The following is a 56,354-nucleotide window of genomic DNA, read 5'->3' on the forward strand; positions in this document are numbered from 1 at the left end:
CCAGGTTCAGGGCCACAGCGAGAATGCGCGAATCATTGTCGCCCAATTGCAGGCCAGACGGCAGCACCGACATATTGGAGTGGTTCAGTTCTACGCGCAGGCTGCCGCCCTCGCCGACGGGAATCGGAAAGTCGAGGCGCTCGTGCTTGAGCCTCAACTCATCGAGGTTACGCAGCGCCTGCCGTGCAAAATACCCGATTTCCGGGTCGTTTCGTTTTGACTCCAGTTCGCTGATCACCACCACGGGCAACACGACGGCGTGCTCGGCAAAGCGGAAAATCGCTTTCGGATCTGACAGAAGCACCGAGGTGTCCAACACGTAGGTGCGCTCGGTTTGCGAAGCGGATGCTGCCACCCGGTCAGTCGCATTAACGTCGGTTCGATTAGCGGTCACAGCCACTCCCACCTGCGTCACACGGACGCGGATCACTTTGGCGAGCTGGCCATCAAGCAATTCTCGAGCCGTACTTATATGGCCGTCTCGATCAGGTGCCGTACCTGATGAAAGCGACGCTACGACTTACCGGGGCAAAAAGAAACCCGACACGCCCACGAAAACCTGTCGTTCACCTGTTATTGAGGCAAATGGGTCGGTCTGTACCGCAGGAATGCTAGTACGTGGCGGTGAGGGCGTAAGCGGTGAGGGCCCCCCTCAGCATGGTGACCGTGTCAGGGGCGAGGGCCGCGTGAACGCTCAGCCGCACGGTGGTGCCGCGCGTGGTAGCGGTAATGCCGTGGTTGTGCAGGCTCGCCACGAGTGTGGTGAGCAGTTCCGCCGGCGGTTCGAGTACGACGATGCCCGCGCGCTCCCGGACATCGCGGGGCGAGACGAGGTCGATGACGAATTCGTCGACGAGTTCGATTATTTGCGAGGCGTTGTCATTCATGGCTGCCTGGATGACGTCGACGCCGACATCAGCGACCTGTTCCAACGCCGCCGCAAACCGTGCCTGCGCGATGGCGTCACCGTTGGTGACCCGAAATGCCCTGGCGCTGTGGCTGGGCGGGGTGACCTCGTCCCACGGTTCGGCGGTGTCGGTTCCGACATAGCCGGAATAAACCGGCACGAGGCGGTCGAGGGCCCGCTCACTCAGGGCCAGAAAACCGGTGCCCCAACCGGCCCGCGTCCATTTCTGGCCACCGGAAGCGACGACATCCGCTGCCTCCAAGGCTGCGTCAACGACACCGAAGCCCTGGATCGCATCAACAATGAGCAGGCGATCGCCGATGACCTGGCGGATACCGTCAAGGTCAGCGCGATAGCCCGTGCGGGAATCGACGAGACACACCGCGACAGCCGCGACGGCCGGGGTGAGCTGGTCACGGATTTGGCCGGGTGTGACGCGACCTCGTTCGGTCTCCAACCACAGCGGGGTGACCACGTGCAGGGTTTCAGCAGCGCGCACCGCCGCAAACGGCACGCTGGGAAAGTCGCCAGCCGACAGCAGCACGGAACCGGTCAAACCGAACATGGCCTGCATCAGGCCCGAGCTGGTGTTGGGCTGAAGCACAATCTGGTCTGGGGTGAAACCGGTGAGAGCGGATACCGCGGTGCGGGCACGCAAATCCTGCTCAGCCAGGTGGTCGAGGCTGCCGAACCGGGCACGGGACAGGACCTCGTTCTGGCCGAGGGTCTCCGCCATGACGACCTCCGAGAGCGGGCCGACCCGACCGAAGTCGAGGTAACCGGGCTCGTTGCGAAAGCCATCGGTGAAGTTCTGGAGCGAAGTCATACGGGTCCAATCGGTTGTCAAACAAATATTCCCCCTACTGATCACACCCCATGACCTCGACTAGCCGCCGAACCGCCGCTGGCGTCGGGAAAAATCGCGGAGGGCGCGCAGAAAATCGATCTGACGCAGGTCGGGTCCGAGAGCTTCGACGAAGTAGAACTCACTGTGCGCGCTTTGCCACAGCATGAAGTCGCTTAGCCGCTGCTCGCCCGAGGTGCGGATAACGAGGTCGGGGTCGGGCTGACCACCGGTGTAGAGGTGCTGGCCGATCAGCTCGGGCGTGAGGGTCTCCGCGAGGTCCTCCAGCGTGCCGCCGTGCGCGTGGTGGGTGGCGACGATGCTGCGCATGGCGTCGGTGATCTCCGTGCGCCCGCCATAGCCGACCGCGAGATTCACGTGTAGCCCTTTGTAGTCGCTGGTGCGGGCATCCGCCGCATCGAGCGCTGCGACGAGCGGAAGAGGCAGGCCGGCCTTGGACCCCATTTGCTGCACCCGCCAATTGCGATAGTGCGAGAGCTCTTCGGCCAGGTCCGCGATGATCTCGATCAGATCGGCGAGTTCATCAGCGGGCCGCTGGGTGAGGTTGTCGGAGGAAAGCAGGTACAGGGTGACGACCGAAATTTTGAGGTCGTCGCACCATTCCAAAAATTCGCGCATCTTTGCGGCCCCGGCTCGGTGCCCGTGCGCAGCCGTCTGAAACCCCAGTTGCCTGGCCCAGCGCCTGTTACCGTCGATGATCATGGCGACGTGATGGGGCAGGTGCTCCGGCGTGAGTCCGCGCCTCAGTCGGCGCTGATACAGCCTGTAGAGGAGGCCGCGCGCTGAGGGGACTTGGGGTTTCTGCACACAGTTACGCTAGTCCACTCCGTCGAGCGTTCGCGGCACGCCGGCCGCGCCCTGTCGTATCCTTGCAGCATGGCCACCGAGCACGATATCCCCAATCTGCCACTGATCGAGGCGGCTGACGACCATCCGGAGGACGTCAAACCGACCTGGCGCGGCTGGATTCACGCCGGAACTTTTCCGGTGACAATCGTGGCCGGCATCGTGCTGCTCGTGCTCGCCGAGGGGTCAGCTGCCAAGATCAGCTCTGCGGTGTTCGTGCTCAGCTCGATGCTGCTGTTTGGCAATTCGGCGCTGTATCACCGCTTCAACTGGCAGCCGCGCACCCGCATCCTGCTCAAGCGCATCGATCACGCCAACATCTTCCTGCTGATCGCCGGGTCATACACGCCGATCACCGTGCTCGCGCTGCCGCCGGAAAAAGCGACGCTCCTGCTCTGGCTGGTCTGGGGCGGCGCCGGGCTTGGCATCATCTTTCGCGTGTTCTGGATCCACGCTCCGCGCTGGCTGTACGTACCGCTTTACCTGGTGCTCGGCTACGGCGCGCTGTTGTTCATCGTGGACTTCTTTCAGGCCAACGCCCCCATGATGACGCTCATTCTGATCGGCGGACTCTGCTACACGGTCGGCGCGGTCGTCTACGGGCTGAAGAAGCCCAACCCGGTGCCGGGCGTGTTCGGTTTCCACGAGATTTTCCACACCCTGACGGTCGTGGCGTTCCTGTGTCATTTTGCGGCGATACTGCTGATCGCCACGCATCCGCTCTACCCGTAGCGGGCGGCGCGCGACTACTCGCGCTTGTCGTCTTTCGGTGCGTCCGGGTCGGCGTCGCGCGCCGCCAGTTCGGCGTCGAGTCGTTCCTTGATCTCCGCACGGTAGGTGGTGCGACGGATGCGCCGAACCACGTCGAGGCACAGCAGCACGGTCGCCACCGCGACGAAGAAAATAGCCAAAAACCCGACGACACCCGGGGTGACCGTGTTCGGGTCGAAGTCGGGGTCCGGCGTCGGGGTGACGGCAAGCACGACGGAGATCAAGGAGGTCATCATGCATCCTCGATTCCGGCGAAGAGATCTGATTCGGGCATGGCGATGTCTACTTTCGATTCGACGAGTTGGAAGTCTTCGTATGGCCAGGCCTCGCGTACCAGATCATTGGGCCAGAAAAAGAAGCTGCTGTCTGGCGAGACCTGGCTTGCGTGCGAGCGCAGGGCTGCATCGCGTACGTCGAGAAAATCTCCGGCCGGAACGTGGGTGGTGGCGAGCTTGGGATAATTCTCCATGCGCTCCCGCGCCGCCTGGAGGGGTTCCAGAAGCGGAGAATCGGGCTCGGCCACGCTGAGTGCGAGGTACATCGCATCGATGCGCTCGAGGTTGAAGATGCGGTCGTAGTAGAGCTTGTCGATCTGCCAGGGCGCTCCCGAACTCGGGTACCGGTCGGGGTCGGCGGCCGCGCGAAATGCTTCGAGGGAGACTTCATGACAGCGGATGTGATCTGGGTGCGGGTAGCCGCCGTTTTCGTCATAGGTGATCAGCACCTGGGGGCGAAACTCACGCACGAGAGTGACGAGGGGTTCGGCCGAATACTCCAGTGGAATGTCGGCGAAGGAGTTCGGCGGCACAGACTCATCCTCGTTCATGCCGGAATCTTCGAAGCCAAGCCAGCGGTGCTGCACGCCGAGCGCCTGCTGGGCGCCCTGCATCTCCAGGCGACGCAGTCCGGATATGTCCCGTTCGGCCATCGCATGGCCGTCCATCGCGGGGTTCAGAATGCTGCCGCGTTCGCCACCGGTGCAACTCACAATGAGCACCTCAGCGCCGAGGCTGCGGTAGTAGGCGTACGTAGCCGCGCCCTTGCTCGACTCATCGTCGGGATGGGCATGCACAGCCATCAATCGCAGCGTCACCATACTCCTCAGGAATGCCAGATAACCTTAGGCCAGATAACCTAGAGACCAGCCTAATCGCTCCATGGAAAGTGTGAAATCACCAGTGCCCGTAAACAGCACGCCCACCGGAGTCCAGGCGAGCCGCGGGCCCGATCGTCTCGACGAATCGGAGGTCTCGGCGGCCCCAGCGCCGATCGAGAGCCCCGTGATCCAATCACGCTACGGTCGCACGCCCGCGCGCAAGCGACGGGACCGCCGAACCCTCTGGGGACTGGGCGGCATTTTTGTGCTGGTGCTGGGGGCGTGGGTGCTGTGGACCGGTCTGGACGGGGCATCCACTCAAATCGAAGCCCGCGATATCGGCCACACCATTATCGACGAGCACAGTGTCAGCGTGACTTTCGAGGTGGCACTGCCGGTGAATCGTACAGCGAGTTGCGCGGTGCAGGCGCTCAACGAAAGCTATTCCGTAGTCGGCTGGAAGATCATCGATCTGCCGCCATCGACGCTGTACAACCGGTCCTTCACCGAGGTTCTGCGCACCACCGACCTCAGTAACACGGGTTTGATTTACCAGTGCTGGCTGACCTAAACTGACGTATTCGCCTCGGCAATCGTCGGGGTTTCGGCTCTATTCGCGCAGCCTCACCGGCCTTTCTGCGCTCGAGCGTCAAAAAGGAGATCACTCGTGACTACAGACACAACGGTCACTTGGCTAACTCAGGAGGCCCACGACCGCCTCGCAGCGGAACTGGCGACACTGAGTAACTTCGGTCGGGGCGATATTGCGAAGAAGATCGAGTCCGCCCGGGAAGAAGGCGACCTCAAGGAGAACGCCGGCTATCACGCGGCGAAAGAAGAGCAGGGCAAGATGGAGGCGCGCATCCGCACTCTCACCGTGCTGCTGCGCACCGCCGAGGTCGGCCATGCTCCCGAGAGCAACGGCGTCGTCGTTCCCGGCACCGTTATCACCGCCATCATTGCTGGCGACGAGAGCCGTTTTCTAATCGGGAGCCGCGAGATCGGCGCCAACAGCGACCTCGATGTGTTCAGCGAGCAGAGCCCGCTCGGCGCAGCCATCATCGGACTCAAGGTTGGCGCGAAGACGAGCTACACAACACCGAACGGCAAGGAAATTTCCGTCCACATCTCCAACGTGGAAACCTTCACCGGAGCCTGACCCGTACCCGGTCGTCGACCTGCACCCGTACCCGGTTACAGGCCCCCGGACCGCAACTCCTGCAATCCGCAGCCGCGGCAGAAAAGTTCCCCGGAATTCCGGGCATCCGTTTGCGAACTATCTCGAATTGCAGGAGTTATGCGCCAACCGGTGGCGCGCGCCGGTACGTGGGCGGTTAGTCGATCTGCGGGTCGTAGCCGGCTGCCCGCAGGGTGTCGACGACGTGCTGGCGGTGCTCGGGCCCCCGGGTCTCGACACTGACATCGAGTTCGACCTCGCTGATCCGCAGTCCAGCCCCGTGCCGCGTGTGCAGCACCTCGATGACGTTAGCGGTGGCCTCGGCGAGCAATTCTGAGATGCGGGCCAGCTGGCCCGGGCGGTCCGGCAGCATGATGCGCAGCGTGAGGTAACGTCCCGACGCCGCGAGACCGTGGCTAATCACGCGCTGCATGAGCAGCGGGTCGATATTGCCCCCCGAGAGGATGGCTACTGTTGGCCCGGTCGGAGTGACCTTGCCGGCCAGGATGGCGGCGACCGCCACTGCTCCGGCGGGTTCAACGACGAGTTTGGCGCGTTCGAGCAGCACGAGCAGCGCCCGCGCGGTGTCGTCTTCGCTCACGGTGACGATCTCGTCGACGGCGTCGCGCACAATCTCGAAGTTGAGCAGTCCCGGCATGGCAACGGCGATACCGTCAGCGATGGTCGGCAGGATGCTGATCATCGTGGCCTCTCCGGCCTCGAGGGAGGGCGGGTAGGCGGCGGCGTTCTCCGCCTGTACTCCGATCACGCGGATGCGGCGCCCGTCCCGCGCAGCACGCTGTTTGAGCGCGCTGGCCACACCGGAGATCAGTCCGCCGCCCCCGATGGGAACGATGACCGTTTCAAGATCCGGAACCTGATCGAGGATTTCCAGGCCCAGCGTGCCCTGACCGGTGACGACATCCGCGTGATCGAACGGCGGAATGAGGATGGCGCCGGTTTCGCGGGCATATTCGGCCGCGGCGAGCAAAGGTTCGGTGACCGTTGTACCGCGCAGGATGACCTCGGCGCCGTAGTCGCGGGTGGCTGAGAGCTTGGGCAGTGCAACGCCGACCGGCATGAAGATGGTGGCCTTGATGCCCAACTCGCGGGCGGCGAAGGCCACTCCCTGGGCGTGATTGCCCGCCGAGGCCGCAACAACGCCGCGAGCCTTCTCCTCATCGGTCAGTTTTGAGAGTCGGTTGTAGGCGCCGCGAATTTTGTACGAACCGGTACGCTGCAGGTTCTCACACTTGAGGTAGACCGGCGCTCCCAACACGTCCGCGAGGTAGCGCGAGCTCTCCATGGGGGTCACATCGGCGACCCGGGCGACAACCGCGCGTGCGGCCTCGAATTCCGCGAGGGTGGGTGCGAGAAGGGTGGTCTCTGGCATGTCTTAGTTCTCCGAACTATCGTGCTGGGCGTCAGGCGCGCTGGACCCTGAGGGCGTGCTGCGGGCGGATCCGCCACGAGGGGTACGGATGCTGCGGGGACGCACCCGGGCCGTACGGGCTGGCGCAGGGCCGGAACGGTAGCCCGGTCGGCTTTGCGGTACGGTCTGCCACAGCACCGAACCCCTCGACGGCATCGTCGCCGGCGGACTCGAGCGCCAGCGGCCGCCAGCGATGTAGCTGGTCATCGCGTTCAACACGGCGGCAACGGGCACGGCGAACAGGGCTCCGGGAATTCCAGCGAGCAGGGCTCCAGCTGCGACCACCAGTACGACGGCCAGCGGATGCACTTTGACGGCTGTTCCCATGATCAGCGGCTGCAGAACGTGCCCTTCGACCTGCTGCACGAGCAGTACGACGCCGAGCATGGCGAGGGCGACGGCCCAGTTATTGAAGATCAGGGCGATAATAATGGCGACGGAACCGGTGGCGACGGCACCGACAATGGGAATGAACGAGCCAAGAAACACCAAAATGCCGATTGGTATGGCCATCGGCACCCCGAGCAGGGCGGCGCCGAGACCTATGCCGACCGCGTCGATGGAGGCGACCAGTATCTGTACTCGGGCGAAGTTGCCGAGCGTGGTCCAACCGGCGATGCCGGCGCCGTCGACAGCAGCGCGGGCGCGCAGGGGGAAGAATCGTACGATCCAGCCCCAGATCGCTTTGCCGTCGATGAGGATGAACAGCAAGCTGAACAACGCGAGCAACAGCCCGGTGAGCAGGTGCCCGAGGGTGGTTCCCACCGAGAGGGCACCACTGATGAACACGGCGCTGTCATTCTGGATCGCGGTCCAGGCCTGCTTCAGGTAGTCGGTGATCTCGGCATCCGACAATTGCAGGGGAGACGCAGCGAGCACCGATTTGAGACTGTCAAAACTCGCGGCGAGGCGATCGCTCAAACCGACAGTACCCTCGGCTATTTGAGTGGATGCCAGCGTGACAAGTCCGGCGACAAGCACCAGCGTACCCAGCATCGCGACGGCGACGGCGAGGCCCTTCGGCCAGCGGTGCCGTACCAGAAAGGCTACGAAGGGAATCAGCAGGGCCGACACGAGTACGGCAACGAGCAGGGGAATGACTATGAGGCGCAGCTGAATGATGAGAAAGATCAAAATGGCAATGGCCGCGGCGATCACAATCAGCCGCCACGACCAGGCTCCAGCCAAGCGGATGCCGGCCGGCAGGTTCTCATCGACGCCATTGAGGGCAGGCGTCGCGGCTACCAGCTCGACCGGCGCAGCGACAAGCTCGGATCCAGACTGATCAGAACGCTCCTGCGCGCCAACGGCTGAACGTCGGCGCCGCAGCCGCAGCTGGGCCCGCGTGCCTGGATTGCCCGTCGATTCGCTCACCCGCTCATTCTAGATCGGCCCGGCCAATCGCACAGGTTGCGGCGCAGGACGGGAAGCAGGAGAGAGAACCGGGTGTTTCACCGCGACCGCTAGAATCAAGGCAATGCCAGAGACCATCTCCCCTGCGTTGGCGCGCCGTATCGCATTGGCCGCGCAGGGGTTCGGTTCGCGCACCGATACGGCGGTCGGCATCCGTCAGCTCACCGGCCTCGTCAACCGGCTTGAGCTGTTGCAGATCGATTCGGTCAATGTCTTCGAACGCAGCCATTACATGCCGGCATTCAGTCGGCTCGGTGCCTACGACAAGGCTCAGCTCGACCGTTTGACCACCGGGCGCGAGGCTCGCTTCACAGAGTATTGGGCGCACGAGGCATCGTTTCTGCCGGTCGAGGTGTGGCCGCTGTTCCACTGGCGGATGCAGCATTTTCGTGACCGCTCGGCGCACAACACAGACGATTGGTCGCACGCCAACCGTCCGATGCTCGATTGGCTTTTGGCCGAGCTTGCCGCCAACGGGCCGTTGCCGGCGAGTGCGATCGAGCACGATGCCAATAGACGCAGTGGCCCGTGGTGGGGCTGGTCCGACGTGAAGACCGGACTGGAGACGTTGTTCCGCTGGGGCGACGTGGTCAGTGCCGGACGCATCCGCTTTGAGCGGGTCTACGCCCTGCCCGAGCAGGTCTTCTCCCCCGACCTGCTCGGCCGAAGCATTTCGAGAGCGGATGCCCACCGCGAGTTGGTCAGCCGATCGGCCCGCGCCCACGGCATCGGCACGATGAAAGACTTCGCCGATTACTTTCGGCTGAAGTCGGCGCCGACCCTGGTCGCGATCCGCGATCTCGAAGAGTCCGGCGAGTTAATCCCGGTCGAGGTGGCCGGCTGGGGACAGAGGGGCACTCCGGGGGCGGCCTGGATACACCAGGGCGCCCGCCTGCCGCGCAGCATGGACGCGCAGACGGTATTGTCACCGTTCGACCCGGTGGTCTGGGAACGGGCCCGTGCCCTGCGCCTGTTCAATTTTCACTATCGCATCGAGATTTACACGCCGGAGCCCAAGCGCGTGTTCGGCTACTACTCACTGCCGGTTCTGCTCGGCGATACGGTGGTCGGCCGGGTAGACCTCAAGAACGACCGGCAGGCTGGCGTGCTGCGGGTGCAATCAGCCTGGGCCGAACCCGCGTCACCAGCGGATGCCGCCGCTCGGCTCGCACTCGTACTGCGGGAGGCCGCCGCCTGGCAGGGGCTCGACGAGATCGTCGTGGTGCCGCGCGGCAACCTCGCGGCGGGGCTCGCCGCGGAGCTGGACTAGGCACCTTTTCGTTTCCGCCGAAGGCCAGTGCAGGTCGATGGCCAGCGTCAATCGGTGCAGTTGGCGACGGCTCGCGGAACACGATTTCGGGCGCATTCTGCTATTCTCGACAGGAACCGAAGGAGCATCCCGTGGCAGTCATTTCTCGTGGCTTCGTCGGTCGCGGTGGCGAAGTAAACCCCGATCTTCCGGCCGGTCAGTACCTGACCGCCGACTTCCCGGTGCTGTCCTCCGGGCCTACTCCCCACATCGACACCGTCGACTGGCAGTTCAGCATCCGCACGGACTCGGACACCCTGCACACCTGGAACTGGGAGGAGTTGCACGCGCTGCCGGTTGAGGATATCAACACCGACATCCATTGCGTGACTCGCTGGTCCAAGCTCGGCACGAGCTGGCGGGGCGTCTCTCTCGACACCCTGTTCGCGACCGTGAAAACGACCGATGAATACGTGATGGCACGTTCCTACGGTGGCTACACAACCAATGTTCCGCTGGCCGATCTGCTGGGTGGTCAGGCCTGGATTGCCCTTGAGTTCGACGGTGCCAAGCTCGATCCGGAGCACGGTGGTCCGGCGAGACTGCTCATCCCCCACCTGTATTTCTGGAAGAGTGCCAAATGGATTCACGGCCTCGAGATGCAGAGCCAGGATGAACCCGGGTTCTGGGAGCAGAACGGCTATAACATGTATGGCGATCCCTGGCTCGAACAGCGCTATTGGTGACGGGCACGAGTGAGGCCAGGGACGGCCGCATCGGTAACTGGAAGGTGGGCGTCGTGACCTCGATCCGGCGAGAGAGCGCGTCCGGCCGCAGCATCACCATCGACGTTCCGGGGTGGGGTGACAACATCGCGGGTCAGCACACCGACGTGCGGCTGACGGCCGCGAATGGCTACACCGCGGTTCGATCGTATTCGGTCGCTTCGGCCGGTGCCGGTGACCGCATCGAGCTCGCGGTCGATCGCCTGCCCACCGGTGAGGTGTCGCCCTACCTGGTCGACACGCTCCGCGAGGGCGACGAACTCGAGCTGCGCGGCCCCCTGGGTGGCTGGTTTGTTTGGACGCCGCAACAGACCGAGAGCGTGCAGCTCATCGGCGGCGGCTCGGGGATCGTTCCCCTGATGGCGATGATCCGCTCGCACGAGGCATCCGGCAGTACGGCCCCGTTCCGACTGCTCTACTCGGTGCGCACGCCGCTAGATGCATTCTTCCGCGCTGAACTCGAGTCCCCCTCTGCCAACCTCGAGGTGACCTGGATCTTCACTCGCGGTGCGCCGAGCGGATGGTCCCGGCCGGCTGGACGCATCACTGCCGCAGACCTGGAGGCTCATGGCTTTCCGGCCGCTCTATCACCGACGGTGTTCGTGTGCGGGCCGACCGGATTCGTCGAGACCGTCGCGAGCGCCCTCGTCGCCCTCGGGCATGAACCGAACCGCGTCAAGACCGAACGGTTCGGAGGCGCGTAGTGACCGAGCACGTCGACGGGAACGCCCTCGCGGGCCCGCTGTCTGACCTGTTCACGTTCGACCCGACCACGGCATCTGCTCGCTGTGCCGGATGCGGTGACGTCTCGGTTCTCGCGCGTGCGATGGTCTACGGCGAACCCGACACTTTCGTCGTTCGCTGCGCCCACTGCGACGACGTGCTCATGACCATCGTGCAGACACGCGATCGGTTCTGCATCGAGCTGCGTGGCATGACCTGGCTGAAAATCCCGCGCTAGCGTTTTGGGCTACGCCGCACGTGGTCACGCTGCGTTACGGGCAGCGGCAGCGGGCTCAGAACTTGCGGCCCATGGCCGTGAGGCGCTCGATGCGCTCTTCGATCGGCGGGTGCGTCGCGAACAGTTTGCCCATGGCGCCCTTCTTCAGCGGGTCGGAGATCCAGAGGTGCGCCATCGAGCTGTTCTGCTTCTGCATCGGGCGACCGTACTGGCCGAGTTTAGCCAGAGCCGAGGCGAGGGCGTCCGGGTGCCGCGTCGTCAACGCGCTCGTGGCATCCGCCAGGTATTCGCGCTGGCGGGAGATGGCGAGCTGCACCACGGTCGCGATGAGTGGAGCCACGATCATGGCGACGAGGCCGAACACCATGACGACGGGGTTGCCATTGCTGTTGTTGCTGCGGCCGAAAAACGCCATGCGCAGGAACATATCGGAGATGAACCCAATCGCCACAACGAGGCCGAACACGACCATTGACACTCGAATGTCGTAGTTGCGCACGTGGCCGATCTCGTGGGCCATGACGCCCTCGAGTTCGGAATCGTCCATGATGTCGAGCAGTCCGGTGGTCGCGGCGACGATCGCGTGTTTCGGGTCGCGGCCAGTGGCGAACGCGTTCGGTGCCGGGTCGTTGATGATGTAAACCTCGGGCATCGGGGTGCCGGTCGTGATCGACAGGTTCTCGACGATGCGCCACAGCCTGGGGTGATCGGACTGGCTGTTGACCCTGATGCCGCCACTCATGGAGATGGCCTGGCGACCCGCTGCGTAGTACTGGATGATGACGTACAGGGCGGTGATGACGACAGTGGCAATGAGAATGCCGTACCCGCCACTGCCGTAGACAGCGTTGGCCAGCCAGCCGAGCCCGGCGATGATCACGAAGAAGAGGATCATGATAAAAACAGTGTTGCGTTTGTTTTTCGCTATCGCGCTGTACATCGAAGCGCTCCCTTAGAACTGCACGCGAGGCGGCTCCGCAATCGCTGCGGAATCGGCCACCTCGAAGAATTCGCGTTCGGTGAAGCCGAGGTTGACGGCGAACAGGTGGTTCGGGAACACCTTGATCTTGGTGTTCATCTCACGCACGCCACCGTTGTAGAACCGGCGAGCGGCCTGGATCTTGTCCTCGGTGTCGACGATCGCGCCCTGCAGTTGCAGGTAGTTCTGGCTGGCCTGCAGTTGCGGGTATGCCTCGGCGACAGCGAAGATACTCTTCAGCGCGGTCTGCATGTGGTTCTCAGCAGCGGATGCGTCGGCCGGGCCCTGGGCAGACAGCGTCTCGGCACGGGCCTTGGTCACGTTCTCAAACACGCTCTTCTCGTGCGCCGCGTAGCCCTTGACTGTTTCGATCAGGTTGGGCAGCAGGTCGGCACGACGCTTGAGCATCACCGTGATGTCGCTCCAAGCTTCGTCAACGCGCACGTTGAGCGTTACGAGGGAGTTGTAGGTCGACCAGAGGTAGATACCCACGATGGCAACGAGTGCGACAACGATCAAAACCGGGATGAGCCATTCCATGGCAGCGTCTCCTTGCAAATTGGCACGATGTGTACGTTGGCACGGAGACATGAACTGGCCAAACGACCCCCCGTGCGTACTTCCTCATACTATCCGCGACCCCGGAGGCTCCCACCCGCTTCCCATGACACTCCAAGCAAGCTCAGGGCGCGCAGGGATCCTGCGACAGCGGGTCGAGCGCTGGTCAGCCGGGCTCTTCGACGTCGAGCAGTACCTCGTTGCGGCGCAGAAACCACGGCTTGAACGGCGGGTCGAATCGTGCGAGTCTCGGTGACCCCAAGACGCTGAACCCGGCAACGGCGAGCGCCCCACGCAACTGGTCAAGATGTTGTTCATATCGAGTCTGACTCCAGCGTCCGCTGAAGCGAAGGGCACCGGCCAGGCTTGCGGGTACCGTGCGCAGGTGCACGGTGGGGTCCGTGGGCTGCGGGGCTGTTTCGATCGTCAGGTCTTTGGGGAGCACGAAAGCAACCCGGAATTGTTCACCGGCTGCGGCATCCTTCACGCCCTCCTGCAGCACTGGCGCGGTCATCGGGATCTTTTCTGCGGCATCCGTTTGCACCACCGGCGCCGTCATGGTGACTTTCTGCAGGGAGCGGTTGGCCCCGGAGATGTACGCGAACAGGTAGCGGAAGGCCCGATTACCAGCGTCCTTGAATGGGCCATCGATGGTGACCTCGGCCACGAGATGCGCTGGGTATCGGCGCAATTCGAAATTGTCGTAGCTTTTGACGACTTGGTAGGGCTGCTGCTCGGTCATGCACCGAAGCTAGTGCAGGTGGCTGGGTTCTCGCTCCCAGCTGTGGCCTCACCGCTCGACGCGCTACCGGGATGACGTGCGTCGGCCTACCGAGGCCTGGAAACGGATCAGGTATCCATCCGGGTCCTGTACGAGAAATTGAGCGACACCAGACTCGGCATCGCCCGTTCGGTACCATGTCGTCTCTGGCTCCATGACGAGCGGCCAGCTGGCCCCACGAAAGGCACTCACCAGCGGATCAATCGATGCCACAGAGATCTGCAAGTTGATTCCACGGCGGAAGGGACGCTCCAGCGCCCCCGGAAGCTAGTTTCGGCCCACTGCCCGCTGCTCGATCATGACATGGGCCGCGCCTCGCGCGATGTAGGCAAACCCCTCGTCGGGGCGGTCGTACTGCACCTCGAAACCGCTGAGGCCGCACCAGAAATCCAAACTCTTCACCAGCGATGTGACCAGAAGCTCCGGCACAAGGGCAGGTTCCGGTGCGCTGTGCACGTTGGTCATAAATTCAACACAACTCTTTGCGGAACCAGTGATTCGCGTACGGGTCGGTGTTGTGCGCTTCACCCTCGATGAAACCGAGGGAGGCATAGAGGCTGCGCGCCTCGACGAGGTCGGTACGCGTGTCTAACCGCAGAGCCGTCAGTCCCAACGCGCGGGATTCACTTTCCAGATTCTGCATGAGGAGCCGACCTACGCCCTGGCCTCGGGCAGCTGGTTCGACAAAGACTCTGGTCACCTCGCCGATATCGCCCAGGCGAATCCGCATTCCGGCACAGCCGAGCACGGCGCTCCCCTGGCGGGCCAGCAACAGAATTCCAGCAGGCGGGACGAGGTCGTCGCTTGGATACCCGGCCTGGGCGGCGATAATTTCCTGTTGGATCGCAGCGCGTCCGTGGTAACGACTCACGATGTCGTCGTAGTACCGAAGTGACACCTTCTCTGCTTCAGCGGATGCCGGCGCCGCGGCAGACACGAGGATCGGCAGCGCTGGCATCATGCGACCCACACTACTGGTCGCCCAGCGAGGCGACCGGTGCACGGGCCAGGGATCGCGGCGCCCTCACCGCGAGTCTGCGGTACCGAATCCGGCCCGCTGGGTACGTTCCGGTACGCTCTCAAGCTCTTGGAACACCGTTATCTGCAAACCAGCCGGCGCGTCGAGCCGCGAGTTGAGGGACTTCCACGGCGTCTCGCGCGGCTCGCCTATGATGGACGCCCCTGCTGCTTCCAATCGGGTCGTGACCCCACGCGCGTCAGATACCTCGAATGCGAGGCGAATGCCGGGGCCCTGTCGCTCGCCGGTTTCGACCTCGTCGATCATGCGCTTCTGCGCCGGATTTGAAATCTCCAGGGTCGCTCGACCGGCGTCCAGAATCGAAACACGGGCATTACCGTCTCCCTCGAACGCGGCCTGTTCGGGCAGCCCGAGGGCGTCACGGTAAAACGCAACGGCCGCATCAAAGTCATCGGCTTCAACGATGACGCGGAGCTGCAGTACCGCAGCTGGATCGTTCGTATGTGTGTTCATGATCGCTACAGTAAGGCCTGACATCAATGTGAGGGGCAAGCTTTCGATGCGAATTGGCGAACTCGCTGCACTGACCGGAGCAAGCGCGAGCTCTCTTCGTCAGACCTCCACGGCATAGTTCAACAGCAGTTCATCGGCGGGCACTCCGAGAATTCCCCAGTTCGCACGAGGCGTCTCGGTAATCGTGATTTCCAGATCGTTCGGCGTGACGCCGATATTCGCGACATTACTGATGAGTTGCCGGATGAAGTCCTTCTTAGTAGCCGCCGAGCGGCCCTCGAAGATGCTGACCGCGACGATGGTGTAATCAATCGACCGATCGGAGGGCGTGATGAATTGCTCCGGATCCAGGGTGCTGAACCGGTGAAATCGCTTCTCCGCTGGCAGGGGACGCCTCCTACGTCGGCGGGGAGTTGCTGATCATCGGCGCCTGGATCGTGGGGGCCGTGGTGCTCGGCTCGGTGACGCTGCAGCGGCACACGCCCTAGCTGCGTGCCTGTACGTAAAACCGGTAAATTTGCGACACGCCGAGCTCTTCGACCCCGGTGCGCGGCATGTCGTGAAATTTACCGGCATTAGGTACCGCCAGCTCGAGCTACCGATTGGCCAGGGCATGCTGGAGCCAGCGGTAGCTCAGCTTGGGGGTGCGGGTGCGGCGGTCGTTAGCGAAGTCAACGTGCACGAGGCCGGTGGGTTGGGTGTAGCCGGAGTCCCACTCGAACGCGTCGAGCAAGGACCAGAAGGCGATGCCGGCGAGGTCGATGGGCGCGGCGGCGTCGAGAGCGGCGAGGAGGTGCTCGGCCAGGTAGTCGACGCGGGCCGTGTCGTTCACGTTGTGACGGGCATCCGCTTGGTCGGCGAAGGCGCCGCCGGCCAGCGAGAGGTAGACCGGCGGGAGGTCGGGGTAACGCTCGGCCAGTTCGGCGAGCAACACGGCCACGTACTCGGGGGCGTTGACGGCGCCGGCTGAGGTGGTGGGGTGTTCTCGAAACGGCTCGAGGTGGAACGGCCACGACGTGGTAGGGATCGGCTGGCCGTCGCGAGCTTTCAGCACCGTCGGGCCGGCGGCGACGCGGGCGGGTTCGGTGTAGCTGACCCCGTAGAAGTCCAGCGGCTGATGGATCGTGCGCAGGTCGTCGGGGTCGGCCTCGAGCAGGGTTCGTAGTTCGACCGCGAACGGTTCCAGCGGGTCGGGGTAGTGGCCGAGCAGCACGGGGTCGGCGAACAGGCGGTTCGTCAGCAAGTCGTAGAGCGCGGCGTAAGAGCGGTCCTGGTCTCGGTCTGTTGCAGACTGCACCGGCGTGTGGGAGTTGACCAGGCCGATGCGCCCGCGCACGTCGGCGGCGCGCAGGGCCTGCACGGCGAGTCCATGCCCGAGCAGCTGGTGGTGCGCGGTCGGCAACGCGTCGAAGAGCAGGGCGCGGCCGGGCGCGTGGGTACCCAGCGCGTAGCCCTTCATGGTGAGCGTGGCCGGCTCGGCGAGGGTGACCCAGGCGTCGATGCGGTCGCCGAACGCCACCGCCACCGCGTGGGCATAGTCGGCAAACCGACCAGCGGTGTCGCGGTTCAGCCAGCCGCCGCGCAGGGCTGCTGGCAGGTCAAAGTGCGAGAGCGTGGCGGTCGAACGGATGCCGTCGGCCAGCAACGCGTCGAGCAAACGGTCGTAGAACGCGAGTCCGTTCCGGTTGAGGGCGCCACGGCCGTCCGGCTGCAGCCGGGTCCAGGCGAAGGAGAACGCGTAGCTATCGACGCCGAGGTCGCGCAACAGGTCGGTGTCAGCGGCGTAGTTCTTCACGTGGTCGGCCGAGACGGAGGCATTCGAACCGTCGCGGATGCGCCCAGAAACCTGGCTGAAGGCGTCCCAGGCACTGTCACCGCGACCACCATCACGGGCGGCACCCTCGATCTGAAAGGCTGAGGTCGCCACGGCGACCTCGAACCCGGTCGGTAGGCGATCGCCGAGCTCGCCGGCACGGTGTTCCCAGTCGCGGGCGGCGACAGCGCGATTTGATGAGGCGGCCGGGGTACTGGGCGTGGGATTCATGGGCGAAGACTCTTTTCGGCGGGTGATGCGGGGCATCCGCTTCGTATTAAAGGGTGTCACGTTTGGGGCCGGGTGAAGACGCCTCGAAGAATTCCTCTGGTTTGTTACCGTATTCGGGGCGCGGAAGGTTGACTTTCCCCCGGTCTGCCCCTCAAATTGGGTCAGGGGGTGAGTTGTGTTCCAATCGGCTCGTAGCGCAGTCCGGAGCACTTCCGCGCCCCGGCGACACTCCCGCAGCGTCGAGACTCTCGCCGCCCTCGTTCTCGGGTGCGCCCTGGTTCTGACGACACCCGTACTCGCAACGGCGCAGGCCGACGAGACCGCTACGCCGGCCACGGTGCAGCAGGCGACGCCCGACGTGACCCCCTCGACGACCGAGCAACCGAACCCGAACGCGACGACCGACTCCGCGCAGAGCCCTCGGATCGAGAGCCCGGGCAACGGGCAATTCATCAGCAGCAACCGCACCACTGTTTCAGGGTCGAAAGCCGCCGACCAGGAGATTCAGTTGTTGTCGCCACGCGGCGGAGACCCGCTCTGCATCGTCGACGACTTATCGACCTCCTGGAGCTGCCGCAACGTCTACCTGCAGAACGGCCCTAACATCATCCTGCGCGTAGTGGTAACCGGTTTTCCCAGTCTGAGTGACGACATTGCCGTCGCCGTGCTCGGTGCCCCGACGGTGCTCGGCGGCCTGACCGGTGCGGATTCCAACGGCTGGGTGCGCGGAACCGGACACCCTCAGGCCACGGTGACGGCATCCCTGCCAAACGGAGACACCTGCAACAGCACCGCAGATGGTTCCGGCGCTTGGGCCTGCCTGTTCTCCGGCCTCGGCAATGGCAGCCAGGACGTCACGGCGAGCCAGAGTTCGACGTTCAGCAGCCCGTCATCGTCGAACGCGAGCGCGCCGAAGAAAATCTTGTTCGATGTCACCGCGCCGGACGCCCCGGTCGTCACGGCTCCCAGCGCCGGCACGCAGGTTCCGGTCGCCGGTACCCAGTACACCGGAACCGGGGAAACCGGCGCCACCGTCACGGTGTTCGCCGGCGCGTACTCGGTCTGTTCGACCCCAGTGACCGGCGGAACGTGGACCTGCTCGGCCGGAGGCGTGGCCGCCGGGTCGTACTCGGTCAGCGCCGTGCAGAAAGATGACGCTGGCAACGTCGGTCCGGGTAGCGCTCCCCTGTCGGTCAGCTACGTCGCCGAGACAACAGCGTCCCCGACGCCGTCTGAGTCCGCCTCGGCAACGCCACCGGTCACGCCAACCCCGAGCCCGGTGGCCTCGCCGCCAGCGGACGGTTCGGTTGCCGTGCCCGGCGTTCCTCCGGAGCCTTCGCAGCCGTCGCCCAGCCCGGCACCGGATACCAACGCGCCCGGCCCAGAAGCTGCCGAGCCGGAACACCAGGGGGAAGCGGCATCTGCTTTCCCCGGCCGCTGGAATGACCCGACCCGGTTCGCCGCGGCCATCGGTCCCACCGGCAGTGACTCTCCGTTTTCCTGGTTGCAGGCCGGACTGCTAGCCCTCGGCGCGCTGCTTTTGATCGCGGTGCCCCTACGCTTGCTCGCGGGCGCCATCTCCCGCTCCCGCGGCGGTCGGGCGCTGCCGTCACTAGCGGGACGCAACCGAGTGCGTGAAGAATTCGAGGTCGCCCCGACGATAAACCTCAACCGATGGCTGCGCGGCGGTGCCGCTCTGCTGGCCGCCGCGACCTTTGTCATGCTGTCCGGTCCCGTCGTCGACCAGCCCGCCTACCTGCGTCTGCTCGTCGCCGTGATCATCGGGCTGGTTCTGGTCAATGCTGTGGCCATCCTGGTTCCGCTGTGGTGGAGTTCGCGAGTTATGCGCCAGCACGGAACAGTCACTTTTTTGCCGCGTTATCTACTGATCATCGCGGCCGCCGCGATCGCCTCCCGGGTGTTCGACGTGCATCCCGCCCTGCTGTTCGGACTCCTCGGCGGCATCACCCTCTCGGCCACAACGGATGCTTCGGGCCAGGCCGGCGCTCAGCCCACGGGCCCGCAGCGTGGCCAACTCGCCGCGGTACGGGTGGGTGCGCTCGCAGCCTTCGCCGTTCTCGCCTGGTTTTTCGGGTCGTTGCTACCCGGCGCCAGTGATTTCGTCACGTCGCTCACTGCGGAGACCATCAACACGATCGTGCTCGCTGCCATCGGCTCTGCAGTGCTGATTCTGGTGCCCATCGGCCACACGAGCGGTCGCCGTATCCTGGCCTGGTCGCCTCCGCTGTGGACGGGTCTGACCGTTGTCACCTACGGCTTACTGTTCGCGGCGCTCGCCCCCGTGTTTGAACAGCTGGAGAACGACGGCACCGGAACGGCACTCTGGATTGCTGCCTCCACCTTCGCGGCGCTGTGCGTGAGCGCGTGGGCCTGGCAGCGCTTCGTCGCCCCGACACAACGCTAGCTCGCGGCAAGCGGTATCGTACACATGTGCGCCTTGGAGTTCTCGATGTCGGTTCAAATACCGTCCACCTGTTAGTTGTCGACGCGCACGCAGGTGCCCCGCCCGTGCCGATGGCCGCCGACAAGAGCGTCCTGCGTCTCATGCGCTACATCACCCCCGAGGGCGCCATCAACGATGAGGGTGTGGCAGCGGTTCTGAAATCCGTGCAGCACGCAGCGGATGTTGCCCAACAACACAACATCGACGAACTGTTGCCGTTCGCCACCTCGGCCCTGCGTGAGGCGACCAACGGTCCAGAGCTGCTCGACCGGGTAGAACGAGAAACCGGTGTGTCCCTCCAGGTATTGTCGGGCGAGGACGAGGCCCGGCTAACCTTTCTCGCTGTGCGACGCTGGTACGGCTGGTCGGCCGGCAATATTCTTCTCTTCGACATTGGCGGCGGGTCGCTGGAGATCGCCGCCGGCGGCGATGAGTTTCCCGAGGTCGCACTGTCTCTTCCACTCGGCGCCGGGCGCAGCACCGTCGGATTTCTGCACCACGATCCCCCGCTCCCGGAAGAGGTGTCTGCGTTGCGCAAGCACGCGGCATCCGTTTTGCACGATGCCGTCGGAGCGTTCGCACAGCTGCCAGCACCGCACCACATTGTCGGGTCGTCAAAAGCGATTCGTTCGCTGGCCCGCTTGGCCGGCACGACCTCGGACGGCGTCGGAGCCGCCGATCGGCTGCGCCTCGGCCGTACCGAACTCGATGACTGGGTGCCGCGGCTGGCCCGGATCCCAGCCGAAGCCCGCCCGGCGCTGCCCGGCATCACCGCCGATCGCACGTTTCAGATCGTGGCCGGCGGCATTGTGCTCGGCGCGGCGATGGCTGCGTTCGGGGCCGCGGAACTCGAGGTGTCGCCGTGGGCACTGCGCGAGGGAGTTATTCTGCGCTACCTTGACCGTCTGCGCTGATCCGTACTAGCATTCCACCGATCCTGGGAGAACTCTGATGCGAAAACTAACCGCCGGCCTGTTCATGTCTCTCGATGGCGTGGTCGAGTCGCCAAACCTCTGGCAGTTCGACAGCTTTGACGAGGAGCTGGGTGGTGAAATGACCGCCATGATGAGCCGCGTCGACACGGTTCTGCTTGGGCGAGTCGGCTATGAGCAGTGGGCCAGCTACTGGCCCAGCCCCGAGAACGACGACCCGTTCGGAGCATTCATCAATCCGGTGCAGAAATTCGTCGCCTCGCGCACGTTGACTGGTGACCTGGCCTGGCAGAATTCAACGCTCATCACCGGCGACCTCAACGAATTCGTGACGGACCTGAAGAACACAGAGGGCGGCGAGATTTCCCTGGTCGGCGGCATCTCGCTGGTGCGGCAGCTTTTGTTCGCCGGGCTGCTCGACTCGCTCCTCCTCATGACACACCCCGTAGTCGCGGGCGAGGGACGTCATTTGTTCGAGCCGACCGACCCGGTGACTCGGCTAACGCTGCAGTCATCGTCAACGACGAGCAAGGGCAACGCGCTGCTCACCTACGGCCTCCGCACGCACTGATAAGGCGCGTTCCAGCGGTGACAGAAGGGCCGGCGCCCTGACCGACTATCCCACGCCAATAATCGACCGCTGCTTGCTCTTGTAGCCGCAGGGCTACTTCAGCGGATCGTTTCCCCAGTTCATTAACGAGTATCGCCATCGTGAGTGCTCGACATCGGATTCTGGTCCCTGGGCACCATGCCGCTTCACGTAGCCGACCACCTTATGCATGTGTTCGATATCGGACGCGGTCAGATCGGCTTTCTTGGTTCCAAGAATCGTCACGATCCTGCGGCCGGACCGATGCCCGATGGATTCTCCGCTGCCATCATCTTTCTGCCCGACCTCCCGAGATTCGTCGGTGTCGAGCCACGACGTGATCTCACTGGCGGTCATCGTGACCGCCTTTTTCCAGTCATCCCAGACCGCATCGACATCGTTCGCTTTATCTGCCATGAGTCAATCATCGCGGTGATGGTGCACGGCAACAAGGGGCCGTTCAGGCTTAACACTGCACCGTAAACTCACCCCCTACCGCCTGCACGATGGAAACCTGCTCAGCCTCGAATTCGCAACCCAACACGAACGGGTGGGTTGCGGACTCCGCGATCGAACCGTGGTTCATGCGCGGCACCAATAAGCGCCCGGACAACGCGCAAAGAGGCGGCATCATTAGACGGTCAAGAGCGACCTGATCTGCACCGTTGTTCCGATCGAATGTATGCCGCTGGGTACATCGACCGACCGCTGGCCTGATCGGCCCACGGTACTACTCACCTGGGTTCGACTCCTCAGGATCCTTCTCACGACCCTGCCGCTAATCACCTTCAGCGGTGCCGCCCTTATCCAGGGTCGTGTCAATGAGCTTGTCGTGCTTAAAATGCACGTTGCGGCTCATAACATCGTCGATCTCCGGGACCCGGCCCCGAACCGATTCGGGCAAGGCACCTCAAAAGGTTGAATCAAGACACCCCGTGTCATAAGCCGAACCCTCTACGGGAACGGGGCGACGCTTGGGTACGTGCCTACACCGGGATGGAGTTCTCAGGTTGGACGTAAAAAATTTGATAGCTTCGGCTGCGACACGTGGTCGTCCTACGTCGTATCAGCCAGGGACTCGACCGGAGCGCTGGTGGGCCTGGCCCGCGCAATCTCCGATGACGTCACCATCTGTTACCTCCAGGACATCCTCGTCAACCCCCGTCATCAGCGAAACGGCCTCGGCAAAGCTTTGGTCGACAACGTCATCGAGCGCTACGTTCACGTTCGACAAAAGGTACTGCTGACCGATGACGAACCCGGCCAACGAGCATTCTACGAATCCATGGGTTTCGTCGAAGGGCACGACTTCAGCCCAACGCCCTTGCGTGCGTTCGTCCAAATCGGGAGCTAAGAGCAGAAAAGTGAGTCACCATCCAGGAACCTTCTCTACGCCCGTGCCACTGGACCAGCCGACGATGCAGTCGTGGCCAGAAGTCCCGAATAGGAACGGAGGAGGGAGCGGAACGCGCGCAGATACTCTGGGGCGATGATTACAAGCGATTCGGTCTCTATCCGCACGGTCCAAACCTCAGACTCGTCCCAGTGGGCTGAGCTCTATCGGGGCTATCGAGACTTGCCATAGCTGTCCACCTGCACTCTGCAGAACGCATGATCTGGTACGAACGTAGATTTCTAGATTGCGGTGCGACCTGAGCGCACGACATCAATGTGCGTACTATGTGGGCAAACGCGGCGCAGACACCTGTTACGAAGTCAAATGCGCGAGCAGCGTCGACATATGCGTGGTGCCCCCACTGGGACTTGAACCCAGACTGTGACGATTTTAAGTCGTCTGCCTCTGCCAATTGGGCTATGGGGGCATGCCCGAAGACGGGCGGTTACAGCCTAGGTGCTGCCGGGCGATGATCGCGCCCGGCAGCACCTAGCGAGAAACTTACTTCGAAGCGGATGCCTTAGCGGCAGCCTTCTGCGCGACGGGTGCTTGCTTTGCGGGCGCGGCATCCGCTGCAGCAGCCTTAACCGTGGGCTTGCGCGGCGCACGGGGCGCGCGCGGAGCCGTCGGCGCCTTGGCGGCGGGTGCTTCGACCGGTGCCGGCGGCTTGGGACGTGAAGCGAACTCTTCGAACACCGCACGCGGGTTCTCGGTGGCGCTCAACGAGACGATATCGCGACCGAGGACCACGTTGTTGGCCCAGCCCCAGACGACGCGCAGCTTGCGCTCCCAGCTCGGCATGGCCAGTCCGTGGTAGCCGCGGTGGGCGAACCACGCCGGCATGCCGGTGATGGCAAGGTTGCCGCTCTGGAACACGCCGACACCGACGCCGAGACCGGCGACGGCCCCCAGGTTCTTGTGCAGATACTGCACGGGCTTTTCGCCGCGCAGCACTGCAACCAGGTTCTTAGCGAGCAGCTTGCCCTGGCGCACAGCATGCTGGGCGTTGGGTACGCAGTTACCGCCCACACCGCCCCCACTCAGGTCAGGAACGCAGCTCACGTCACCGGCGCCCCAGGCGTCAGCGATGATGTCATCTTCGGTTCCGACCCGCAGGTCAGCGCGAACCCGCAGGCGACCGCGCTCCTCGATGGGCAGGTCGGTGTGACGCACGATTGTGGGGTTGGCCATGACGCCGGCGGTCCAGACAATGAGGTCAGTCTCGAAAGTCTCTCCGGTGGAGAGTTCAATCTTGCCGTCGACCGCGCTGGTCAGCTGGGTGTCGAGGTGAATCTGGGCACCGCGGCTGGCCAGATTGTCGATAACCCACAGGCTCGTCTTCAGCGAAACTTCGGGCATGATGCGGCCCATGGCTTCGATGAGGTGAAAGTTGGTCTCTTCGAAGCTGATCTCCGGGTAGAGCGTGAGCAACGAGGTGGCGAAGGAACGCAGCTCGGCAAATACCTCGATGCCGGCGAAACCGCCACCGACCACGATGAAAGTCAAAAGGCGTTCGCGCTCGGGTCCGGCCGGCAGCGCGGCAGCGAGGTCGAAGTTGGTCAGCACACGGTCGCGAATGGCGACGGCCTCTTCGATGGTCTTGAGGCCGATGGCCTGGTCGGCGACGCCCGGAATGGGGAAGGTACGCGACACCGCACCGGCGGTAACCACGATGATGTCGTACGCGAACTCGTACGGCTCGCCGATCGGCGGCGTGATCGTGGCGGTTTTCTCCGCGTGATTGATATACGAGACCTTGGCGGAGACGACGTTGGTTTTCTTGAGGTGACGACGGTGCGACACGACCGCGTGACGGGGCTCGATGGAGCCGGCAGCGACCTCCGGAAGGAAGGGCTGATACGTCATGTACGGCAGCGGGTCAACAATGGTGACCTCGGCTTCGCCGGATCGCAGCCACTTCTCGAGCTTCCACGCCGTGTAAAAACCGGCGTATCCGCCACCAACAATGAGAATTTTGGGCACGATGAGAAGGCCTCCTACAGGATTATTATTGTGCGAAATCTTTGGGTTTGCGCCGAATTCGCTTGATATGCCGAGTGGCCCCAATGCCTAACAGCGTTACTAGGATACCAAACACCACGAGTACAGCGAGCGGCAGACTGATATAGGTCAATGTCAGTTGGTTCGGCAACCAAGCCGTGAGCACATTTTGAGCGGGTAGAGCGGGGTCCTTGTCCGCGGCTGCCGGAGCCTCAACGACCGGAACTTCGGTGGGAACCACCTCGATCTCGGCACGACGGTGCAATGTGATCCACTCGGTCAGGAGCGCGCTCGGGGTGGGCCCGGTCGCCGGAGCGACATAGCGGGTCACCGCAGCGGCGGCATCGATCAGGCCATTGCCGTAGATCGGACTCGGCACAGACTGCCCGTTGGCGTTCGCGGTCGCGATGACCCGGTTCATGACGCCCGCCGCATCGAGATCTGGATAGGCTGCTCGCACGAGGGCGACCAGCCCGGACACGATCGGCGCAGCCGCACTGGTTCCGTCCCACTGAACGTAGCTGGAATCGGGCATGACGCCGACCAGCTTCTCGCTCGGTGCGGCGATGGCGATGGTGATGCCCTGCGAGGACGCATCGAAGCTCGCCGTCTTGTTGCGGTCGACACCCGCCACCGTCAGCACGCCGGGGATCGTCGCGGGAGCACCGACCTCGGTGGTGCCACTCCCCCGGTTTCCGGCCGCAGCCACCACGACAACATCATTGTCAAAGGCGTAAAGAAAGGCCTCATCCCAGCTCTCCGGCCAATACAGCGTGTTCCGGGTGAGCGACATGTTGATGACGTCGGCGCCGTTGTCAACAGCCCAGCGGATGCCCTGCGCGATCTGGTCATCGTTGCTGACTGCGGAACGGGTGCTGCCGAACCCCACCGACACCGCCAGAATGGATGCTTCCGGCGCGACTCCGATAAGGCCCGTGCCGTCACCGGTGCCGCGACCGGCCAGCAGCGAAGCCACCAGTGTGCCGTGCTCGCCGTCATCGTCGTCACCGGCGACCGGAGTCTGGCCGTTTGGGGAGCCGAGGCCGGAGACATCCGTTCCCCCGGTCACAACGCCGTTCAGCTCGGGGACGCTGCCGTTGACCCCGGAGTCGATAACGGCGACGGTGACGCCCGCGCCGCGCGTGGTATTCCAGGCTTCGGTAAACCCGTAGTCGTTGAGCCAGTACTGCAGGTCACGAATCTGGTCAGCATGGGCGGCGGATGCGTCGAGCACGACGGAACCCGCGACGGTGCCTCCGAAGAGCGCTGCGGTGAGGGCGACCGCGAGGCCCGCGCTGACCCGACGCCGAGTAACCCGTTGCGGAGTCGGAGTCACTCCGGAACCGTCCCGGCGGTGGCGGCCGTGGCCGAGTAGTCCAGGCAGACACAGATCGTTGGCGACCAGTCCGCACGCGCCAGCGCGAGGTCACCGATCGGATTAACGCCGGGCCCGGCGGCCAGGGAGTGCGCGGCGAGGGCATGCAGGCATTTGACTCGACTCGGCATGCCGCCTGAGGAGATCCCGGCGATCTCCGGCACGGTTCCGAGCTGCTCGCGGTCGAACAGAAAACTCTCGTGAGCGGCTTGATAGGCGGCGCGCACCTCGTCATCGTCGGCGAGCAGGTCGTTGTATTCGTTCATTACCTGGGTAGCTTCGAGCGACGAGATCGCGGCCGTCGCGGCCGGGTGGCAGAGGTAGTACAGGGTGGGGAACGGCGTACCGTCGGCCAGCCGGGGAGCGGTAGCGACCACGGTCGGCGCGCCACAGACACAGCGAGCGGCGATGCCGACGACGTTGCGGGCCGGGCGGCCGAGCTGGGCCGAAACGAGGTCGATGTCGGCCGGAGTGAACGGATCGAACGGCGGCCGGGTCACGGAGCCACCGGTGCGGGGGCATCCGTGGCTGGTGCTGCTGCTTGCGGAGCGAGGCCGGCAGTCATGGTGGAGGCGAACAAGGAACCAAGCCAATCAATTGTGGTGCTTTGAATATCGGTACTGACCGGACTCGCCTCCGCTTCGCGCGGAGCGACGACCGGCAGGTCGTTGATGACGAGAAAACTGATGTCACCCGGCAACACGTACGACAACCGCTCGCGTGCCTGCGTCGTGACGTAGGTGCGGTCGTTCCAGCGTTCCCGTTGGCTGGTGAGCTGGTCGACCTCGGCCTTCTGGTCGGCGACAGCGGCACTGAGCTGGCTGATCTGCTGCCGCTGCTCGGCGTAGGTGCGCAGGCTCGGCGCGAGGACCACGACGGCGAGGATCAGCACGACCATCATCACGAGCGAGAATCCGGAGAAGCGGATGCTGCGCAGCCACCCGCCCGCGGGCGTTTCGGTCTCTGAGACGACGGGTTGCCGTGGGGCCGGTCGTTTCTGATCCATGGCAACTCCTTTCGCTGGCGCTGAACCTGCTGGTGAAAATGGTACCAAGCGAAAGCTGTGGGCCCCCGACCAGCCAAAAAACGGTGGTCGGGAGCCCGTGGCTGCTGTCGGGCCTTGCTACGCGGTGAAGCGGGGGAACGCGGAGCGGCCTGCGTACACAGCGGCCTCGCCGAGTTCTTCCTCAATGCGCAGCAGCTGGTTGTACTTGGCGACGCGCTCGCTGCGTGCGGGGGCGCCGGTCTTGATCTGGCCCGCATCCGTTGCGACGGCGAGATCGGCGATGAAGGTGTCCTCGGTCTCGCCTGAGCGGTGCGAGATGATCGCGGTGTAGCCGGCGCGCTGGGCGAGCGAGACGGCATCCATTGTCTCGGTCAGGGTACCGATCTGATTGACCTTGACCAGGATGGAGTTCGCGGCCTTGAGCGCAAGGCCCTTGGCCAGGCGCACGGGGTTGGTCACGAACAGGTCGTCTCCAACGATCTGTACCTTGTCGCCGAGTGACGCGGTGAGGTGAACGTAGCCGTCCCAGTCGTCTTCCTCGAGCGGGTCTTCGAGGGAGACGAGCGGGTAGTCGGTGACGAGCTCGGCGTAGTAGGCGCTCATTTCTTCGGCCGAGAACTTCTTGCCCTCGAAGTTGTAGCTGCCGTCCTTGAAGAATTCGCTTGCGGCGACGTCGAGGGCGAGGGCGATGTCCTTGCCGGGAACGTAACCGGCGATCTTGATGGCTTCGACGATGAGGTCGAGCGCGGCCCGGTTGCTTGGCAGGTTGGGGGCGAAGCCGCCCTCGTCGCCGAGGCCGGTGGACAGGCCTTTGGACTGCAGCAGCGCCTTGAGCGAGTGGTAGATTTCAACGCCCCAGCGCAGCGCCTCGCTGAACGACTCAGCACCGAGCGGAACGATCATGAATTCCTGGATGTCGACATCGTTGTCAGCGTGCGAGCCGCCGTTGATGATGTTCATCAGGGGCACCGGCAGGGTGTGGGCATTCGGGCCGCCAAGGTAGCGAAACAACGGCAGGCCGGCTGAGCTGGCTGCAGCCTTGGCCACGGCCAGGCTGACGCCGAGGATGGCGTTGGCGCCGAGGCGCTCCTTGTTATCGGTGCCGTCGGCTTCGATGAGTACGAGGTCGACGATGCGCTGGTCGGTCGCGTCGATGTCTTCGACCGCGGGGCCGAGGTCGTCGATCACTGCTTCGACAGCCTTGAGCACGCCCTTGCCCTGGTAGCGGGCTTTATCGCCGTCGCGCAGCTCATAGGCCTCGAACACCCCGGTGGACGCGCCGGACGGCACTGCGGCGCGGCTGACGGTTCCGTCGCCGAGCAAAACTTCGACCTCGATAGTCGGGTTGCCGCGGGAATCGAGAATTTCGCGTGCGTCTACTGCCTCAATTAGGGCCACAACTGTCTCCTGATTTGTCGGGGGTGAACGTCTGGCTAGACGCCGGGGTACTGGTCGGAATGAAAGTAGGGTGTGCCGGGGGACCGGGCGATTTCAGTCTAACCAAACCTGTCGGCCGATCCGCCGAAGCGGCGTCAGGCGCCGAGCGGTTTAAAGTCGAGGTCGACCGCCGCCTGCGTGTCAACGGTCACGAACGCGAAGCGTCCGTAACCGGCCTCTCCAGCCCGGTCGAGCAGGGCCTTGAGGTTCTTGATGCGGCGTTCCAGGCGCACCCGCAGTCCCCCGGCGACGAGGTCGCGCTTGAGGGCAATGAGAAGAGCCGGATCGGCGTCTTTCTCGTATATGAGTACGACGGCGTGCTGGGCGGATGCGGCATCCGCTTGCAGCAGGTCGACGATGCGTTCAAAGCCGATCGAAAATCCGCAGGCGGGTACGTCGGTGCCGAGGAACCGGCCGATCATTCCGTCGTAACGACCGCCGCCGCCGAGGGAATAAGCCAGGTCAGGATGGGAAATCTCGAAGATGGTTCCCGTGTAGTAGCCCATGCCGCGCACCAGGGTGGGGTCAAACGCGAGGTCGACGCCGGGCAGGGCGACGCGCAGGGCAGTCAGGTCGGCGAACGCCGCCGCGTTGAGCCACTCCGGCGCGCTGTCGCCGAGGGACCAGCCGCCGGTGCCGAGCTCGGTGAGCAGGGCGGCCAGGTCGGGGGCGTCGATGCCGAGGGCGCCGAGCTCGGTGGCAACACCGTCAACACCGATCTTGTCGAGCTTGTCGATTACGATCAATGCCCGCTCGGTCAGGTCTGACGCGACGCCCCAGTGGGCGAGCAGGGCGGAAAGGATTCGGCGGTCGTTGATGCGAATGGAGCAGCCCGTGAGGCCGAGCTGGTCGAGGGTCGAGGCCGTTGCGGTGATCAGTTCGATCTCGGCGAGCGGGCCGGCCTCACCGATGATGTCGATGTCGCACTGCATGAACTGGCGGTAGCGGCCTTTCTGCGGGCGTTCGGCCCGCCAGACCGGAGCAATTTGAATCGAACGGAACACGGCGGGCAACGCGGCCCGGTGGGTGGCGTAGAACCGGGCGAGCGGAACCGTCAGGTCAAAGCGCAGCCCGAGATCGGCCAGGGACAGCAGGTCGTCCTGCTCGGCCGCGGCCGCGACGTCGGCTGCGCTGAGGCCGCGCTTGAGCACCGCGAAGGCGAGCTTCTCATTGTCGCCGCCGAGACCGGAGTGCAGGCGGGCTGAGTCTTCCATGACCGGGGTTTCGATCTCGTCGAAGCCGTGCGCCCGAAAACTCTCGCGGATGATGCCGAGGGAGCGTTCGCGTACGGCCTTGTCGGCGGGGAGGAAATCGCGCATGCCGCGCGGCGGGGTCACTGCAATAGCCATGAGGTAATTCTCTCAGTTGCCGTGGGTGCGATTCACCGCCCGCCCCCGAACGGGAGTGCGCCCTAGACTCGGGGGAAACAAGTGGGGGTGTGTCGATGTCGGCGACGACAGTTTTCGGATCTGGCGGGATCGTACCTAGCGGGATCGCGGTGACCGGGGTCAGCCGATCCTTCGGAAGTGTGCTCGCGCTGCGGGGCGCGACGCTGACCGTTCCGGCCGGGTCGGTCACGGCCCTGATCGGGCCGAACGGCTCGGGCAAGACCACGCTGCTACTCATGCTCGCAACGTTGCTCACCCCCGATACCGGCACCATTCGCATTAACGGTCACGACCCGGTTATCGAGCCGGAACGGGTGCGCGCCGTCATGGGCTGGATGCCGGACACACTCGGTTCCTGGCCGAGCCTGAGCGCCCGAGCAGCCCTGCAGACCACCGGCCGGATGTACCGCATGACCGGCGAGCAGGCCGCCGTGCGCGCCGACGAACTGATCGCGCTGACCGACCTCGGTGACTTCGCCGACCGGCCATCGCGGGTGCTGTCGCGCGGCCAGAAACAACGCCTGAGCCTGGCCAGGGCGCTCGTGCACTCCCCCGGAGTGCTGCTGCTCGACGAGCCGGCCTCCGGCCTCGACCCCGCGGCCCGTGCTTCGCTGCGCCAGCTGCTGCGCCGTCTGGCCGGCGAGGGCGCCGCGATTCTCGTTTCCAGTCACGTTCTCGCCGAACTCGACGAAATGGCCGATGCCGCGGTGTACCTCGCCGACGGGCGCACGGCGAGCCCGGAACAGGTGGCCGCGGCGGGCGCGAGTGCCAGATCCTGGCGCATCCGCTCCCTCGATGAGTCAGCACTGGAACGTGCGCTGGCTACGCCCGGCGTGGTCGGCGCGCTCGTGCAGGTTCTCGGCGTGGACCAGCTCGGCACCCTCGTACAGGTTGAAAATGAAGCCTCCGCCGCCGCTCTACTGCACAACCTGGTCCTGAGCGGAGTGCCGGTGTGCGATTTCGGGCCGGCCGTCGGCAACCTTGAGCACACTTTTCTCGACCTCACGCGGGAGCGACCGGCGCGACATAGTTCTGTCGTCGTCAACCCGGAGGTAGCGCCATGAACGACCATAACCGCCTGTTCCTGACCGGACTCTGGTTGATCGTCACGCTGGAACTGCGCCAGCGGGTGCGCGGCGTCTCCTGGTACGTGCTGCTCGGTGTCTTCATGCTGCTCGTGGGCATCGTCACGTTTCTGCTCTGGCTGGCCACCTCGGCGTGGCTATCCGGCGGCGGCGGGGTGTTCTCGACGATCATTTTCTTTGTGCTGCTGCTGGGAACACTGGTGTCACCGGCGCTGTCGGGCAACGCCATCAACGGCGATCGGGATGCCGGAACCCTCGCCACGACGCAGGTCACGCTCATCAGCACCGGGCAGCTCGTGCTCGGCAAGTTTCTCGCCGCCTGGATCACCGCGCTCGCCTTTCTGGCGGCGGCGCTGCCGTTTCTCATCTTCGCCGTCGTTCTCGGCGAAGTTTCGCTCGGCACGATCAGCGTGTCGGTACTGGTGCTCGCGGCCGAACTGGGCGTGATCGCTGCGGTCGGAGTGGGGTTGTCGGGCATCCTGACCCGGCCGCTGTTTTCGATCGTGCTGACCTATCTGGTCGTTGCGGCGCTGAGCCTCGGCACGCTCATCGCGTTCGCCCTGCTCGGCACCGCCACGCAGCAGCAAGCGACAAGCGTGAACTACCAGGTCGTGGAGTCGACCTACGACGAGCAGACCGGCAAGCAGTCGGATATCGTATGCTCCACCGCGCAGACCTCGACCTACCCCGTGCCGCGCTTCGACTACTTCTGGTGGATTCTTAGCGCGAACCCGTACGTGGTGGTGGCGGATGCCGCGCCCGGCAGCTTCGACGCGGGCGGCCACCCCACCGACCTGTTCGGTCAGATCGCCGTCGGCGTGCGGAGCGCGCAGGCCGCGCCAGAGCTGTATACCGAGTACAACGGCTGCGACGAGGCCGCCAATGGGTACGCTGACCCGCAATCCGGAATCGGTCCAACACAGCAGGAGATCTACGACGGCGCGGTGCCCAGCTGGTTCATCGGCCTGTTCATCCATCTACTGCTGGGCGCCAGCGCCCTCACCTGGGCGTGGCGTCGCACCCGCACCCCCGCGACCCACCTCCCGGCCGGCAGTCGCATCGCCTAGTCCAGCGGGAGGTTAGGACGGCAGGGCGATGATACCGGCGTCGAAGGCATCGTCGGCGGGGCGCTCGGCGCCGCGAATCTCAGACTGCAGATCGCGCACGGCGGTTCGCAGCGCTCGTTCGGCGTCGAGGCCCTGCGCCCGGGCGGATGCCACGATGGCCAGTAACAAGGGTCCGAGATCAGCCTCGGACTCGATCGGAAGCGGGAAACCGGCATCCGCTTCGAGCAGGCCGATCTTCTCGGCCCGGCCCAGCACCTTATCGGCCAGGGCGAGTGCCGGCATGCCTGCCGGAATGCCGTCGAGCACGCTCGTGCGGCCCGGCTTCTCCTCGGCTTTGAAACCGTCCCAGGCGGCAGCGACCTCCTCGGCAGTGTGCAGGGTGACATCGCCGAAGACGTGCGGGTGGCGCCCGATCATTTTCTCGGTCAGGCGAGCTGCAACATCTTGAATATCGAAGTCCTCATCCGGGGTATGGGCAGCCAGGTCGGCGTGAAAGAGCACCTGGTAGAGCACGTCACCCAGCTCTTCGAGCAGGTCGTCCCGGCTGCCGTCTTCGATCGCCTCGATCAGTTCGTGGGTCTCCTCGACCAGGTGGCGCACGAGTGAGGTGTGGGTCTGGTCGGCGTCCCATGGGCATCCGCCCGGCGCGCGCAGCCGCGCGACGGTGGCGATGAGGGTGTCGAGGGGTGTTGCAGACTGCGGTGCTGCGGCCGGCCAAACAGCGGATTCCGGATCCGCGACGTCTGCCGCCCGCGGCGCTGGCGGTGCCGAGTTCGTTTCCGGCAGCGAGGCTGCGGCACGGGCTGATGAAAACAACGGATCTGTCATGGTTGTACGCTCCTCGATCGGTTCCATCGTAAACGGCCTCCTTGGGGCGGTCAGCTGCCTCGTGTATTCTGGACGTAGGTGAGTCGGGAAGTCTGGTCGGCACATCATGAGCGCGCCGGAAAAACCAGAGGATTTATTATGACCGAACCATTCCGCCAGCCCACGCCCAAATCGGCCCCGTCCACCGCCACCATTCTGCGCCGCGGCAGTCATAGCGAAGTCGTGCGCATCTCCAGTATTTTGCGCAAAGAAACCGTCGGCGGTGCCATTTTGCTGGCTGCGACCGTGGCCGCCCTGATCATGGCCAACTCTGGCTTCGCGGACGCGTACTACTCATTGCGCGACTACAGAATCGGTTACGAGCCGTGGCATCTGGAACTGAGCCTCGGCGCGTGGGCGGCCGACGGCCTGCTGGCGATCTTCTTCTTTCTCGCTGGCCTCGAACTGAAGCGTGAATTCGTCGCGGGCGATCTGCGCAGCGTGAGCCGTGCCATCGTTCCCGTAGCCGCCGCGGTCGGTGGCGTGATCGTCCCGGCCCTTATCTATGTGCTGATCAACCTTGACTCGGGCGCCGAAACACTGCGCGGCTGGGCAATTCCCACCGCGACCGACATTGCGTTTGCCGTTGCCGTTCTCGCCGTTATTGGGTCGAAGCTTCCGCCGGCGCTGCGCATCTTTCTGCTGACTCTCGCCGTGGTCGACGATTTGCTTGCCATCACGATCATCGCCTTCTTTTACACGGACGACATCTCCGTTCTGCCGCTCGTGCTGGCCCTGGTCCTGATCGCGCTGTTCTGGCTGTTGACCCACAAATTCTCCTACTTCTTCGGCACCAGAGCGTGGTCGGCGTGGCTGATATTGCTGCCTCTCGGCTTCATTGTCTGGGCGCTCGTGCACGGTTCTGGCGTGCACGCGACCGTAGCTGGCGTACTTCTCGGCTTTGCCGTGCCGGTGCTGCGCAGCAAGCGCGGCGGCGGGCCCGATGCAGGGCCCGGTCTGGCCGAAACGCTGGAACATCGCGTCCGTCCGCTGTCCAGCGGACTCGCGATACCGGTGTTCGCCTTCTTCTCCGCCGGCGTCACCATCGGCGGCGCCGACGGCCTGTATCGGGCGCTCACCGATCCGGTCGCGGTCGGTATCGTTGTCGCTCTCGTCGTTGGCAAGCCGATCGGTGTGTTGCTCGCGACCTTCATTGTGACCAAGACCACGAAGGCGGCGCTCGACCCCGATCTGTCGTGGATCGACGTCACCGGCGTCGCCGTGCTGGCCGGTGTCGGTTTCACCGTGTCGCTGCTGATCAGCGAGCTTGCTTTCGGCCAGGGCAGCCCGCACGACGACCACGCCAAGGTAGCCATTTTGGTCGGTTCGCTCCTCGCCGCACTCCTGGCCACGGTGATCCTGCGTTTACGCAATCGCCACTATGGGCGCATCGCCGAGAAGGAGGCCATCGACAGCGACGACGACGGCATTCCGGATGTCTACCAGCCGGAACAGGAGTCGAAAGCCTAAGCAGAGCACCACCTGCACTGCGCGGGATCTGCGCCATTACGCGGGAATTCCTGTCTGGCCAGAACTCCCGCGCCACGCGACGCGCTAGACCTGCGCCAGTACGCGGGAGTTCGGCCTCCCGCGTACTGGCGCAACACCCGCGCACCGCGAAGAGGGCTCTGCGGTTAGGCCGGCCCGGCAACTGCCGGAATGGCCGGCGGGAAAATGGCGGCCAGCAGCGTCTTGGTCCACTCGATCAGGGCGTTGTCATCGAGCGGTTCACCGTTCGGGCGCGGCATCGGCACACTGAGTGCGCCGGTGGCGGACACGTACCGCGAGCCGGGGTACATCCGCTGCAGGCGCACCTGAATCGAATCGGCCAGGTCGGCCGGCGCGACGCGCAGGTTCGAGCCCATGGCCACGACCTCGCTGAGCTTCGCCTGCTGGGCCTGCCAGCGCAGCCGCGATACGGCCACGAGGTTCTGCACCGGAACGGGCGGTTCGCCGTAGCGGTCGGTGAGCTCGTCGAGCACGAGGTCGATCTGATCATCGGTCGCCGTGGGCGCACTCGCGCTGGAGAGCTTCTGGTAGGCCTCGAGGCGCAACCGTTCACTGTCGACGAAGTCGTGCGGAATGTGCGCGTCGACGGGCAACTCCAGCCGCAGCTCGGTCTGCCCCTCAGCGACATCGCCGCGGAAGGTGCTCACGGCCTCACCGATCATGCGCAGGTACAGGTCGAAGCCCACACCGGCGATATGGCCGGCCTGCTCGCCGCCGAGCAGGTTGCCGGCGCCGCGAATCTCGAGGTCCTTGAGGGCCACCTGCATGCCGGCGCCGAGTTCGTTGTTGGCGGCGATGGTGGCGAGCCGGTCGTGGGCGGTCTCCGACAGCGGCTTGTTCTCGTCGTACAGAAAGTAGGCGTAGGCCCGTTCGCGGCCGCGCCCGACCCGGCCGCGCAGCTGGTGCAGCTGGCTCAGGCCGAACTTGTCGGCCCGGTCGATGATGATGGTGTTGGCGTTGTTGATGTCGAGGCCGGTCTCGATGATCGTGGTGCAGACCAGAATGTCGAACTTGCGCTCCCAGAAATCACCGACGACCTGCTCCAGCTGCGCCTCCGGCAACTGCCCGTGTGCGATCGCGATGCGCGCCTCCGGCACCAGTTCGGCGAGCTGCGTGGCGATGCGGTTGATGGTCGTGACCCGGTTGTGCACGAAAAAGATCTGGCCCTCGCGCAGCAACTCCCGGCGGATGGCGGCGGCCACCTGCCGCTGCGAATACGGACCCACAAAGGTCAGGATGGGGTGCCGGTCTTCGGGCGGGGTGGCCAGGGTCGACATTTCACGGATGCCGGTGACCGCCATCTCGAGCGACCGTGGGATGGGCGTCGCGCTCATCGCGAGAATATCGACGTTGGTCTTGAGCTTCTTCAGCGCGTCTTTGTGCTCGACGCCGAAGCGCTGCTCCTCGTCGATGATGACCAGGCCGAGGTCTTTGAAGATGATCGACGGTGACAGCAAGCGGTGCGTGCCGATGACGACGTCGACGGTGCCGTCGAGCATGCCGGCGATGGTTTCGCGCGCTTCCTTGTCGGTTTGGAATCGTGACAGGGCGCGCAGGTGAATCGGGAATCCGGCGAAGCGTTCCTTGAAGGTCTCCATGTGCTGGCTGACCAGCAGGGTGGTCGGCACGAGCATGGCGACCTGCTTGCCGTCTTGCACGGCCTTGAACGCAGCGCGAATGGCCACCTCGGTCTTGCCGAAGCCGACGTCGCCGCTGAGCAGCCGGTCCATTGGAATAGGCCGTTCCATGTCGGCCTTGACCTCGTCGATAGTGGTGAGTTGGTCGGGGGTCTCCACGAAGGGAAATGCCTCTTCAAGCTCACGCTGCCAGGGGGTATCCGGCCCGAAGGCGTGCCCCTTACTGGCCATGCGGGCCGAATACAGTTTGACGAGCTCGACGGCAATATCGCGGACCGCCCTGCGCGCCTTGGTCTTGGCGCTCGACCAGTCGCTGCCGCCCATCTTGCTCAGGGCCGGGGCCTCGCCGCCGACATAGCGGGTGACGAGGTCGAGTTGGTCGGTCGGCACGTACAGCCGGTCGCCGGCGTGCCCACGCTTCGACGGAGCGTACTCCAGCACGAGGTATTCTCGGGTGGTCTTGACCGGGTTGCGGCCGCCGCTTGACACCTCACGCTGCGTCAGTTCGAGAAAACGACCGATGCCGTGCGTCTGGTGCACCACGTGGTCGCCGGCCACGAGCTGCAGCGGGTCAACGACATTCTTGCGGCGGCTGGCGAGCTTCTTGATCTGCCGCTCGGAGTACCCGACGGTGCGCCCATAGAACTCGCTCTCGCTGATCAGCGCGAGCTTGCTCTGCGGCAGCTCAAAACCGTGGTCGACGGATGCCTTCAGCAGGTAGGCGATACCCGGTTCCGGTTCCAGCGGCCATACTTCTACCACCCGCGCCGGCAGCTCGCGCTCGGCGAGCACCTGGGCGGCCCGTTCGACCAGGCCGGCGCCCTGGGCCACTATGCCGACGACCCAGCCGTCATGCAGCCGGGAGGCGACGTGACCCACGGCTCCGTCGACGCTGCCGGCGAAGGTGGGAACGGCATCCGCTTCGATGCGAATGGTGAGCAGTTCGTCCATCTCAAGGTGTTCGGGCAAAACCGGCGCATCGGTCGGTGCGGCCTGGAACGTGCTCAGAGTCCACCAGTTGTGACCGGAGGCCGGCGCGCCAGGGGCCGAGTACTTCACGCTGTCGCGCAGGCGCCCCAGGGTGAGAAAGTCGCCGGATTCTAAGTCGATCGGGGCGTCAGCACCGGCCGTCGCCGCGCTCCAGGCGGCGCCGAGAAACTCACGATTGGTCTCGGCGAGGCTGATCGCCCGGCTCGCGACCCGTTCCGGCGAGATGACGGCGACGGCGGCATTGGTCGGCAGGTAGTGGGTGACGGGCACCAGCCGGTCGACCAGGGCCGGCGCGAGGCTTTCCATGCCCTCGACCGGGATTCCCTCGGCGACCTTCGCGAGCAGACCGGCCAGGCTCGGAAATTCGTGTTGCATTTCGCGGGCGCGTTGCCGCACGGCTGGGCTGAGCAACAGTTCCCGGCTGGGCGGCAGGCTGACGGATTCGACCGGTTCGGGCAGCGACCGCTGGTCGGCCACGCTGAACAGGCGGATCTGCTCGACCTCATCACCGAAGAACTCGACCCGGTAGGGGTGCGAAGCGACCGGCGGAAACACGTCGAGAATTCCACCGCGTACGGCGAACTCGCCGCGCCGGGTGACCATGTCGACACGGGCGTAAGCGAGGTTGACCAACTGCAGCACGATCGCCGCAAGATCGTGGCCGCGGGCGCCGACGGTGAGCTCGATCGGTTCGTAGTCGGTGAGGTTGTCGGCAACGGGTTGCAGGGCCGCCCGTACCGAGGCGACGACGATGAGCGGACGCCGCTTTCCTGGGTCTTGCTCCTGCCATTCGCGCATGCGGCGCAGGGCATGCAGGCGCTTGCCGACGATCTCGGCGCTCGGGCTCAGGCGTTCGTGCGGCAGGGTCTCCCAGGCCGGAAAGTCGATGATTTCGGCGCTCGTGGCGAAGCAGCCAAGGTTTTCACGGATTGCCTCCGACTCGCGGCCGGTCGCGGTGATGACGAACAGGGCCTGCGCATCATCGCGGCGCAGGTTCAGCAGCGCTGCGAGCAGGGCTGCTCGCAGGCCCTCGGTCAGCGAGAAATCCGCGTCCCGGCTCGCGTAGGCGAGGGCGTTGTCGAACGTGGAGGCGCGCGCGAGCGCTGCGATTAAGCCCTGAAGGATCACTGAATGAGTCTACGCACTGGCACCGACAGTGCCGAACTCAAGACGGCGAGTGGAACTTCTGCTGGGCCGCCACGACGCCGTCGGTGGCAATGAGTTCGATCGCGTCGGAGGCATCCGCTATCAGGTTAGGCAGAATGCTGCGCTCGGCGGCAGCGAAATCGTGCAGTACGAAGTCGGCCGGATTCTGGCGGCCGGGCGGGCGCCCAATGCCCATGCGCAGGCGAATGAACTCGTTGCTGCCGGTGGCGGCGATGATGTCGCGCAGGCCGTTGTGGCCGCCGTGACCGCCGCCAACCTTGATCTTGAGCGTGTCAAAGGGCAGGTCGAGATCATCGTGCACGACGATGAGCCGGTTGATGGGCAGCGAGTAGAAGCGCAGCAATGCGGCGACCGGGCTACCGGAGACGTTCATGAACGTAGTGGGCTTGGCCAGCACCAGTTTGGGTCCGGCGGGCGCGAGGCGTCCTTCAACCACGAGGGCGGCCGTTTTGTGACGTTTAAAGTTTGACGCGAGACGGTCGGCGAGCTGTGCGGCCACCATCTGTCCGACGTTGTGCCGGTTGCCGGCGTAGTCGGGCCCGGGGTTGCCAAGCCCGACTACGAGCCACAGGTTCGTGTCCAGGGGATTCCTCCGTGTGCGAGGGCGAAAGCCCAGACGGAACCAGTTGAAAATTACAGCTACGCGGCGGGCGTAGCGGCCGGGGTTCCGGCCGTGATGACCTCGGTCTCGGCCTCTTCTTCATCTTCACCGCGCGGGGTGTGGATGTAGACGACGAGGGCGTCTTCATCAGAGATCAGCGTGGCGCCGGAGGGCAGCGGAACGTCCTTGGCGTGAATCTGGGCGCCGTCTTCGAGGCCTTCGATCGACACGGTGACGTTCTCGGGGATGTCGGTCGCTTCGACCTCGAGCAGCAGGGTCTTGGTATCGAAGTCGGCGATCGTGCCGGGGAAGGACTCGCCCGACATGTGCACCTGAACTTCCACCTGCACCTTTTCGCCCTTGCGCACGACGACGAGGTCGATGTGCTCGATGATGGCCTTCACCGGGTCCTTCTGCACGTCCTTGACCAGCACGAGCTGCTTGGCGCCGGCGATGTCGAGCTCGAGGAGCATGTTGGCGCGACGCAGCAACAGGGCGATGCGGTGGGCGGGCAGCGACACGTGCACCGGCTCGGTGCCGTGGCCGTAAATGACGGCAGGAATCTTGCCGAGCACGCGCAGCTTGCGGGCCGCGCCCTTGCCAAAGCTTTCGCGCAGTTCAGCGGCGACGGCGGTAACTTCTCTAGCCATGGTATTTTCTCCTTGCCGGGCACGATGCCCGAGTTCTGGTACGGACCGAAGCCCGAAAAGTGGGTACTGATTCAACTCGAACGCATGTCAGCGTGAGGAAAAGCCCAAGGCCTCGTCCGCCGCGTCGATAACGGATGCTGCCGGTCCAAGTCTGGCCCGGCAGGATCCCTCGCCGAAGTTCGCTCTCAAGCTTACACAGTTCGGGACGGTACTGCAGCCCGGGCGTGTCGTTCGCTGCGGCTGCGCCTCGCCAGACGTTAGGGTCGGATCATGTCATCGAGCCTGCACAACCGCGTGGTCGACGCGGTGGGCACCCTCATCGTCGACGGCCGCACGCCGACCGGAACGGTCATGCTCTCAGAGCAGATCGAGCGCGCCCAGGGGGTCAGTCGATCGGTCGTGCGCGAGGCGGTGCGCGTGCTCGCGGCGATGGGCCTGGTCGAGTCGGTCAAGCGAGTCGGAATTCGGGTGCGTCCGCAGTCGGGGTGGAATGCGTTCGACCCGGTCCTCATCCGCTGGCGTTTGGCCGGGGCGGGGCGGGGCGCGCAGCTGCGCTCGCTCACCGAGCTGCGGGCATCCGTTGAGCCGATGGCTGCCGAGTTGGCCGCCCAGCACTGCCCGCAGGCGATGTCGGGCGAGCTCATGACCGTGGCGGCGCAGATGCGCACGGTGGGACGTTCCGGAGACCTCGACCGCTTTCTGGCTCTGGACATCCATTTTCACCGCCTTGTGCTGCACGGATCGGGCAATGAAATGTTCGCCAAGCTCGACGAAGTGATCGCCGCCGTACTCTCGGGGCGCACCGGCCTCGGCCTCATGCCTGCCCACCCGCACGAAACCGCGCTGCAGTGGCACGTCGACGTGGCGGACGCCATTCAGGGCGGGCACCCCGTGCGGGCGCGCGAGTCGATGGAACTGATCATGCGGCGCACCATCGCCGAAGTCGAAGAGTCCTGGGCCGACACTGCCCGCATTTTCTTCTAGAGCGCGGGCGGGCGCCGCGCCAACAGATCAGATCAGATCAGAACAGGCTGGCCACGAGGTAAATGGCCGCGGCAATCGTGAAGCCCACGATTCCGACGAGGGCCTGACCGACCGTCCAGGTCTTGAGCGTGGTTTTGGTGTCCATACCGAAGAAGCGGCTGACCAGCCAGAAGCCGGAATCGTTGACGTGCCCAGCGAAGACCGACCCGGCGGCGAGGGCCAGCACGATGGCAGCGAGCTCGATCGGGTTAAACATGGTGTTGCCCATCACAACCGGTTGCAGCAGCGCCGCTGTCGTGGTGAGGGCAACTGTTGCCGACCCCTGAGCGATGCGCACGAGGGCGGCGATCACAAACCCAGCCACGATGACAGGCAGCCCGATTGCGTCAAGCGATTCGGCCAAGGCATTGCCGATGCCGCTGGCACGGAGCACGCCGCCGAACATTCCGCCGGCGCCGGTGATGAGGATGACAGCCGAGACCGGGCCGAGCGCGCTGTCCACAACGGATTCCACGAGAGTGGCCGACTTGCGCTTTTTCCAGCCCAGCAGGGCCATGGCAAGAACCACGGTGATAAGCAGTGCGACCGGAGTCTCGCCGATGGCGCGGAGCACCTGCACCCAGGCGTCGTCGAGGGAGACGAGCCCGGCGGTTGCGGCCATGTTCAGGCCGGTGTTGAGAAAGATCAGTCCGATCGGCAGCAGGAGCAGCGTCATGATGATGCCGACGCGGGGCGCGGAAGCGAACTCGGTGAAGTCACCGGTACTGCCGCGCAGGATGGCGGGCACGGGAATGTCGTACTTGCGACCGACATACCCACCGAACAGGTGGCCGACGACATACCAGGTGGGAAGGGCGACCAAAAGACCGAAGATCAGAACGAGTCCCACATCGGCACCAAGCAGGCCGGTTGCCGCGACGGGCCCCGGGTGCGGCGGCACGAAAATGTGCATGACCGAGAAAGCCACGGCCGACGGAAACGCATACCCGAGGAACGATCCGCCGAGGCGACGGGCTACGGCGAAGATGATCGGCAGCATGACGACGAGGCCGGCGTCGAAAAAGATCGGGAAACCGAGCATGAGCGACGCAACGGCGAGGGCGATCGGCGCGCGCCGTTCTCCAAACCTGGCAATCAGGGCATCCGTCAGTACCTGCGCTCCACCGCTGGTTTCCAGCATCCTGCCAAGCATGGCGCCCAAGCCGACGAGCAGGGCGACCCCGGCCAGGGTGCCGCCGAAGCCTTCAAGCAGGGTGGGCATGAGACGGGCGGTCGGAATGCCGGTGGCGACCGCGGTGAGCAGGCTCACGATGATCAGCGACAGGAACGCGTGCACCTTGAACTTCATGATGAGCACGAGGAGCACCGCGATCGCGCCAGCGGCAACGCCGAGCAGAGCGGGGGTGCCGAGCACCCAGTTCATTTCAAGATCGGTCATCAGTGAGCTAGCCCTTTGTGGATCAAGTCGACGAGTTCGTCGGGAGTATGGATAAGGTCGAAGCGGAGTCCCGCTTCGTCGGCCGCGAGAGGTTCGAGCGCCGCGAATTGCGAGTCGAGCAGTGTGGGTGGCATGTACTCGTGGTTGCGGTGGGTGAGACGCTCCGCGATGAGTTCTTGACTGCCGTAAAGCTCGGCAAAGACCAGGGTCGGCACGAAGGCGCGCAGAAGATCGCGATAGCTGCGCTTGAGCGCGGAGCAGGCGACGACTAGGGGGTCACCGAGTAGAGCGGCGTCCGCTATCGTCTCGGCGATGCGGGTGAGCCAGGGCAGTCGATCCTCATCGGTGAGCGGATGCCCGGACGCCATCTTGGTGCGTGCGGCCACGCTGTGCAGGTCGTCACCGTCGAGAAACCGCAGGCCGCGGGCCTGTGCCAGGGCGAGGCCGACAGTGGATTTACCACACCCTTGAACCCCCATCACGATGATGGGCGTGTAGAAGTGATCAATCATGGTGCTCCTTGGACGGCCGCTGCTTCATTACCTCGGATCACGACGCGACGAGCACGTAATAAATCTGATTACAAGTTGCACGCTAACATTTATATCTGTTTTTATGAAATCGCGTGTGTCCCCCGCTTGTGGGACTAATCAGGCCCGTGCGCTAAACTCGCGGGTGGTCTGTTCAACACAGCCCCGAAGGAGAAAACGTGTCAGAGTCAGGGCAATCACAGGCAAATATCGGTGTCGTCGGTCTGGCGGTGATGGGTTCCAACCTGGCCCGCAACCTCGCTGGCCGCGAAGGAAACACTGTCGCGGTCTACAACCGCTCCCCCGAACGCACCCGTCTGCTCACGACCGAGCACCCGGAGGCGAATTTCGTCGCCTCCGAGAACATCGCCGATTTCGTGGCCACGCTGACCCGCCCGCGCACCGCGATCATCATGGTGCAGGCCGGACGCGGCACCGACGCCGTCATCTCGCAGCTCTCTGAGCTGTTTGAACCCGGCGACATCATCGTCGACGGCGGCAATGCCGACTTCACCGACACCATCCGTCGCGAAAAGGAGCAAAGCGCCAAGGGCATCAACTTCGTCGGCGCCGGCATCTCCGGTGGCGAAGAGGGCGCCCTCAACGGCCCCAGCATCATGCCCGGCGGTTCCGTGGAGGCCTACAAGACCCTCGGCCCCATTCTTGAATCCATCGCTGCCGTCGTCGACGGCGTGCCGTGCGTCACGCACATCGGTACCGACGGCGCCGGCCACTTCGTCAAGATGGTCCACAACGGCATCGAATACGCCGACATGCAGCTCATCGCCGAGGCCTACGATCTGCTCCGCAAGGTCGGCGGACACTCCCCCGAGGCCATCGCCGACGTCTTCACCGACTGGAACGGCGGGGAGCTCAACAGCTACCTGATCGAAATCACCGCGGAGATTCTGCGCCAGGTCGACGCGAAGACCGGCAAGCCGTTCATCGACGTCGTGCTCGACGAGGCCGGGTCCAAGGGAACCGGCGTCTGGACGGTGCAGAATGCCCTCGACCTCGGCGTTCCCGTTGGCGGCATCGCCGAAGCCGTCTTCGCCCGCGCCGTTTCCAGCCACCCGGAGCAGCGTGGACCGGTGCGTGCCAGCATCACCGCCCGACCCGAGCTCGCCGTCGTCGGCCACACCTTTCAGGAAGACGTGCGCCAGGCGCTCTACGCCTCGAAGATCGTCGCGTACGCACAGGGATTCGACGCCATCATCGCCGGTGCGATCAAGTACAACTGGAACATTGACAAGGGCGCCATCGCGACCATCTGGCGCGGCGGCTGCATCATTCGCGCGCAGTTCCTCAACCGCATCGTGGACGCTTACGCCAACGACCCGTCGATCCCGAGCCTGCTCGTCGACCCGTACTTCGCCGAGGCTGTCGCCGCCGGCGAGGCAGCGTGGCGCCGCGTAGTCTCGACCGCGGCGCTCTCTGGCATCCCGGTTCCCGGCTTCGGAGCCAGCCTGAGCTACTTCGACTCGCTGGCAAGTGCACGGCTTCCGGCCGCCCTGGTGCAAGGCCAGCGCGACTTCTTCGGCGCCCACACGTACCACCGCGTCGACATGCCCGGTACCTTCCACACCCTGTGGTCCGGCGACCGCACCGAGATCGTCACTGAGGCGTCTACGCACTGACCATCCGCGCTGCCGGCTGGCAGCATCCGCTCCTACCCTCGGGTGTGAGCGGATGCTGTCGGCCAGTTTTTTCATAGGCCGCTTCACACCAAGCTCTGAAAGACTGGGGGTCCCCATGACTGACAATCACCCCGAGCTTTCCGGCTACGAGCCGAATGAGAATTACCGCCCGCTGCGCGGCAAGCATTTCGCAACCATCTTGCGGGTCGTCGTCGTGCTCGGGTTGATAGCCCTGGTGGTGCCGGGTGTGCTCACGACCATGCGGGTCGCCTCCGACACCGCCGCCAACGCCTGTGCGACCGCAGTGGCCCAGTACTATCCGTTCGCCGTCGACTTCGACGCTCGCTTCGACCTTGCCGGACCCGGCGGGTTCGGCTGGCAGTGCTACGCCATCGACCAGAACGAGCGCGACACCTTCGTGACGTCGCTCGGAATCATTCCCTCGGCGCCGCGCCAGATCACCCCGAGCACCCCCAGCTAGCAAACCCTTGCGCGCTAAGTGGGCGTCCTCGCGCGCTGGGTCGCCGAGCCGTGAGTTTCACTGAGTCCACACCGTCGAGCCGTGAGTCTTGACCCCAAAATGGCGTCAAATCGCTCCCTACTCACGGCTCGGGCATCAAAACTCACCGCTCGGCGAGCGGAACCCTGCGAGGTGCCATTTTCGGCCCCACGCACAGTCCAACGCATAGAAGTGAGGCCGCGCGATCGCGCGCATGTCAGCAAACGGGCGAGAATCGTCCATTCTTGGCGCAGTTGGAGAAGGGCGCAGTTAACGATCGGGAGGCGGCGGCCGCAGCCGACGCCTCCCGAATTCCGCCACTTTTACGACTTAGGGCGCTACGCGGCACCGTCGAACATCGAGGTGACCGAACCCTCGTCAAAGACCTCATGGATGGCGCGGGCCAGCAACGGGGCGATCGGCAGCACCGTGAGAGTCGGAAAGCGCTTCTCCGGCGGGATCGGCAGCGTGTCGGTGACGACCACGGAACTGATGGCCGGGTTCTGCAACATGTCAACGGCCGGGTCGCTGAACACGGCGTGGGTGGCGGCGACGACGACTCCGATGGCGCCGGCCTCGCGGAGGGCCTCTGCGGCCAAGGCGATCGTGCGTCCGGTGTCGATCATGTCGTCGACCAGCAGGCAGACGCGGCCCTCGACCTGGCCGACGATCTCGTGCACAGAGACCCGGTTGGGCACGAGGGGGTCGCGGCGCTTATGGATGATGGCCAGCGGCACTCCGAGGCGGTCGCTCCAGATGTCGGCGACGCGCACGCGGCCCATGTCCGGCGAGACGATGGTGAGGGTGGCCGGGTCGAGCTTCTCGCGAAAGTGCTCGAGCAGCACCGGCATCGCGAACAGGTGGTCAACGGGTCCGTCGAAGAAGCCCTGGATCTGGGCGGCATGCAGGTCGATCGACATGATCCGATCGGCGCCGGCTACCTTGAACAGGTCGGCGACGAGACGGGCCGAGATCGGCTCGCGGCCACGACCCTTCTTGTCCTGCCGGGCGTACGGGTAGAAAGGCGCGACGACGGTAATTCGCTTCGCGGAAGCCCGCTTGAGTGCGTCAACCATGATGAGCTGTTCCATCAGCCATTCATTGATCGGCGCGGTGTGCGACTGGATGACGAAAGCGTCAGAGCCGCGCACGCTCTCGTCGAACCGGGCATACAGTTCGCCGTTGGCGAAAGTGCGTGCATCGGTGTGGAGTAGCTCTGAACCAAGCTCCGTGGCGATGTCGAGAGCGAGCTGCGGGTGCGCTCGCCCCGAAACCAGTACTAATCGTTTCTCGCCGCTGGTCTTGATTTCCGACACCTATTCTCCAGTCTTTTCGCTGCTTGTGAGGCGCAGGCTTGCTGCCGCCGCTGTATCGGCGGCTGTGCCCGGACGGTTGAGGTGAACCCAACCGTCCATGTTGCGTTGCGGGGCCACGTTGATGGCGAGTGCACCGGCCGGAACGCTCTTGCGAACGACTGTGCCAGCCCCTGTATACGCCCCGTCCCCAATTGTAATCGGCGCGACGAACACGTTGTGCGACCCGGTGCGCACGTGCGACCCGATCGCGGAGTGATGTTTGGCCACGCCGTCGTAGTTGGCGAAGATTGTGCCAGCACCGATATTCGACCCCACGCCGACCGTGGCATCGCCAACGTAGCTCAGGTGGGGCACCTTGCTGCCGGCGCCGATCTGCGCGTTCTTAGTCTCGACGAAGGCCCCGATTTTACCGTCAGCGCCGAGCATGGTATTCGGGCGCAGGTACGAAAACGGCCCGACAGACGCGCGCGCCTCGATCACAGCCAATGTTGCGTCCGTGCGATTCACCCGGGCTCCTTCGCCGATCTCGCAGTCGCGCAGGGTGGTGTCGGGTCCGATGATGGCGCCAGTGGCCACCACGGTGGCCCCGACGATCTGGGTACCAGGCAGCAGGGTCACGTCGGGCGCGAGCACAGCCTTCAGATCGATCCAGGTGGTGGCCGGGTCCTGCACGGTCACACCGGCGAGCTGCCAGCCACGCACGATCAGGGCGTTGAGCTTTTGCGCGGTGTCCCCCAGCTGGGCGCGGTCGTTGATGCCGGCCACGATCCAGGCGTCAGCGACGGGAACGGCGCTCACCTCGGAGCCAGCCCGACGCAAAAGTTCGATCACATCGGTGAGGTATTTCTCGCCCTGCGCGTTCGCGGTGGTCAGCTGTGCCAGCTGCTCGCGCAGCGCGGCCAGACCAAACAGGTAGACACCCGCGTTGATCTCGGTGACGGCCAGTTCGGCATCTGTCGCATCTTTTTGCTCAACAATGCGGTCGAACACACCCTCGACCGAGCGGATGATGCGCCCATAGCCGGTCGCATCGTCCGGGTAGGCGGACAGCACGGTTCCCGCCGCTGCGCCCTTGCGGTGGGAGGCGATGAACGAGGCGAGGGTTGCGGCGTTCAACAGCGGCACGTCGCCGTTGATGACGAGCACGTCACCGTCGAAATCGGCGGGGAGGGCGGCGACGGCCTGTTCGACGGCGCGGCCGGTGCCGGGAATCTCATCCTGGTCAACGATGGTGCTTTCGGGCAGGTCTTCGGCCACGACAGCGGCGAGCAGGTCACGCTCGTGCCGCACAACGGTTAGGACATGCGCGGCCTCGAGCGCGCGCGCGGTGGCCAGTACGTGGCTGACGATGGGCACTCCGGCGAGCGGATGCAGCAGCTTCGGCAGGCTGGACTTCATGCGCGTACCCTGGCCGGCGGCCAACACAATGATGGCGAGGCGGGCGTCTGTCACAGGATTCCTAACGCGTAGAGAAAGTGAGGGCTCCGCCACCAGGATTCGAACCTGGACCGAACAACTCCAAAGGTTGCCGTGCTGCCGTTACACTATGGCGGACCATGCTGGCCGGGGCCAGCAACCAGTCAAGTCTGTCAGATTCTGGCGGCCCGCGACGCCGCTGGCACCCTCTCAGACCTTCTGCGCGAAGAAACCCCCGGATAAGCGGGATAATGGAGCAATGCCTGGCCATGATGAAGTCGACCGAATCGTCGATTCGTGGCTGCGTGAACGGCCCGATCTTGATTTTGCACCGCTGCAGGTACTCAGCCGAGTCGCTCGGCTGTCGAAGCACCTCGACCGGGCACGTCGCACGGCCTTCTCCCGCTCAGAGCTCGCATCGTGGGAATTCGATGTGCTCTCGGCCCTGCGCCGGGCGGGCACCCCCTACGAGCTCAGCCCGAAAGCCCTGCTGCAGCAGACCCTCGTTTCCAGCGGCACCATGACGAACCGCATCGACCGTCTCGTCGACCGCGATCTCGTCAAGCGCCGCTCCGCACCCAACGACGGCCGCGGCATCCTTGTGGGTATGACGCCGGCCGGTCTTAGCCGAGTGGATGCCGCCATCACCCGGCTGGTCGACGCCGAAGCCGAGCTGCTTCACACCCTCTCGGTGACCGATCAGGAGCGGCTGGCCGGCCTGCTGCGAAAGCTCAGCCTCGACTTCGACTGACCGCGTTAGCGCCGAAGGGCCTTACGAGCAAGATAGTTACCGAGGAACTGCACGAACTGCACCAGCACGATGATCAGCAGCACGGCCGCCCAGGTCACGATGGGATTGAACTGACGGTAGCCATAGAGCAGCGCAAAATTACCCAGGCCCCCGCCACCGACGTAACCGGCAACGGCCGACATGTCCACGAGCGCGACGAAGATGAACGTGTAGCCGAGAATCAGCGGCCCGAGCGCCTCGGGCAGCAAAACCGTGAAGATGATGCGAATCGGCCCGGCACCGACACTGCGAGCGGCGTCGATCACGCCGGGCGTCACGGTCAGCAGGTTCTGCTCCACGATGCGAGCCATGGCGAAGGAGGCGGCGAGAGCGATCGTGAAGATGATCGCGTTGTTGCCGATGCCGCTGCCGGTGACGGCCCGGGCCAACGGTTGCGCCGCCGCGAGAAAGATGATGAACGGAATCGGGCGGATGAAGTTGACCAGCAGGTTGAGCACGAAGAACAACGGCTTGTTCTCGAGGATGCTGCCAGCCCGGGTCGTGTAGAGCCCGAGACCGACCAGCAGGCCGCCCAGGCCACCGAAGAAGAGGGTCATCGCGACGATGTACAGGGTCTCGTAGGTGGCCGTCCACAGTTCGGGCAGCAGGTCGATGAGTGCATCCATGTCAGCGCACCTCCGTGACGGTCGTGAGCGTTCGAATGTGGGCGAGCACCTGGTCAATGACCGGGTCTGCGCCAGTGAGCGCGAGGGTGAGGTGCCCGAACGGGCGCCCCTGAATCTCGTTGATGCCGCCATAGACGACCTCGAAGGCCACCCCGGCGCTCGACAACTCGCCGAAGACGGCCTTCTGGTCGACCGCGCTGTCGCGAAAGGCCAGCGTCACGATGCGGCCCGTGTGCCGCTCACGCAGCACGGCGAGTTCGGCGGGCGACGGAATCCCCTTGACCACGGTCGAGACGAAACGAGCGGATGCCGCGGCTTGCGGGTTCGAGAACACGTCGAAGACGGGGCCACGTTCGATGACTCGCCCCTGATCCATCACGGCGACCTTGGTCGCGATCGTCTGGATGACATCCATTTCGTGGGTGATCACGATGATGGTGATCCCGAATTCGGCATTCACACGCTTGAGCAGAGCGAGCACCTCGTGCGTGGTTTCCGGGTCGAGCGCGCTCGTGGCTTCGTCAGCGAGCAGGATGCTCGGCTGGGTGGCGAGGGCGCGGGCGATGCCGACCCGCTGCTTCTGCCCGCCGGAGAGTTGGTCGGGAAAAGACCCGGCCTTGTCGGCGAGGCCGACGAAGTCGAGCAATTCGGCCACGCGGGCGGCGCGCTCATGTTTGGGGCGCCCGGCCACTTCGAGCGGGTAGGCAACGTTCCGGGCCACCGTGCGGGAGCCGAGCAGGTTGAACTGTTGAAAGATCATGCCAATTCCGAGGCGCACCTTGCGCAGTTCGCGCTCCGGCAACACGGCGATATCCTGCCCATCGACGATGATCTCGCCGCTCGTTGAATGTTCCAGAGCATTCACGAGTCGCACGAGAGTGCTCTTGCCGGCACCGGAGTATCCGATGATTCCATAGATGTCCCCGGCCTCCACGTCGAGACTGACCGAGTCGATCGCCGTAACGCTCGGTGCGCCCTTGCTCGCGGGCGGGTACACCTTGCTGACATTTCTCAGGCTTACAAGAGCCATCCGTTGTTCCTCAAAAACCTTCTTGTTGCTGATGTATCGTGATGTCGCGCCGGGGGATGCGAACGAGCAGTCTCGGCTGTCGGGTCGGTGTACGCCTCAAACAGAACCGAGACTACTCACGCGGTGACGCTGATGCTTACTTCCGAGCGGTCGTGTCTGCCTCGACCGAGGCGCGCGACGCTTCCAGCTCGGACACGGGCGTCGTCAACAGCACGGCCGTGTCGCCGGAAGCTTCACGAACGCCATCTTGAACGGCCTTCGTGGTCTGGTAGATCTCGACAAGCTTCTGGTATGTCGCGTTGTCTTTGTCCTCCGCGCGCGCTGCAAAAACGTTTGCATAGGGCACGGACTTGGCGTCGGCCGGATCGTCCTGGGCGATGGCGTCCGAGAAACTGAGCCCGGCCTTTCCAACAAACTCGTTGTTGACGATCGCGGCGGCGACGTCGGGCAGCGACGTCGTAGTGAGCGACGCGTCGAGAGCCGTAACATTCACCCGTGACGCAGCGGTGTCGATGTCGTCGAGTGACGACGAAATCGTGCCGCCGTCGGTGAGCTCGATCAGACCAACTGACTGCAGTACGACGAGGGCGCGGGCCATGTTGCTCTGGTCATTGGGCACGGCCACCGTGTCGCCCTTCTGAATCTCGTCGACGCTGGTGTACTGCGTGGAATAGAGACCCAGGGGGTAGATTGCGGTGGCGCCGATTGCCGAGAGGTCCTGGCTGCTCGCTACGTTGTAGTTGGCCAGGAAGACGACAGTCTGAAATTGATTGAGGTCGATTTCGCCGGCGGTCAGGGCTGGGTTCGGCTGCTCGTAGGTGGCGAAGTTGACCAGGTCGACCGTGATTCCCGCGTCGGCTGCGGCTTGGGTGAAGGCGTCCCAGTACGGTTCGCTCTCGTCGACGACGCCGATCTTCACGACGTCGTCACTGCCAGCAGCGCCTGCGCACCCGGCCAGTAGCGCAGCAAGCGGCAGGATCGCGAATGCGGCCAGTACGGACTTCTTGAGGGAACGGGGCTTTTTCATGGAGGGTCTCTTTCGCTGTGTGGATTCCCCGAGAGCGCCGATGGCGATTATGGGCACAGCGATTATTTGGGCACAGAGCAACCCTGGGTGTTGGGGGTGGGGGTCTGTGCCGCAGCTCTGCGAGGCACTCATTAACGATACGTGCCGAAGCTGCGACCCGTGGCCCGCGCCGACACACTGCGTCACAGCTTCTGCGACGGGAACCCTCGCTCAGCCCGGTAAGTTCGACCCAGCGGCTTTCGAGCGTGGCGATGGTCTCTTCGAGCTGACTCGAGCCATCCGTTTTGCCTCGCTCACTTCGTCTATTGCCGCTGAACACAACAGCGCAGTCCACGGCTGGCGCTCCCCGCAGCTGCGCTGTTCGTGAATCGGATGCTTACTGGGCGGCCTTGATCTCGGCCTGAATGCCGGCCAAGGACTCTTCAAGATCGGCCACCGGGGTGGTCAGCATCACAGCGGTGTCGCCGGACACCGCGAACACGCCGTCTTGCACATCCTGGCTGTTCTGGAAGATCTCTACGAGCTTCTGGAACGTCTCGTTGTTCTTGTCTTCGTCGCGGGAGACGAAGATGTTCGCGTAAGGCAGGGCTTTCGGGTCGGTCGCGTCGTCGGTGGCGATGGCGTCCTCGAACTTGAGCCCGCCCTTCTCGGCGAAGTCATTGTTGATGACTGCGGCAGCAACGTCGGGCAGCGAGGCCAACGTGAGCGACGCCTCGAGGGCCGTGACCTTGACCTTTGAGGCCTCCTCGTCGATGTCATCGAGGCCGGAGTAGATCGTGCCGCCGTCAGTCAGCTCGATGAGTCCGTTGGACTGCAGTAGCACGAGGGCGCGGGCCTGGTTGCTGTCGTCGTCGGGCACGGCGACGGTGTCGCCCGTGACGATGTCGTCGACGTTGCTGTACTCGGAGGAGTACAGGGCGATCGGGTAGATGGCTGTGGCGCCGATCGGGGCCAGGTTTTCACTGCTCGCCTCGTTGTACTCGGCGAGGTAGGCGATGTGCTGGAACTGGTTGAGGTCGACCTCACCGGCGGCGAGGGCCGGGTTCCCCTGTGGGTACTGTGCGAAGTTGACGATCTCGATCTCAATACCCTCGGCCGCGGCGGCCTCGGTGTAAACCGCCCAGTACGGGTCGCTGGCACCGACGACGCCGATCTTGATCGCGTCACCGTCGGTACCCGTTGCGGGCCCGTCGGATGTTCCGGCACAGCCGGCCAGCAGCGCGACGAGCGGGATAACGGCGAGCGCGGCGAGCAGGCTTTTCTTATTCACGGGTTTTTTCACGATGATTCCTTCGGACGATCTGGGTTTCGTATGACTCGGGTACTCTCCAAGCGGATGCCCCAGCCGACGAATCAACGAACGCGTCGGCTGATACCGGGCAGGCAGACACCACCGGTGAAACGAGAGGGGGTGTGCCTACACGGGAGCGGAGTGCCGCGACTGCGTAGGCACCCCTTAACGATACGTGCCGAAGCTGCGACGCGTGGCCCGCACCGACACACTGCGTCACAGCTTCTGCGCCGTCAGCCTTCGATCAGCTCGGTAAGTTCGACCCAGCGGGTTTCGAGAGCGGCGACGGTCTCTTCAAGTTCGCTCAACTTCACGCCGAGCGCGCCGAGACCGGCAAAGTCGGACTGGTCATGCGCGGCGAGCTTCTCGTGCTTGAGAGCGATACGCTCCTGCAGTTTAACCACCTTGCGGTCGATCGAACCGAGCTCCTTCTGGGCATTGCGCAGTTCCGCACCGCCAAGAGTAGGGATCTTTTTGGTCGCGCCGCCGGCATCCGCGGGCGTTCCGGAAGCCGGGCCGGCGACAGCCTTGCGACGCACCTCGAGATACTGGTCTACCCCGCCGGGCAGGTGACGAAAGCCGCCATCCATGACCGCGTACTGGTTGTCGGTGACGCGCTCGATCAGGTATCGGTCGTGCGAGACAACGAGAAGGGTGCCGGGGAAGGAGTCGAGCAGGTCTTCCATGGCGGCGAGCATGTCGGTGTCGAGGTCGTTGGTGGGCTCATCGAGGATGAGAACGTTGGGCTCGTCGAGCACGATCAACAGCAGCTGCAGGCGACGCTTCTGACCACCGGAGAGGTCCTTGACCTGGGTGGTGAGCTGGGCGCTGAGAAAGCCCATGCGTTCGAGCATCTGGCCCGGCGTGATCTCCTTGCCGCCGGCCATGTAGCTGGTCTTCTGCCGGCCGATGACGTCGCTGACGCGGTCATTGCGAATCTCGTCGAGTTCGAACAGCTGCTGGGTGAGCACGGCGACCTTGATGGTCTTGCCGCGCTTCACGTGGCCGGTCGTAGGCTGCAGGGTACCGGCGACCAGGTTGAGCAGCGTGGACTTGCCGGCACCGTTGACGCCCATGATGCCGGTGCGCTCCCCCGGCGCGATGCGCCAGGTGATGTCGTTTAGCACAGTCTTGTCACCGAACTTCACGCCAATGTCGATGAGGTCGACGACGTCCTTGCCGAGGCGCTGCATGGCCATGGACTGCATCGAGACGGTGTCGCGGGGCGGCGGCTCATTCTCGATCAGCACGTTCGCCGCATCGATGCGGAATTTGGGCTTCGCCGTACGCGCCGGGGCGCCGCGGCGCAGCCAGGCCAGTTCCTTCTTCATGAGGTTCTGGCGCTTGGATTCGACCACGGAACTCATGCGGTCGCGCTCCACCCGCTGCAGGATGTAGGCGGCGTAGCCCCCCTCGAAGGGTTCGATCAGGCGGTCGTGCACCTCCCAGGTGATGTTGCAGACCTCGTCGAGGAACCACCGGTCGTGGGTGACGACCACCAGTCCGCCGCTCTGGGCGGCCCAGCGGGTCTTGAGGTGACCGGCGAGCCAGGAGATGCCCTCCACGTCGAGGTGGTTGGTGGGCTCGTCAAGAAAGATGACGTCGTAGTCGCCGATGAGTACGGCAGCGAGGGCCACCCGGCGACGTTGGCCACCGGAGAGGTCGTCAACGAGGGCGTCCCACGGAATGTCACGCACCAGGCCGCCGATGACGTCGCGTACCTTGGCGTCGCCCGCCCAAACGTGTTCTTCGATGCCGCCGACGATGGTGTGGCCGACGGTCTGGCCAGAGGCGAGGTCATCGGACTGGTCAAGCATGCCGATGGTGACACCGCGACGCCGGGTGACCCGGCCCTCGTCGGGTTCCATCCGGCCGGCCAAGAGGCGCATGAGAGTGGACTTGCCGTCGCCGTTCTTGCCGACGACGCCGATGCGGTCGCCTTCGTTCAGGCCGGCGGTGACGCTGTCAAAGATGACGCGGGTAGGAAATTCGAGGTGCAGGGACTCAGCCCCGAGAAGATGTGCCATAGCCTCCAAGTTTACGGTACGGTCGCAGCCCCCGGATCAGCGAGCATAACTCCTGCAATTCGCCCACGTGCTGCGTGGCTTCCCCGGAACGACGCGGGCATTTCGCAGCCGTCCGGCAGATTGCAGGAGTTATGCCGGGAGGGGACTAGTCGCTGATGAGGCGGGCACCGTGCACGGGGCCGGTGGCCCGTACTACGCGCAGGCGCGAGGCGGAGAGCGCGACCTGCAATTCGAGAGCGCTGTCGGCATCCGTTACCAAAAAAGCCACGGTCGGGCCAGAACCAGAGAGGATGCCGGCGAGGGCGCCGTTTTCTTCACCGAGCTGAAGCACCTTGCCGAGGCCCGGGGCGAGGTGCAGCGCTGGAGCCTGAAGGTCGTTGTGCAGCACGTCGGCGAGCATGTGCGGGTCACCGGCGCGCAGGGCCTGCAGCACGCTCGTGTCGACACTGGGTTGATGCTGGGCCGGAAAGATGTCCTGGGCGTGGCGGTCGCGGTGCCGGTCGAGCTCCTGGTAGACCCCGGGCGTCGACATTCCGAAGTCGGCGAGGGCAAGTACCCATTGAAATTTGCCCTTGGCCAGAGCCGGGCTGAGCTGGTCGCCGCGGCCGGTACCGATGGCGGTGCCGCCGGTGAACGAGAACGGTACGTCGGCCCCGAGAGTGGCGGCAATGGCGAGAAGTTCGTCTTTGGTGGCGCTGGTGCCCCAGAGGGCGTCGCAGGCGAGCAGGGTAGCTGCGGCGTCGGCCGAACCACCGCCCATACCGCCGGCGATCGGAACGTTCTTTTCGACGTCGAGATGCACGCCTCCGCGGTAGCCGGCCTTGCGGGCGAGGGCCCGAGCTGCCTTGATGGCCAGGTTGGTGCCGTCGATGGCGAGACCGGAGGTATCGATGCTGCCGCTGAACTGTACGGAGAAGTCGGTGGCCGGGCTGGCCCTAACCTCTTCGAACAGCGAAACGGCCTGGTAGGCGGTCGCGAGGTCATGGTAACCGTCTTCCATTACGGCGCCGACCTTGAGGAAAACGTTGACTTTGCCGGGGGCCCGTGCATGCACAACGGAGGTGCCGGCGGTCGTCATCATGCTTTTAACTTAGCCCAGCCGCTTCGCTGCTATCGACGCGGCGAGTACCAGCCACTCCTGCAGTGCTGCCTGCGCCGGCGCAATGTCGTTGGCCTAAGCCGGACTTTGGCGCGCCGGCGAGACGGATGTCCGCTGCCTCTTGGAAAACACTGCACCAGAAAAATAGAAGTGATTTCTAGTTCTCGGGCCAGACCCGGGCGATGGCGAGAAAGTCATGAACGGTGAGCTGCTCCCCCCGCGTCGTCGGGTCGATACCCGCCGCGCTCATCACAGCGGATGCCGCCGCCGAGTCCCCGAGAATGACCGACAAGGATTGCCGCAGCATCTTGCGGCGCTGCTGAAAAGCCGCGTCGACGAGCGCGAAGGTCTTGAGGCGCAGTTCTTCGGATTCCAGCGGTTTTGTGCGACGTTCGAAGGCGATCAGGATCGAATCAACGTTGGGAACCGGCCAGAATACCTGCCGGCTTACCTTGCCGGCGGTGCGGAAGGAGCCATACCAGGCGGCTTTGACGCTCGGGCTTCCATAGATCTTGTTGCCGGGCGGGGCGGCGAGACGTTCGCCGACCTCGGCCTGCACCATGACGACACCGGCGCGGATCGACGCGAAGTGTTCGAGCAGATAGAGCAGCACCGGTACCGAGACGTTGTACGGCAGGTTGGCCACGAGCCGGGTGGGGTCGCCGGGCAGCTCGGTGATCTTCAGGGCGTCGGCGCGAATGACAGTGAGCTCCGCCCCCGGCTGCATGAGTTCGACAGTCAATGGCAACTGCTCGGCCAGACGGTCGTCGATTTCGACGGCGACGACGCTCGCGCCGACCTCGAGCATGCCGAGCGTGAGCGAACCGAGTCCGGGGCCGACCTCGACGACGGTATCACCGGGTGCCACGGCGGCGACCTTCACGATGCGCCGCACGGTATTGCCGTCGATAACGAAGTTCTGGCCGAGCTTCTTGGTCGGATTGACGCCGAGCATCTCGGCGAGGTCGCGAATCTCGGCCGGGCCGAGAAGGGTTTTGACGGGTTTCGCCGCGTCAGCGGTTGCGTCGGTCATGCAAGACCTCCGCGCGGGGCTTGGTCGGGGCGCTGAACATCGTGGGCCGCGGTGACGGGCTCCGCGTCCCAGCGACCGTAGACCAGCTGGGTAT

General features: G+C 64.6%; 56 protein-coding genes and 2 tRNA genes (2 of these 58 cut by a window edge). 18 read left to right on the forward strand and 40 right to left on the reverse strand.

All coding sequences use genetic code 11. The features are described from left to right. The 3 genes from E3T51_RS02610 to E3T51_RS02620 form a co-directional block, all read right to left on the reverse strand. Window positions 1-394, reverse strand: partial view of a PhoH family protein gene (locus E3T51_RS02610; RefSeq protein WP_420898400.1) — the 5' end (the start) only. It extends 956 nt beyond the left edge of the window; 394 of the gene's 1,350 nt are visible here — the first part of the coding sequence; it begins with the start codon at window positions 392-394; the stop codon falls past the left edge of the window. A 217-nt stretch (window positions 395-611) separates the two neighbouring features. Continuing rightward, window positions 612-1,733 (reverse strand): aminotransferase class V-fold PLP-dependent enzyme, encoded by a 1,122-nt coding sequence (locus tag E3T51_RS02615; protein WP_134527170.1) that lies wholly within the window; start codon window positions 1,731-1,733, stop codon window positions 612-614. A gap of 60 nt (window positions 1,734-1,793) precedes the next feature. Next, the gene (locus E3T51_RS02620) at window positions 1,794-2,579 is read right to left on the reverse strand and encodes an isoprenyl transferase (RefSeq protein WP_104193029.1); all 786 of its coding nucleotides are present in this window, start codon (window positions 2,577-2,579) and stop codon (window positions 1,794-1,796) included. A 69-nt stretch (window positions 2,580-2,648) separates the two neighbouring features. Between E3T51_RS02620 and trhA the strand changes: the two genes are divergently transcribed. Then, on the forward strand, window positions 2,649-3,350 hold the full coding sequence (trhA, locus tag E3T51_RS02625; protein WP_134527173.1) for a PAQR family membrane homeostasis protein TrhA: 702 nt from the start codon (window positions 2,649-2,651) through the stop codon (window positions 3,348-3,350). Window positions 3,351-3,364: 14 nt separating this feature from the next. Here the strand turns inward: trhA and E3T51_RS02630 are convergent, their stop codons facing one another. Continuing rightward, entirely contained in the window at window positions 3,365-3,625 is a 261-nt protein-coding gene (locus E3T51_RS02630) for a hypothetical protein (protein WP_241989134.1), read from the reverse strand. Further along, on the reverse strand, window positions 3,622-4,467 hold the full coding sequence (mca, locus tag E3T51_RS02635; protein ID WP_134527179.1) for a mycothiol conjugate amidase Mca: 846 nt from the start codon (window positions 4,465-4,467) through the stop codon (window positions 3,622-3,624). Before mca ends, E3T51_RS02630 begins: the two co-directional genes overlap by 4 nt. Before the next feature lie 100 nt (window positions 4,468-4,567). On the opposite strand from mca, the gene E3T51_RS02640 reads away from it, so the two are divergent. Together E3T51_RS02640 and greA are read left to right on the forward strand one after the other, a co-directional pair. Then, entirely contained in the window at window positions 4,568-5,056 is a 489-nt protein-coding gene (locus E3T51_RS02640; protein WP_166806364.1) for a DUF4307 domain-containing protein, read from the forward strand. A gap of 96 nt (window positions 5,057-5,152) precedes the next feature. Continuing rightward, window positions 5,153-5,644, forward strand: a complete 492-nt coding sequence (gene greA, locus E3T51_RS02645) for a transcription elongation factor GreA (RefSeq protein WP_134527184.1) — start codon at window positions 5,153-5,155, stop codon at window positions 5,642-5,644. 175 nt (window positions 5,645-5,819) lie between these two features. Here the strand turns inward: greA and ilvA are convergent, their stop codons facing one another. After that, on the reverse strand, window positions 5,820-7,055 hold the full coding sequence (ilvA, locus tag E3T51_RS02650) for a threonine ammonia-lyase (RefSeq protein WP_134527187.1): 1,236 nt from the start codon (window positions 7,053-7,055) through the stop codon (window positions 5,820-5,822). A gap of 3 nt (window positions 7,056-7,058) precedes the next feature. Then, entirely contained in the window at window positions 7,059-8,468 is a 1,410-nt protein-coding gene (locus tag E3T51_RS02655) for an AI-2E family transporter (RefSeq protein WP_241989135.1), read from the reverse strand. Between the two features lie 103 nt (window positions 8,469-8,571). On the opposite strand from E3T51_RS02655, the gene E3T51_RS02660 reads away from it, so the two are divergent. From E3T51_RS02660 to E3T51_RS02675, 4 genes are all read left to right on the forward strand, one after another. Then, window positions 8,572-9,777, forward strand: a complete 1,206-nt coding sequence (locus E3T51_RS02660; protein ID WP_134527190.1) for a winged helix-turn-helix domain-containing protein — start codon at window positions 8,572-8,574, stop codon at window positions 9,775-9,777. 131 nt (window positions 9,778-9,908) lie between these two features. Then, window positions 9,909-10,502 carry a molybdopterin-dependent oxidoreductase gene (locus E3T51_RS02665; protein ID WP_104193036.1) on the forward strand — a complete coding sequence of 198 codons (594 nt, stop codon included), beginning with the start codon at window positions 9,909-9,911 and terminating at the stop codon, window positions 10,500-10,502. A 53-nt stretch (window positions 10,503-10,555) separates the two neighbouring features. Next, window positions 10,556-11,245, forward strand: coding sequence for a ferredoxin reductase (locus E3T51_RS02670; protein WP_241989136.1), 690 nt, complete (start codon window positions 10,556-10,558; stop codon window positions 11,243-11,245). Then, window positions 11,245-11,502 carry a DUF6510 family protein gene (locus tag E3T51_RS02675; protein WP_104193037.1) on the forward strand — a complete coding sequence of 86 codons (258 nt, stop codon included), beginning with the start codon at window positions 11,245-11,247 and terminating at the stop codon, window positions 11,500-11,502. Before E3T51_RS02670 ends, E3T51_RS02675 begins: the two co-directional genes overlap by 1 nt. Before the next feature lie 55 nt (window positions 11,503-11,557). On the opposite strand, the gene E3T51_RS02680 is transcribed toward E3T51_RS02675, so the two are convergent. From E3T51_RS02680 to E3T51_RS02715, 8 genes are all read right to left on the reverse strand, one after another. Further along, on the reverse strand, window positions 11,558-12,442 hold the full coding sequence (locus E3T51_RS02680; protein WP_104193038.1) for a M48 family metalloprotease: 885 nt from the start codon (window positions 12,440-12,442) through the stop codon (window positions 11,558-11,560). Window positions 12,443-12,454: 12 nt separating this feature from the next. Next, entirely contained in the window at window positions 12,455-13,021 is a 567-nt protein-coding gene (locus tag E3T51_RS02685) for a LemA family protein (protein WP_092108227.1), read from the reverse strand. A gap of 184 nt (window positions 13,022-13,205) precedes the next feature. Then, window positions 13,206-13,781 carry an SOUL family heme-binding protein gene (locus tag E3T51_RS02690; RefSeq protein WP_134527193.1) on the reverse strand — a complete coding sequence of 192 codons (576 nt, stop codon included), beginning with the start codon at window positions 13,779-13,781 and terminating at the stop codon, window positions 13,206-13,208. 306 nt (window positions 13,782-14,087) lie between these two features. Then, window positions 14,088-14,285 (reverse strand): VOC family protein, encoded by a 198-nt coding sequence (locus E3T51_RS16930; RefSeq protein WP_198417833.1) that lies wholly within the window; start codon window positions 14,283-14,285, stop codon window positions 14,088-14,090. A gap of 4 nt (window positions 14,286-14,289) precedes the next feature. Continuing rightward, on the reverse strand, window positions 14,290-14,781 hold the full coding sequence (locus tag E3T51_RS02700; RefSeq protein WP_198417834.1) for a GNAT family N-acetyltransferase: 492 nt from the start codon (window positions 14,779-14,781) through the stop codon (window positions 14,290-14,292). Window positions 14,782-14,844: 63 nt separating this feature from the next. Continuing rightward, window positions 14,845-15,312: a VOC family protein gene (locus E3T51_RS02705; RefSeq protein WP_134527199.1), complete on the reverse strand. Its 468-nt coding sequence runs from the start codon at window positions 15,310-15,312 to the stop codon at window positions 14,845-14,847. Window positions 15,313-15,411: 99 nt separating this feature from the next. Further along, on the reverse strand, window positions 15,412-15,699 hold the full coding sequence (locus E3T51_RS17485; protein ID WP_134527519.1) for a tautomerase family protein: 288 nt from the start codon (window positions 15,697-15,699) through the stop codon (window positions 15,412-15,414). 208 nt (window positions 15,700-15,907) lie between these two features. After that, window positions 15,908-17,356, reverse strand: a complete 1,449-nt coding sequence (locus E3T51_RS02715) for a glycoside hydrolase family 1 protein (RefSeq protein ID WP_134527201.1) — start codon at window positions 17,354-17,356, stop codon at window positions 15,908-15,910. 175 nt (window positions 17,357-17,531) lie between these two features. Here E3T51_RS02715 and E3T51_RS02720 point away from each other — a divergent pair, with 175 nt between their 5' ends. The 3 genes from E3T51_RS02720 to E3T51_RS02730 are packed head-to-tail and all read left to right on the forward strand — an operon-like array spanning window position 17,532 to window position 21,323. Continuing rightward, window positions 17,532-19,781, forward strand: coding sequence for a hypothetical protein (locus E3T51_RS02720; RefSeq protein ID WP_134527204.1), 2,250 nt, complete (start codon window positions 17,532-17,534; stop codon window positions 19,779-19,781). 26 nt (window positions 19,782-19,807) lie between these two features. Then, window positions 19,808-20,734, forward strand: coding sequence for a Ppx/GppA phosphatase family protein (locus E3T51_RS02725; protein ID WP_134527207.1), 927 nt, complete (start codon window positions 19,808-19,810; stop codon window positions 20,732-20,734). A gap of 37 nt (window positions 20,735-20,771) precedes the next feature. Continuing rightward, window positions 20,772-21,323 carry a dihydrofolate reductase family protein gene (locus E3T51_RS02730; protein ID WP_134527210.1) on the forward strand — a complete coding sequence of 184 codons (552 nt, stop codon included), beginning with the start codon at window positions 20,772-20,774 and terminating at the stop codon, window positions 21,321-21,323. Between the two features lie 93 nt (window positions 21,324-21,416). Here E3T51_RS02730 and E3T51_RS02735 read toward each other — a convergent pair whose 3' ends face one another. After that, on the reverse strand, window positions 21,417-21,758 hold the full coding sequence (locus E3T51_RS02735) for a DUF3140 domain-containing protein (RefSeq protein WP_104193046.1): 342 nt from the start codon (window positions 21,756-21,758) through the stop codon (window positions 21,417-21,419). A gap of 565 nt (window positions 21,759-22,323) precedes the next feature. Here E3T51_RS02735 and E3T51_RS02740 point away from each other — a divergent pair. After that, complete coding sequence (locus E3T51_RS02740) at window positions 22,324-22,695, forward strand: GNAT family N-acetyltransferase (RefSeq protein WP_241989137.1); 372 nt, start codon at window positions 22,324-22,326, stop codon at window positions 22,693-22,695. 392 nt (window positions 22,696-23,087) lie between these two features. Here E3T51_RS02740 and E3T51_RS02745 read toward each other — a convergent pair. From E3T51_RS02745 to hisS, 7 genes are all read right to left on the reverse strand, one after another. Then, window positions 23,088-23,164, reverse strand: a tRNA-Leu gene (locus E3T51_RS02745). Between the two features lie 74 nt (window positions 23,165-23,238). Then, window positions 23,239-24,720 carry an NAD(P)/FAD-dependent oxidoreductase gene (locus E3T51_RS02750; protein ID WP_134527213.1) on the reverse strand — a complete coding sequence of 494 codons (1,482 nt, stop codon included), beginning with the start codon at window positions 24,718-24,720 and terminating at the stop codon, window positions 23,239-23,241. A gap of 25 nt (window positions 24,721-24,745) precedes the next feature. Then, the gene (locus tag E3T51_RS02755; RefSeq protein WP_134527216.1) at window positions 24,746-26,074 is read right to left on the reverse strand and encodes a S8 family serine peptidase; all 1,329 of its coding nucleotides are present in this window, start codon (window positions 26,072-26,074) and stop codon (window positions 24,746-24,748) included. Continuing rightward, entirely contained in the window at window positions 26,071-26,613 is a 543-nt protein-coding gene (locus tag E3T51_RS02760) for a DUF501 domain-containing protein (protein ID WP_134527219.1), read from the reverse strand. The genes E3T51_RS02755 and E3T51_RS02760 overlap by 4 nt, the downstream gene beginning before the upstream one ends. Beyond that, window positions 26,610-27,119 (reverse strand): FtsB family cell division protein, encoded by a 510-nt coding sequence (locus tag E3T51_RS02765; protein ID WP_134527222.1) that lies wholly within the window; start codon window positions 27,117-27,119, stop codon window positions 26,610-26,612. Before E3T51_RS02765 ends, E3T51_RS02760 begins: the two co-directional genes overlap by 4 nt. Before the next feature lie 117 nt (window positions 27,120-27,236). Beyond that, entirely contained in the window at window positions 27,237-28,517 is a 1,281-nt protein-coding gene (gene eno, locus E3T51_RS02770) for a phosphopyruvate hydratase (RefSeq protein ID WP_134527225.1), read from the reverse strand. A gap of 134 nt (window positions 28,518-28,651) precedes the next feature. Further along, window positions 28,652-29,905, reverse strand: coding sequence for a histidine--tRNA ligase (hisS, locus tag E3T51_RS02775; RefSeq protein WP_134527228.1), 1,254 nt, complete (start codon window positions 29,903-29,905; stop codon window positions 28,652-28,654). 95 nt (window positions 29,906-30,000) lie between these two features. Here hisS and E3T51_RS02780 point away from each other — a divergent pair, with 95 nt between their 5' ends. Both E3T51_RS02780 and E3T51_RS02785 read left to right on the forward strand, forming a co-directional pair. Continuing rightward, window positions 30,001-31,008 carry an ABC transporter ATP-binding protein gene (locus E3T51_RS02780; RefSeq protein WP_174844553.1) on the forward strand — a complete coding sequence of 336 codons (1,008 nt, stop codon included), beginning with the start codon at window positions 30,001-30,003 and terminating at the stop codon, window positions 31,006-31,008. Beyond that, entirely contained in the window at window positions 31,005-32,096 is a 1,092-nt protein-coding gene (locus tag E3T51_RS02785; protein WP_174844554.1) for an ABC transporter permease, read from the forward strand. The genes E3T51_RS02780 and E3T51_RS02785 overlap by 4 nt, the downstream gene beginning before the upstream one ends. A 12-nt stretch (window positions 32,097-32,108) precedes the next feature. On the opposite strand, the gene E3T51_RS02790 is transcribed toward E3T51_RS02785, so the two are convergent. Beyond that, the gene (locus E3T51_RS02790; RefSeq protein ID WP_134527230.1) at window positions 32,109-32,924 is read right to left on the reverse strand and encodes a nucleoside triphosphate pyrophosphohydrolase; all 816 of its coding nucleotides are present in this window, start codon (window positions 32,922-32,924) and stop codon (window positions 32,109-32,111) included. A 138-nt stretch (window positions 32,925-33,062) separates the two neighbouring features. Here E3T51_RS02790 and nhaA point away from each other — a divergent pair, with 138 nt between their 5' ends. Further along, window positions 33,063-34,433, forward strand: a complete 1,371-nt coding sequence (gene nhaA / locus E3T51_RS02795; RefSeq protein WP_134527233.1) for a Na+/H+ antiporter NhaA — start codon at window positions 33,063-33,065, stop codon at window positions 34,431-34,433. A 164-nt stretch (window positions 34,434-34,597) separates the two neighbouring features. Here the strand turns inward: nhaA and mfd are convergent, their stop codons facing one another. From mfd to E3T51_RS02810, 3 genes are read right to left on the reverse strand one after another with little or no spacing between them, the layout of a single operon-like run. Beyond that, window positions 34,598-38,227: a transcription-repair coupling factor gene (gene mfd / locus E3T51_RS02800; protein ID WP_134527236.1), complete on the reverse strand. Its 3,630-nt coding sequence runs from the start codon at window positions 38,225-38,227 to the stop codon at window positions 34,598-34,600. A gap of 37 nt (window positions 38,228-38,264) precedes the next feature. Continuing rightward, window positions 38,265-38,849 carry an aminoacyl-tRNA hydrolase gene (pth, locus tag E3T51_RS02805; protein ID WP_134527239.1) on the reverse strand — a complete coding sequence of 195 codons (585 nt, stop codon included), beginning with the start codon at window positions 38,847-38,849 and terminating at the stop codon, window positions 38,265-38,267. Window positions 38,850-38,905: 56 nt separating this feature from the next. Then, on the reverse strand, window positions 38,906-39,517 hold the full coding sequence (locus E3T51_RS02810) for a 50S ribosomal protein L25/general stress protein Ctc (protein ID WP_104193058.1): 612 nt from the start codon (window positions 39,515-39,517) through the stop codon (window positions 38,906-38,908). Between the two features lie 270 nt (window positions 39,518-39,787). On the opposite strand from E3T51_RS02810, the gene E3T51_RS02815 reads away from it, so the two are divergent. Further along, window positions 39,788-40,501, forward strand: coding sequence for a FadR/GntR family transcriptional regulator (locus E3T51_RS02815; RefSeq protein WP_134527242.1), 714 nt, complete (start codon window positions 39,788-39,790; stop codon window positions 40,499-40,501). A 37-nt stretch (window positions 40,502-40,538) separates the two neighbouring features. On the opposite strand, the gene E3T51_RS02820 is transcribed toward E3T51_RS02815, so the two are convergent. Both E3T51_RS02820 and E3T51_RS02825 read right to left on the reverse strand, forming a co-directional pair. Continuing rightward, window positions 40,539-41,939: a GntP family permease gene (locus E3T51_RS02820; protein WP_174844555.1), complete on the reverse strand. Its 1,401-nt coding sequence runs from the start codon at window positions 41,937-41,939 to the stop codon at window positions 40,539-40,541. Beyond that, a complete protein-coding gene (locus E3T51_RS02825; RefSeq protein WP_241989138.1) occupies window positions 41,939-42,451 on the reverse strand; it encodes a gluconokinase in 513 nt (170 codons plus the stop codon). Before E3T51_RS02825 ends, E3T51_RS02820 begins: the two co-directional genes overlap by 1 nt. Window positions 42,452-42,648: 197 nt before the next feature. Here E3T51_RS02825 and gndA point away from each other — a divergent pair, with 197 nt between their 5' ends. Both gndA and E3T51_RS02835 read left to right on the forward strand, forming a co-directional pair. After that, window positions 42,649-44,106, forward strand: a complete 1,458-nt coding sequence (gndA, locus tag E3T51_RS02830; RefSeq protein ID WP_134527248.1) for an NADP-dependent phosphogluconate dehydrogenase — start codon at window positions 42,649-42,651, stop codon at window positions 44,104-44,106. Window positions 44,107-44,221: 115 nt separating this feature from the next. Then, window positions 44,222-44,587, forward strand: a complete 366-nt coding sequence (locus E3T51_RS02835) for a hypothetical protein (protein ID WP_134527251.1) — start codon at window positions 44,222-44,224, stop codon at window positions 44,585-44,587. Window positions 44,588-44,943: 356 nt separating this feature from the next. Here E3T51_RS02835 and E3T51_RS02840 read toward each other — a convergent pair whose 3' ends face one another. The 3 genes from E3T51_RS02840 to E3T51_RS02850 form a co-directional block, all read right to left on the reverse strand. Beyond that, window positions 44,944-45,921 (reverse strand): ribose-phosphate diphosphokinase, encoded by a 978-nt coding sequence (locus E3T51_RS02840; RefSeq protein WP_134527253.1) that lies wholly within the window; start codon window positions 45,919-45,921, stop codon window positions 44,944-44,946. Then, entirely contained in the window at window positions 45,922-47,373 is a 1,452-nt protein-coding gene (gene glmU, locus E3T51_RS02845) for a bifunctional UDP-N-acetylglucosamine diphosphorylase/glucosamine-1-phosphate N-acetyltransferase GlmU (protein WP_134527256.1), read from the reverse strand. Between the two features lie 30 nt (window positions 47,374-47,403). Beyond that, a tRNA-Gln gene (locus E3T51_RS02850) sits at window positions 47,404-47,475 on the reverse strand. A gap of 121 nt (window positions 47,476-47,596) precedes the next feature. Between E3T51_RS02850 and E3T51_RS02855 the strand changes: the two genes are divergently transcribed. Next, entirely contained in the window at window positions 47,597-48,088 is a 492-nt protein-coding gene (locus E3T51_RS02855) for a MarR family winged helix-turn-helix transcriptional regulator (RefSeq protein WP_134527258.1), read from the forward strand. Between the two features lie 5 nt (window positions 48,089-48,093). Here the strand turns inward: E3T51_RS02855 and E3T51_RS02860 are convergent, their stop codons facing one another. The 8 genes from E3T51_RS02860 to E3T51_RS02895 all read right to left on the reverse strand — a co-directional run. After that, on the reverse strand, window positions 48,094-48,753 hold the full coding sequence (locus tag E3T51_RS02860; RefSeq protein WP_134527261.1) for a methionine ABC transporter permease: 660 nt from the start codon (window positions 48,751-48,753) through the stop codon (window positions 48,094-48,096). Window position 48,754: 1 nt separating this feature from the next. Continuing rightward, entirely contained in the window at window positions 48,755-49,783 is a 1,029-nt protein-coding gene (locus E3T51_RS02865) for a methionine ABC transporter ATP-binding protein (RefSeq protein ID WP_134527263.1), read from the reverse strand. A gap of 136 nt (window positions 49,784-49,919) precedes the next feature. After that, window positions 49,920-50,810, reverse strand: coding sequence for a MetQ/NlpA family ABC transporter substrate-binding protein (locus E3T51_RS02870; RefSeq protein ID WP_134527266.1), 891 nt, complete (start codon window positions 50,808-50,810; stop codon window positions 49,920-49,922). 376 nt (window positions 50,811-51,186) lie between these two features. Next, a complete protein-coding gene (locus E3T51_RS02875; RefSeq protein ID WP_241989139.1) occupies window positions 51,187-52,092 on the reverse strand; it encodes a MetQ/NlpA family ABC transporter substrate-binding protein in 906 nt (301 codons plus the stop codon). Between the two features lie 242 nt (window positions 52,093-52,334). Then, window positions 52,335-54,128, reverse strand: a complete 1,794-nt coding sequence (locus E3T51_RS02880; RefSeq protein ID WP_104193069.1) for an ABC-F family ATP-binding cassette domain-containing protein — start codon at window positions 54,126-54,128, stop codon at window positions 52,335-52,337. Window positions 54,129-54,273: 145 nt separating this feature from the next. Then, on the reverse strand, window positions 54,274-55,206 hold the full coding sequence (locus E3T51_RS02885; RefSeq protein ID WP_104193206.1) for a 4-(cytidine 5'-diphospho)-2-C-methyl-D-erythritol kinase: 933 nt from the start codon (window positions 55,204-55,206) through the stop codon (window positions 54,274-54,276). 178 nt (window positions 55,207-55,384) lie between these two features. Next, window positions 55,385-56,260 carry a 16S rRNA (adenine(1518)-N(6)/adenine(1519)-N(6))-dimethyltransferase RsmA gene (gene rsmA, locus E3T51_RS02890; RefSeq protein WP_104193070.1) on the reverse strand — a complete coding sequence of 292 codons (876 nt, stop codon included), beginning with the start codon at window positions 56,258-56,260 and terminating at the stop codon, window positions 55,385-55,387. After that, on the reverse strand, window positions 56,257-56,354 hold the 3' end of the coding sequence (locus tag E3T51_RS02895) for a TatD family hydrolase (protein ID WP_134527269.1). It continues 886 nt past the right edge of the window; the window shows 98 of its 984 coding nt (coding positions 887-984); its start codon lies off the right edge, out of view; the stop codon is at window positions 56,257-56,259. The genes rsmA and E3T51_RS02895 overlap by 4 nt, the downstream gene beginning before the upstream one ends.

Source organism: Cryobacterium serini (genome assembly GCF_004404025.1).
GTDB lineage: Bacteria > Actinomycetota > Actinomycetes > Actinomycetales > Microbacteriaceae > Cryobacterium > Cryobacterium serini.

Excerpts from the sequence above, each read along its gene's own strand:
- E3T51_RS02615 (WP_134527170.1), bottom strand. The coding sequence starts at position 1,733 with ATGACTTCGCTCCAGAACTTCACCGATGGCTTTCGCAACGAGCCCGGT.
- trhA (WP_134527173.1), top strand. The coding sequence starts at position 2,649 with ATGGCCACCGAGCACGATATCCCCAATCTGCCACTGATCGAGGCGGCT.
- E3T51_RS02630 (WP_241989134.1), bottom strand. The coding sequence starts at position 3,625 with ATGATGACCTCCTTGATCTCCGTCGTGCTTGCCGTCACCCCGACGCCG.
- mca (WP_134527179.1), bottom strand. The coding sequence starts at position 4,467 with ATGGCTGTGCATGCCCATCCCGACGATGAGTCGAGCAAGGGCGCGGCT.
- ilvA (WP_134527187.1), bottom strand. The coding sequence starts at position 7,055 with ATGCCAGAGACCACCCTTCTCGCACCCACCCTCGCGGAATTCGAGGCC.
- E3T51_RS02660 (WP_134527190.1), top strand. The coding sequence starts at position 8,572 with ATGCCAGAGACCATCTCCCCTGCGTTGGCGCGCCGTATCGCATTGGCC.
- E3T51_RS02680 (WP_104193038.1), bottom strand. The coding sequence starts at position 12,442 with ATGTACAGCGCGATAGCGAAAAACAAACGCAACACTGTTTTTATCATG.
- E3T51_RS02685 (WP_092108227.1), bottom strand. The coding sequence starts at position 13,021 with ATGGAATGGCTCATCCCGGTTTTGATCGTTGTCGCACTCGTTGCCATC.
- E3T51_RS02690 (WP_134527193.1), bottom strand. The coding sequence starts at position 13,781 with ATGACCGAGCAGCAGCCCTACCAAGTCGTCAAAAGCTACGACAATTTC.
- E3T51_RS16930 (WP_198417833.1), bottom strand. The coding sequence starts at position 14,285 with ATGACCAACGTGCACAGCGCACCGGAACCTGCCCTTGTGCCGGAGCTT.
- E3T51_RS02700 (WP_198417834.1), bottom strand. The coding sequence starts at position 14,781 with ATGATGCCAGCGCTGCCGATCCTCGTGTCTGCCGCGGCGCCGGCATCC.
- E3T51_RS02705 (WP_134527199.1), bottom strand. The coding sequence starts at position 15,312 with ATGAACACACATACGAACGATCCAGCTGCGGTACTGCAGCTCCGCGTC.
- E3T51_RS02715 (WP_134527201.1), bottom strand. The coding sequence starts at position 17,356 with ATGAATCCCACGCCCAGTACCCCGGCCGCCTCATCAAATCGCGCTGTC.
- E3T51_RS02730 (WP_134527210.1), top strand. The coding sequence starts at position 20,772 with ATGCGAAAACTAACCGCCGGCCTGTTCATGTCTCTCGATGGCGTGGTC.
- E3T51_RS02735 (WP_104193046.1), bottom strand. The coding sequence starts at position 21,758 with ATGGCAGATAAAGCGAACGATGTCGATGCGGTCTGGGATGACTGGAAA.
- E3T51_RS02765 (WP_134527222.1), bottom strand. The coding sequence starts at position 27,119 with ATGGATCAGAAACGACCGGCCCCACGGCAACCCGTCGTCTCAGAGACC.
- hisS (WP_134527228.1), bottom strand. The coding sequence starts at position 29,905 with ATGGCTATTGCAGTGACCCCGCCGCGCGGCATGCGCGATTTCCTCCCC.
- E3T51_RS02780 (WP_174844553.1), top strand. The coding sequence starts at position 30,001 with ATGTCGGCGACGACAGTTTTCGGATCTGGCGGGATCGTACCTAGCGGG.
- E3T51_RS02785 (WP_174844554.1), top strand. The coding sequence starts at position 31,005 with ATGAACGACCATAACCGCCTGTTCCTGACCGGACTCTGGTTGATCGTC.
- E3T51_RS02790 (WP_134527230.1), bottom strand. The coding sequence starts at position 32,924 with ATGACAGATCCGTTGTTTTCATCAGCCCGTGCCGCAGCCTCGCTGCCG.
- nhaA (WP_134527233.1), top strand. The coding sequence starts at position 33,063 with ATGACCGAACCATTCCGCCAGCCCACGCCCAAATCGGCCCCGTCCACC.
- E3T51_RS02810 (WP_104193058.1), bottom strand. The coding sequence starts at position 39,517 with ATGGCTAGAGAAGTTACCGCCGTCGCCGCTGAACTGCGCGAAAGCTTT.
- E3T51_RS02815 (WP_134527242.1), top strand. The coding sequence starts at position 39,788 with ATGTCATCGAGCCTGCACAACCGCGTGGTCGACGCGGTGGGCACCCTC.
- E3T51_RS02820 (WP_174844555.1), bottom strand. The coding sequence starts at position 41,939 with ATGACCGATCTTGAAATGAACTGGGTGCTCGGCACCCCCGCTCTGCTC.
- E3T51_RS02825 (WP_241989138.1), bottom strand. The coding sequence starts at position 42,451 with ATGATTGATCACTTCTACACGCCCATCATCGTGATGGGGGTTCAAGGG.
- E3T51_RS02835 (WP_134527251.1), top strand. The coding sequence starts at position 44,222 with ATGACTGACAATCACCCCGAGCTTTCCGGCTACGAGCCGAATGAGAAT.
- E3T51_RS02855 (WP_134527258.1), top strand. The coding sequence starts at position 47,597 with ATGCCTGGCCATGATGAAGTCGACCGAATCGTCGATTCGTGGCTGCGT.
- E3T51_RS02860 (WP_134527261.1), bottom strand. The coding sequence starts at position 48,753 with ATGGATGCACTCATCGACCTGCTGCCCGAACTGTGGACGGCCACCTAC.
- E3T51_RS02865 (WP_134527263.1), bottom strand. The coding sequence starts at position 49,783 with ATGGCTCTTGTAAGCCTGAGAAATGTCAGCAAGGTGTACCCGCCCGCG.
- E3T51_RS02870 (WP_134527266.1), bottom strand. The coding sequence starts at position 50,810 with ATGAAAAAGCCCCGTTCCCTCAAGAAGTCCGTACTGGCCGCATTCGCG.
- E3T51_RS02880 (WP_104193069.1), bottom strand. The coding sequence starts at position 54,128 with ATGGCACATCTTCTCGGGGCTGAGTCCCTGCACCTCGAATTTCCTACC.
- E3T51_RS02885 (WP_104193206.1), bottom strand. The coding sequence starts at position 55,206 with ATGACGACCGCCGGCACCTCCGTTGTGCATGCACGGGCCCCCGGCAAA.
- rsmA (WP_104193070.1), bottom strand. The coding sequence starts at position 56,260 with ATGACCGACGCAACCGCTGACGCGGCGAAACCCGTCAAAACCCTTCTC.